At 34.3% G+C, this 57671-nt stretch carries 40 protein-coding genes, 1 tRNA gene and 2 pseudogenes (1 of these 43 running past the window's edge); 12 read left to right on the top strand and 31 right to left on the bottom strand.

Going from position 1 to position 57671, the window contains the following annotated elements; translation table 11 throughout:
• The 3 genes in view from AC3Y25_RS20675 to AC3Y25_RS20665 are tightly spaced (at most 2 nt apart) and all read left to right on the top strand, a layout consistent with a single transcriptional unit that may run on beyond the window.
• Positions 1-1753: the 3' portion of an AsmA family protein gene (locus AC3Y25_RS20675; protein ID WP_489904030.1), read on the top strand. 1067 nt of this gene lie to the left of the window's left edge; 1753 of the gene's 2820 nt are visible here — the last part of the coding sequence; the start codon falls outside the window, past its left edge; it ends in the stop codon at positions 1751-1753.
• Positions 1754-1755: 2 nt separating this feature from the next.
• The gene (locus tag AC3Y25_RS20670) at positions 1756-2271 is read left to right on the top strand and encodes a low affinity iron permease family protein (RefSeq protein ID WP_489904029.1); all 516 of its coding nucleotides are present in this window, start codon (positions 1756-1758) and stop codon (positions 2269-2271) included.
• Positions 2268-3467 (top strand): NAD(P)/FAD-dependent oxidoreductase, encoded by a 1200-nt coding sequence (locus tag AC3Y25_RS20665; RefSeq protein ID WP_489904028.1) that lies wholly within the window; start codon positions 2268-2270, stop codon positions 3465-3467. The genes AC3Y25_RS20670 and AC3Y25_RS20665 overlap by 4 nt, the downstream gene beginning before the upstream one ends.
• Before the next feature lie 78 nt (positions 3468-3545).
• On the opposite strand, the gene AC3Y25_RS20660 is transcribed toward AC3Y25_RS20665, so the two are convergent.
• The gene (locus AC3Y25_RS20660; RefSeq protein ID WP_489904027.1) at positions 3546-4499 is read right to left on the bottom strand and encodes a bifunctional helix-turn-helix transcriptional regulator/GNAT family N-acetyltransferase; all 954 of its coding nucleotides are present in this window, start codon (positions 4497-4499) and stop codon (positions 3546-3548) included.
• Positions 4500-4944: 445 nt separating this feature from the next.
• Positions 4945-5970 (bottom strand): helix-turn-helix domain-containing protein, encoded by a 1026-nt coding sequence (locus AC3Y25_RS20655; protein ID WP_379801499.1) that lies wholly within the window; start codon positions 5968-5970, stop codon positions 4945-4947.
• Positions 5971-6130: 160 nt separating this feature from the next.
• On the opposite strand from AC3Y25_RS20655, the gene AC3Y25_RS20650 reads away from it, so the two are divergent.
• Complete coding sequence (locus AC3Y25_RS20650; protein WP_427874339.1) at positions 6131-6616, top strand: DNA-deoxyinosine glycosylase; 486 nt, start codon at positions 6131-6133, stop codon at positions 6614-6616.
• A gap of 300 nt (positions 6617-6916) precedes the next feature.
• Positions 6917-7351, top strand: a complete 435-nt coding sequence (locus tag AC3Y25_RS20645; protein WP_489904026.1) for a DUF6526 family protein — start codon at positions 6917-6919, stop codon at positions 7349-7351.
• A gap of 174 nt (positions 7352-7525) precedes the next feature.
• Here the strand turns inward: AC3Y25_RS20645 and AC3Y25_RS20640 are convergent, their stop codons facing one another.
• The 3 genes from AC3Y25_RS20640 to AC3Y25_RS20630 all read right to left on the bottom strand — a co-directional run bounded on the left by AC3Y25_RS20640 (position 7526) and on the right by AC3Y25_RS20630 (position 11252).
• Positions 7526-8692, bottom strand: coding sequence for a hypothetical protein (locus tag AC3Y25_RS20640; RefSeq protein ID WP_489904025.1), 1167 nt, complete (start codon positions 8690-8692; stop codon positions 7526-7528).
• A 601-nt stretch (positions 8693-9293) separates the two neighbouring features.
• Entirely contained in the window at positions 9294-10715 is a 1422-nt protein-coding gene (locus AC3Y25_RS20635; RefSeq protein WP_489904024.1) for an MATE family efflux transporter, read from the bottom strand.
• A 60-nt stretch (positions 10716-10775) separates the two neighbouring features.
• Entirely contained in the window at positions 10776-11252 is a 477-nt protein-coding gene (locus AC3Y25_RS20630; RefSeq protein ID WP_427874343.1) for a MarR family winged helix-turn-helix transcriptional regulator, read from the bottom strand.
• Positions 11253-11426: 174 nt separating this feature from the next.
• Here AC3Y25_RS20630 and AC3Y25_RS20625 point away from each other — a divergent pair, with 174 nt between their 5' ends.
• The gene (locus AC3Y25_RS20625; protein WP_489904023.1) at positions 11427-12338 is read left to right on the top strand and encodes a hypothetical protein; all 912 of its coding nucleotides are present in this window, start codon (positions 11427-11429) and stop codon (positions 12336-12338) included.
• Between the two features lie 548 nt (positions 12339-12886).
• Here the strand turns inward: AC3Y25_RS20625 and AC3Y25_RS20620 are convergent.
• The 6 genes from AC3Y25_RS20620 to AC3Y25_RS20595 form a co-directional block, all read right to left on the bottom strand.
• Positions 12887-14905: a glycoside hydrolase family 97 protein gene (locus AC3Y25_RS20620; protein WP_489904022.1), complete on the bottom strand. Its 2019-nt coding sequence runs from the start codon at positions 14903-14905 to the stop codon at positions 12887-12889.
• A gap of 25 nt (positions 14906-14930) precedes the next feature.
• Entirely contained in the window at positions 14931-16175 is a 1245-nt protein-coding gene (locus tag AC3Y25_RS20615) for a glycoside hydrolase family 99 protein (RefSeq protein ID WP_489904021.1), read from the bottom strand.
• Positions 16176-16367: 192 nt separating this feature from the next.
• Positions 16368-17879, bottom strand: coding sequence for a RagB/SusD family nutrient uptake outer membrane protein (locus AC3Y25_RS20610; RefSeq protein ID WP_095931631.1), 1512 nt, complete (start codon positions 17877-17879; stop codon positions 16368-16370).
• A gap of 28 nt (positions 17880-17907) precedes the next feature.
• On the bottom strand, positions 17908-20922 hold the full coding sequence (locus tag AC3Y25_RS20605) for a SusC/RagA family TonB-linked outer membrane protein (protein WP_489904020.1): 3015 nt from the start codon (positions 20920-20922) through the stop codon (positions 17908-17910).
• 28 nt (positions 20923-20950) lie between these two features.
• The gene (locus tag AC3Y25_RS20600) at positions 20951-22033 is read right to left on the bottom strand and encodes a hypothetical protein (protein WP_489904019.1); all 1083 of its coding nucleotides are present in this window, start codon (positions 22031-22033) and stop codon (positions 20951-20953) included.
• 8 nt (positions 22034-22041) lie between these two features.
• Positions 22042-22563 carry a DUF5004 domain-containing protein gene (locus AC3Y25_RS20595; RefSeq protein ID WP_095931634.1) on the bottom strand — a complete coding sequence of 174 codons (522 nt, stop codon included), beginning with the start codon at positions 22561-22563 and terminating at the stop codon, positions 22042-22044.
• Positions 22564-23045: 482 nt separating this feature from the next.
• On the opposite strand from AC3Y25_RS20595, the gene susR reads away from it, so the two are divergent.
• Complete coding sequence (gene susR, locus AC3Y25_RS20590) at positions 23046-24644, top strand: SusR family glycan utilization regulator (protein ID WP_489904018.1); 1599 nt, start codon at positions 23046-23048, stop codon at positions 24642-24644.
• Between the two features lie 132 nt (positions 24645-24776).
• Here the strand turns inward: susR and AC3Y25_RS20585 are convergent, their stop codons facing one another.
• The 9 genes from AC3Y25_RS20585 to AC3Y25_RS20545 form a co-directional block, all read right to left on the bottom strand.
• A complete protein-coding gene (locus AC3Y25_RS20585) occupies positions 24777-26000 on the bottom strand; it encodes a sterol desaturase family protein (RefSeq protein WP_250836526.1) in 1224 nt (407 codons plus the stop codon).
• Positions 26001-26133: 133 nt separating this feature from the next.
• A complete protein-coding gene (locus AC3Y25_RS20580; RefSeq protein WP_172426956.1) occupies positions 26134-27420 on the bottom strand; it encodes a Glu/Leu/Phe/Val family dehydrogenase in 1287 nt (428 codons plus the stop codon).
• A 453-nt stretch (positions 27421-27873) separates the two neighbouring features.
• Positions 27874-28728 (bottom strand): EamA family transporter, encoded by an 855-nt coding sequence (locus tag AC3Y25_RS20575; RefSeq protein ID WP_427874353.1) that lies wholly within the window; start codon positions 28726-28728, stop codon positions 27874-27876.
• A gap of 106 nt (positions 28729-28834) precedes the next feature.
• Positions 28835-30298 carry an AAA family ATPase gene (locus AC3Y25_RS20570; RefSeq protein WP_489904017.1) on the bottom strand — a complete coding sequence of 488 codons (1464 nt, stop codon included), beginning with the start codon at positions 30296-30298 and terminating at the stop codon, positions 28835-28837.
• Positions 30299-30490: 192 nt separating this feature from the next.
• Positions 30491-31609 carry a vWA domain-containing protein gene (locus tag AC3Y25_RS20565; protein ID WP_489904016.1) on the bottom strand — a complete coding sequence of 373 codons (1119 nt, stop codon included), beginning with the start codon at positions 31607-31609 and terminating at the stop codon, positions 30491-30493.
• 106 nt (positions 31610-31715) lie between these two features.
• Positions 31716-32096: a YchJ family protein gene (locus tag AC3Y25_RS20560; RefSeq protein WP_489904054.1), complete on the bottom strand. Its 381-nt coding sequence runs from the start codon at positions 32094-32096 to the stop codon at positions 31716-31718.
• Positions 32086-32319 carry a hypothetical protein gene (locus AC3Y25_RS20555; RefSeq protein WP_111289368.1) on the bottom strand — a complete coding sequence of 78 codons (234 nt, stop codon included), beginning with the start codon at positions 32317-32319 and terminating at the stop codon, positions 32086-32088. Before AC3Y25_RS20555 ends, AC3Y25_RS20560 begins: the two co-directional genes overlap by 11 nt.
• Positions 32320-32407: 88 nt before the next feature.
• Complete coding sequence (locus AC3Y25_RS20550; RefSeq protein WP_008467810.1) at positions 32408-32554, bottom strand: hypothetical protein; 147 nt, start codon at positions 32552-32554, stop codon at positions 32408-32410.
• Positions 32554-33096, bottom strand: a complete 543-nt coding sequence (locus AC3Y25_RS20545) for a hypothetical protein (RefSeq protein WP_489904015.1) — start codon at positions 33094-33096, stop codon at positions 32554-32556. Before AC3Y25_RS20545 ends, AC3Y25_RS20550 begins: the two co-directional genes overlap by 1 nt.
• An 87-nt stretch (positions 33097-33183) precedes the next feature.
• Here AC3Y25_RS20545 and AC3Y25_RS20540 point away from each other — a divergent pair, with 87 nt between their 5' ends.
• The 5 genes and pseudogenes from AC3Y25_RS20540 (at position 33184) to AC3Y25_RS20520 (ending at position 36172) form a co-directional block, all read left to right on the top strand.
• Entirely contained in the window at positions 33184-33429 is a 246-nt protein-coding gene (locus AC3Y25_RS20540; protein WP_095931666.1) for a hypothetical protein, read from the top strand.
• 353 nt (positions 33430-33782) lie between these two features.
• The gene (locus AC3Y25_RS20535; RefSeq protein ID WP_095931645.1) at positions 33783-34223 is read left to right on the top strand and encodes a KTSC domain-containing protein; all 441 of its coding nucleotides are present in this window, start codon (positions 33783-33785) and stop codon (positions 34221-34223) included.
• Between the two features lie 262 nt (positions 34224-34485).
• On the top strand, positions 34486-35247 hold the full coding sequence (locus AC3Y25_RS20530; protein WP_248727376.1) for a DUF4369 domain-containing protein: 762 nt from the start codon (positions 34486-34488) through the stop codon (positions 35245-35247).
• A gap of 18 nt (positions 35248-35265) precedes the next feature.
• Positions 35266-35652 (top strand): annotated as a pseudogene (locus AC3Y25_RS20525) (TlpA family protein disulfide reductase); the annotation flags it as partial.
• 439 nt (positions 35653-36091) lie between these two features.
• Positions 36092-36172 (top strand) — tRNA-Tyr (locus AC3Y25_RS20520).
• 332 nt (positions 36173-36504) lie between these two features.
• Here the strand turns inward: AC3Y25_RS20520 and AC3Y25_RS20515 are convergent.
• From AC3Y25_RS20515 to AC3Y25_RS20465, 11 genes and pseudogenes are all read right to left on the bottom strand, one after another.
• A pseudogene (locus AC3Y25_RS20515) lies at positions 36505-38436 on the bottom strand (glycoside hydrolase family 43 protein).
• The gene (locus tag AC3Y25_RS20510) at positions 38437-39807 is read right to left on the bottom strand and encodes a glycoside hydrolase family 27 protein (protein WP_489904014.1); all 1371 of its coding nucleotides are present in this window, start codon (positions 39805-39807) and stop codon (positions 38437-38439) included.
• A gap of 110 nt (positions 39808-39917) precedes the next feature.
• Positions 39918-42287, bottom strand: a complete 2370-nt coding sequence (locus AC3Y25_RS20505; RefSeq protein WP_489904013.1) for a glycoside hydrolase family 2 TIM barrel-domain containing protein — start codon at positions 42285-42287, stop codon at positions 39918-39920.
• Positions 42288-42372: 85 nt separating this feature from the next.
• Positions 42373-44841: a glycoside hydrolase family 95 protein gene (locus tag AC3Y25_RS20500; protein ID WP_489904012.1), complete on the bottom strand. Its 2469-nt coding sequence runs from the start codon at positions 44839-44841 to the stop codon at positions 42373-42375.
• 28 nt (positions 44842-44869) lie between these two features.
• Positions 44870-46849, bottom strand: coding sequence for an alpha-L-arabinofuranosidase C-terminal domain-containing protein (locus AC3Y25_RS20495; protein WP_489904011.1), 1980 nt, complete (start codon positions 46847-46849; stop codon positions 44870-44872).
• An 18-nt stretch (positions 46850-46867) separates the two neighbouring features.
• Positions 46868-48307, bottom strand: a complete 1440-nt coding sequence (locus AC3Y25_RS20490; protein WP_489904010.1) for a glycoside hydrolase family 28 protein — start codon at positions 48305-48307, stop codon at positions 46868-46870.
• A 213-nt stretch (positions 48308-48520) separates the two neighbouring features.
• Positions 48521-50050, bottom strand: coding sequence for a glycoside hydrolase family 28 protein (locus tag AC3Y25_RS20485; protein ID WP_489904009.1), 1530 nt, complete (start codon positions 50048-50050; stop codon positions 48521-48523).
• Positions 50051-50196: 146 nt separating this feature from the next.
• Positions 50197-51837 (bottom strand): sodium/sugar symporter, encoded by a 1641-nt coding sequence (locus AC3Y25_RS20480; RefSeq protein WP_379795752.1) that lies wholly within the window; start codon positions 51835-51837, stop codon positions 50197-50199.
• 56 nt (positions 51838-51893) lie between these two features.
• The gene (locus AC3Y25_RS20475; RefSeq protein ID WP_489904008.1) at positions 51894-53036 is read right to left on the bottom strand and encodes an acyltransferase family protein; all 1143 of its coding nucleotides are present in this window, start codon (positions 53034-53036) and stop codon (positions 51894-51896) included.
• Between the two features lie 116 nt (positions 53037-53152).
• Positions 53153-56290: a beta-galactosidase, LacZ type gene (lacZ, locus tag AC3Y25_RS20470; RefSeq protein WP_489904007.1), complete on the bottom strand. Its 3138-nt coding sequence runs from the start codon at positions 56288-56290 to the stop codon at positions 53153-53155.
• A 177-nt stretch (positions 56291-56467) separates the two neighbouring features.
• Entirely contained in the window at positions 56468-57355 is an 888-nt protein-coding gene (locus tag AC3Y25_RS20465; protein WP_379795746.1) for an inositol oxygenase family protein, read from the bottom strand.
• Between the last annotated feature and the right edge of the window lie 316 nt (positions 57356-57671).

The following is a 57671-nucleotide window of genomic DNA, read 5'->3' as shown; positions in this document are numbered from 1 at the left end:
TCCATCTTTAGATACGGAACAATTGCTGGTTAATTTGAGAACCTTAAAATTTAAAGTGGGCGAAAAAGATTATTTTAGTGCTTATCTTCACAGCAAAGGTTTAAGCGAAATGTCGATTAATGCAAGCGTGAAAGGCGCTTTAGACCTTGCTGTTGTTGATGCTGCTTTAGGATTGGAAAATATGGATTTGAAAGGAATTCTAAAAACCGATATTAAGGCTCGAGGCGTTTTTAGCACAACAAAAAAATTATTTCCAAAAACGATTGGAGGCATTTCATTGCGAAACGGCTGGCTTAAAACAAAATATTATCCCAATCCTATTACCAATATCACTTTTATAGCTAATATGCTGAATAAAGCGGGAACTTATGAGGATTTGATTGTTGCTGTAGCGCCTTTTTCTTTTGTTTTTGAAGGAAATCCGGTTTATGTCAATGCCACTTTATCCGATTTTAGCGATTTGGCTTATAATGCCAAAATTAAAGGCGAACTGAATGTAGGCAGAATCTATCAGGTTTTCTCTCAAAAAGGGCTTGACTTAACAGGCTACGCCAAAGCAGATCTTTCGTTAAAAGGAAAACAAAGTTATGCTACGACGGGTCAGTACGATAAACTGGACAACAGAGGAACATTACTGCTAAAAAACATAAAAGCAACTTCAGAATTATTTCCGAAAGCTTTCTATATCAAACAAGGGAATTTCCGTTTTCAGAATGAAAAAATGTGGTTTGAAAAATTCAATGCTTCGTATGGAAAATCCGATTTTGACATCAACGGTTATCTGCTCAATACCATCAATTATTTCTTAGAATCAAAAGGGACTTTGAGCGGCAATTTCAACTTAAAATCAAAATTGATTAATGTAGATGAATTTATGGCGCTTGAAGAAGGCGAAAATAAAGATCGAAACCTAGAAGTTGAATATGCTAAAGAAGATCATCCGAAAATGAGCGGCGTGGTCATTATTCCAGAAAACCTAAATGTCACTTTAAATGCAAATGCAGACAAAATAGAATTCAATAAATTGACATTTAACAAACTAAATGGAAAAATAGGTGTAAAAAAAGAAGGATTTTACTTAGAAAATATTACCTTTAATATCATTGACTGTGTTTTAGGGATTAATGCATTGTATAAAGACGAGTCTCCGATTTCTGCCCATTTTGATGCTCATTTTACAGCAAAAGACTTTGATGTACAACGAGCTTACAAAGAAATCCCGATGTTTCATGATATGGTTACCGCCGCTGAAAAAGCGCACGGAATAATCTCTGTTGACTATAAAGTAAAAGGAGATTTAAACGGAAATATGGGGCCTATTTATGAATCTATGCATGGCGGAGGAACCATTAATTTACGTGATGTTCAAATTAAGGGTCTGAAACTTTTTGACGGAATTAGTTCTAAAACAGGACAAAATGGTTTGAACAATCCTGACATGAAAGGAATTGAAATCAAATCGACTATAGATAAGAATCTTATAAATATTGAGCCATTTACCTTTAGCGTAGCTAGTTTTAGGCCCACTATTAAAGGAACTACAAGCTTTGACGGACTTCTGGATTTAAGAATGCGTTTAGGACTTCCGCTTTTCGGAATTATAGGTTTTCCAATTGTAATTACTGGAACACACGACGCTCCAAAAATTAAAATATTCAGTAAAACAGGACAAGAAATTAATCCGGCTGTTTACGATGAAAAAAACAATAAGGTAATTCGAAAAGAAAAAGTTAGCAAATCCAAAACAAAATAGAAATGAATTCAAAATCTCAGCATAAAAACAGTTCATTCGAGAAGTTTGCTTCAAAAGTTTCTAAAGCCGCTGGAAGCACACCAGCTTTTATTGGAGCTCTATTTCTTGTTATTGCCTGGGCTATTTCAGGGCCAATTTTCGATTATTCTGAAACTTGGCAATTGGTAATCAATACAGGCACAACGATTATCACTTTTTTAATGGTTTTTTTGATTCAAAAAGCACAAAATAAAGATTCTCTTGCCATTCAGTTAAAATTAAACGAGCTAGTGGCATCCAATGATTTATCGAGTAATAGTCTTGTTGATGTCGAAAATATGACCGAGGAAGAGATGAAGATTATTCAGAAATATTACCATCACTTAAGCCAGTTGGCAAAAAAAGACAAAACGATTAGAACATCGCATTCTATTGCCGAAGCAGAAGAAGTTCATAGTCGCAAAAAAGCAAAAAAAAGTAAACCAGATACTATTAAAAAAACTACCAAAAACACTTCTAAAAAAATAACCAAAAAATGAAATTGAGCTCTACTGAAACGTATTGGCCATTAAAAAATGCCATAAAACAAAGTTATCCTTCAATAGATTCTGATATCCACACCGACATTTTGATTATTGGTGGAGGCATAACAGGAGCTTTAACAGCATACAAATTATTAAATGAAGGAAAAAAAATTATTCTTGTAGACCGCAGAGATGTCTGTGGCGGAAGCACTTCTGGCAGTACAGCCTTATTGCAATATGAAATTGATGTTCCTTTGCATCAACTCATAAAACTACGTGGCGCTAGATGTGCCATAGACAGTTATCAAAATGGAAAAAAAGCCATTTTCGATCTTCGAAATATAATTGATACTGTGGGATGCGATTGTGGTTTTGAGTTTAAAAAAAGCGTCTATTTTACTACACTAAAAAAAGATGTTCCTTATCTAAAAAATGAATTTAAAGCTAGGAAACAGCATGGTTTCGAAATCAGCTGGTTAAGCAGATCTGAATTGCAAAAAATGGGATTGAATGCAATTGCTGGCGTAGAATCTAAAACCGCTGCTGTTATGGATCCGTTTAAATTGGCAACCGATCTTCTGTTTCATTGCCATGAAAAAGGAATGCAGATTTTTGACCGAACCAATATCGCTTCTATTCAGCATCAAAAAGGCAAAATTATTGCAACCACTGACAATAAATGTTCTATTACAGCAGATCATATCATACATTGCACAGGTTACGAAAGCACAGAAATGCTAAAAGAAAAAGTGGTGGATTTAAAAAGCACTTACGTTATCACTTCTGAAAGTCAGTCTGATCTTCCAGAGAATTTTAAAAACACTATTTTTTGGGACACAGCATCTCCTTATCATTACATTAGAACTACAGATGATAATCGCATCATAATGGGCGGAGGAGATGAGGATTTTAAAGACGCAACGAAACGAGATAAATTGCTTCCTAAAAAAGAAACCTATCTTTTAAAGCAATTCTTTAAAAGATTCCCTGATTTAAATTTTAAAATTGATTATTCCTGGGCAGGCACTTTTGGAGAAACCAAAGACGGTCTTCCCTATTTCGGAAAACCTAATCCGAGAAAAAACGAACATTACATTTTGGGTTTCGGAGGTAACGGAATCACTTTTAGCGTCATTGGAATGAATTCGATCTTGGATTCACTTAATAACAAAAAAAATACAGATTTAGATTATTATAGATTTGGAAGATAAAAAAAGATGCTAAGGTTCTAAGATACTAAGTTGCTAAGTTTTTTTCTTAGAGTCTTAGCATCTTAGAACCTTAGTAACTTAACCAAGCACCAACTCCATTTGAATATTACAACGCTTATAAGGCGTTTCTAGACCAAACACTTTCTCAAAACCTAATTTATAATAGAGATTTATTGCGGGCTTTAGAACTGTATTACTTTCTAAATATATATTTTTTGCTCCCAACTCTTTTGCAGAATTTAATATTGCTTGACCAAGAAGCCAACCTATATTTTTTCCTTGCGCTTTTGGAGAAACAGCCATTTTTGCCATCTCAAAATCATATTCCGAATTATTCATTTTAATTAAAGCGCAGACACCTACAGGTTCATTTTCATCCAGAGCCACAAGAATTTTTCCTCCTTTTTTCAGAATATATTCTTCAGGATTATCGAGCGCTTTATAATCGGCTTCTTCCATTTCGAAATAAGTTGAAATCCATTCTACATTTAACGCTCTAAAGGCTTCCTGATATTCTGATTTATATTCTACAATTTTTACATCTTTGCTTTCTCTCTTTTTCTTTTGTTCACTAACTCTTTTAATTAAAGATTTTTGCTCCAACAAAAACTCCCATTCTTCCAGTGCAGCCCACAGATTATGTTTGCTTTCCGCAATTATTCCTTCAATTGCAACATCAATATCTTCTAGCTGCTGTTTGATTTTCTTCGAAATCAAAATTCCTTTTTCAGTAAGAACGACATTATTCTTTCTCTTATCCTCAGTTTTTGCGCTTTCTTCAATCAACCCAGCACCAATCATTTCCTGAATAATTTTACTGACAGAAGGCTGAGAATGTCCAATTTCATTAGCAATTTCAGTAATGGTAATTTCGCGTTCTTCTGCCAAAGTATAAAATACAGGAAACCATTTCGGTACAAATTCAACCCCATACAATTCATATATTTTGGCAGCATCATCTGTAACAACTGCAGTCATTAAACGCAAACGGCTTCCTAATGCCGCTTTTCCAACTTTATCAAAAAATTCCATAATAAATAATCAATTATATAACTAATTATACAAATATATGTTTTTTTTTATATACTAAGAAACTAAGGTTCTAAGATTCTAAGTTTTTTTTTCAAACTATAGAATTTTAGAACCTTAGCGTTTATCTTTTTGAGAGGCTAAGTTATTAAGATTCTAAGGATCTAAGTTTTCCTTTAAAAAAAAACTTAGAATCTTAGTAACTCAGAACCTTAGCAACTTAAAATATATTGTGCTTTAGAGCTAGCGACAGTATTTTTTTGAGAGGCTAAGTTGCTAAGATTCTGAGGTTCTAAGTTTTCCTTAAAAATGCTTAGAAACTTAGCAACTTAAATATATTATGCTTTTAAGCTAACGACAGTATTTATTTTTAAGATGGTGAAATATAAGTTTTCTCAAAAAAAAAACTTAGAATCTTAGCATCTCAGAACCTTAGCAACTCCGGCCGTTAGGCCGTAATAGCCAACGAATTCAAATTAAACTTATATTCTTTTGGGCTGCAGTTGAATTTTTGTTTGAATATTTTAGAGAAATAGCTTCTGCTGGTGAAACCAATGCAGTATACAATTTCTGAAATATTTAAATCAGATGTTCTAATTAGAATTTCGGCTTTTAGAACACGCATGTGTGTGATGTAATCGTTTACTGTACGATTATGAATCATTTTGAAACCCTCTTGAAGTTTATTTGGAGACAAACCAGATCTTTTACTTAAGGCCTTAATAGAAAATGCCTCTTCTGGACTTGTTTTAATAAACTCTGACAGTTCTTTTATTTCTTCCATTTCTCTTAAAGTTAATCCGTTTGATTCATTTGCAAAAGCATGCAAATCATCTGAATGCTGTTGGATTTCCATTGCCAAAATAATTCTCATGATGCCTTCTTTCAGCAAATTTCTTACAATTCCTTTTTGTGTGATGGAATTAAGCTGCTCTATTTTTTCTGCAATCTGCAAATTATACGAACCAATATAAAAGAAATCTGTTACTTGATTATTTTCAAAAAAAGTATCTTTTACCTGCTGATTTAAAGAATGAGTTTGACTTGCAGCATCAATTTGAGTACCAACAATAATTAAAGTAAGTTTTGTTTTTTTACCTTTTTCAAAAAAGAGAACATTATCCTGGTTTTGTTTTGATGTTACAATTGCGGTTTGAAAAGTTTTTAATTTTCGTTCCTCACCATTTAATCCAAAACTGTGCGAAAGGTTTCCTTTAGAACAATAAGCAAAATAAATAGGCGACGATTTTACATTTAAAAAATCCAATCTCACATCTGCAGAAAATGTCATATCAAACTGAACATAAGAGATATTATCATTAAAGGAAGCTCCAATAATAGAACCTTCTGCAAAACTGTTTTCTACTTCAAGTGCATATTCGTCTAAATCAAAATTCACTTTTCCGCCAAAACTAGTCTGAAGTTCATCAAATATATTTTGAGTTTTTTCTGTATTTATAGTAACTATTTTCATGGTTTGCCGGATTTAAAATTATAATTTGCTAAAAAGATTATTTTCTAGAAATCTGAAATTCAAAGTTCGTTTAAAGACAAGCCAAAAATGTTATATAATTTTTTGGTTTTGTTTTATAATTCCTTATAAATGTTTATTTTAACATATCTATTTATCCAGCATGAAAAGTTTTTCCTTTGCCCCTATTAGTTCTCCCTCTTCTAAAATTCTCATTTTAGGCACAATGCCTGGAACAAAATCTTTAGAGCTGAATCAGTATTATGGTCATAATCAGAATAACTTTTGGAAGTTTATGTTTCAGATTCTAGGAGAAGAGTTTTCTACTGATTACGAAACGCGAAAAAACTTATTAATCAAAAACAATATTGCGCTTTGGGATGTCTTACAATTTTGCGATCGAGTTGGAAGTTTGGACAGTGCGATTAAAAACGAAATAGCAAATGACTTTGAAGATTTTTTGGAAACACATCCTCAAATAGAAAGTATTCTTTTTAACGGGCAAAAAGCAGCCGCGTTTTTTAAAAAATATGTTCACTTAACAAAAGAATATAAAACATTCACACTTCCATCAACTAGTCCGGCCAATGCTGGCAAGACTTTTCAGGATAAATTAAACGAATGGAATATCATTAAAACCTTATTATAAACACCAGCATTTTATACAATTAAAATGCAAATATTGAAATCATGTAACTTTTTCGCTTTAAAGTATAACAAAAATCATCCACTCTCAATCTAATTTTACATCAAAGAAAAATAAGCCATAGTGAAGATTTAATGAACGAAATGGAAAGGCTTTCTTCTTATTAAAATTGACAAAGCAAACTGTAAAAAGTTTAGTCTATAAAGAGAACATTGGTTATGTTAGTTTATTTTTGGGAAAAAGCTACTCTATAGAAATATAGAGTAGTTTTGTTTTTATAGGCTACCATTAAAAGATAAAAACATGAAAATTCAGACCTATTATAATCATATACGGTTTTATACACCGCATCATTTTATATATTATCCCATTTTAATTTTGTTCTTGGCTGCCAGTATTTATTTGGCCATTACGACAGAAGATCATTTAATATGGACATTTATCAGCGTGGCTTTTGTGTTTCTTTTTGCACTCGCTTATATGCTGCGCCAACATTATGCATTGACACTACAAAACAGAATTGTACGCTTAGAAATGCGCTACCGCTATTTTACCTTGACAGGCAAAAGATTCGAAGAATTTGAATACAAACTTACAGACGATCAGATTTTTGCCTTACGTTTTGCACCAGATAACGAATTGGTTCCGCTTGTTGAAGATACTTTAAAAAATAGCTTAACAGGCGATGCAATCAAAAAAGCAATTGTGCACTGGAAAGCAGATTATCATAGGGTTTAATAATAACAATGGCAAAAGTCAATAGCAATTACAATAGCAAAGTTCAATAATAATATCAATTTTTAATTTTTAAAATTAATTATTGAATTTTACCATTGACATTGATTTTTACCATTGCCATTGAATTTTGACATTGACTTTTGCCATTGTTATTGCTATTGATTTTTGAAATTGTTATTGAACTTTCTTTTTATTAAAAATAAGATAAAATAGAGACAGCAATACGCCAACTACCAAAATTACAGCAAAATAGATTGCAGCGATATTGGGATGTAAATAGTTTGGCTCGTAAAATAATTTATCTAGTGTTTTAAATTTTTCTGCTAAAGCCTTTCTATTAAAATTATTTCTAATTCCATTAAGCGGTTCATTTTGATTATCTCTATAGTGATATACATCTTGAGTCAGTAACTTCGGAATCAGGTTTGTTTCTATATTGTATTTTCTTAAAAGTGTATCTAATCTTTGAAAAGTATACGTTACCGAATCTTTTTTAGCATTATAGAGCAATTTATAGCGATCTACAGCTGCATTATATTTTTGCTTATCTACAGAATCTCCTTTTACAGGATTAAATAAAGACTTATTTTCTAAGAAAATACAAATATCTTCATCATGTTCTGGACGCACCGACACACTCTTAAAAATAATTTCTGTGCTATCTCCCACAATTCTTTTTGAGATCACTCTTTTGTGCAATTCCTCTTTATCAAAACCAATAATATCAAAAATACTATCCGCTTTACTTTTCGTTTTATCAAAAGTGCTCGTTAAAGCTTTTATGGTATCAATGCTATAATAATTGGTTTCTATAATCGGAAATTCGCCAGGTACAATTGTATCGTCTTCCTTAATTACCGGATAAGGTTTTGGATATAAAATATTCTCATAATTAAATAGTTTTTCAGAACTATAGGAAGTGTATGCGTATAAAAACGGATTTAAGACATTGATCAGTTTTTTGTCATTATTAAAATCATTTTCAGACAATTCTGATTTCAGTTTAGCATTCATTCCGAAACTATAGCTAATAAAAAACGAAAAAGTCAGAAATGAAATAAAAAGTAAACAACCCGCGATTTTAAGTAGATTCCCTCCTTTATAACCTTCTCTAGAATGATTTCGAATCAAAAAAATCAAAAAGAAAAGCAAAAACAAACCACTTACAAAAAAGTGCGAAATCGAAACGTCATCGTAAAATTTGAATCGGTAAAACTCCGTGTAGGTATTAATATTCTTTAGTCCTTTAAAAGTAAAATAACCGTATAAAAAGTAAGCTAAATGAATTAAGGCTAATACTATAAAAGATTTTATGAAATAACGTTTTAGATTTTTGGTCATCTTTAAAAGGTGCTAAGGTTCTGAGATTTTAAGATATTAAGGTTCTAATATACTTAAAATTTATCTTGCCTTTCATAAAAATATATTTACAAAATTAAAAAGAAAAATAATCTGGGCGTGCCACCATTATAAAAAAAGGGCAAATAATAGCAACGCATATTCGCCCTTTTTTCATAATGCTGTCGGGCTGTCCATGCTGCTTCGGCAGCTTATTCCCATCCCTCACGCAATCACGGTTTCAAAACAACCTCCCGAAACATTTAGCCACAATAAACCCAATCGACAATAAATTTCTGCCAATTTTTGGTTGCAAAGGGACAAAGTTGCAAAGAGACAAAGGTTTTATAGGTATTTGTATTTTGTAAAAAGAAGTTTTCTGATACAGAAATCTGATTTTGCTAATCGCAAAAGATTTTCAGTAGAGAAGCACTGCTGTGCGCCTAAAACACAGGATATCCGTAATCTGCCAATCTTTGGTTAGATGCACTGCAGTTCATCTCTACAGTATGCCAGAATTTGATTTCGCTAGAAAAAAACTTAGAACCTTAGTATCTTAGCATCTTAGTATCTTAGTATCTTAGCATCTTAGCACCTCAGAACCTTACTTAGAAATATCAAACCCTTCCTTCACAATTTCGCTTTCCACTTTATCAATCAGTTTATTGGTTTTACCCGTAAGTCTTTCTTTTTTCCAATCGCCTTTTACGTATATGACAATCGTAATTAAAGCCGTTACAACAGAAGCAATCGGGAAAGCCCACCAGATTCCAATTTTACCCAAAGAAGTATTATGAGACAAAATAAAAGCCAGCGGAAACTGAATTACCCATTGCGAAACCAAAGTTAGAATCATAGGCAATTTTGTATTTCCAACAGCACGAAAAACACCAGTTAAACAAAGCTGTATGCCTAAAAATCCCCAAGAGAGACAAGTAATTCTCAATAACTCCGTTCCACCTTCAATAACGGCTTGATCATTTGGAACAAAAAATGCGATTAGATACGGTGCAAAAATAAAAGCAATGATTCCGAGACCAGTCAATAATCCGAAACCAAGATAGGCTCCCAATTTTGAAATTTCAGCAGCACGATCAACATTTCCAGCTCCAATATTTTGCCCAACAAGAGTTGCAATCGCCATTGATAAACCCAAAGCCGGAATTAAAATAAGCTGAATCAAATTGGAACCCGCACCATAAGAAGCAACCGTTAATGTACCAAAACGGACAATCAAAAATGTGATCGCCATCATTCCCAAAGCACGCATTGACTGCTCAATTGAAGACGGAAAACCAATCTCAAACGCTCTTTTGATATGTTTATAATCAGGTTTAAAATCGGAAATGCGAAGATGGATTCCGTGTTTTCCTCTAAACAAAATGGCAAATCCAATTATAATAGCCAGAAGCTGTGTAAATAAAGTTGCCAAAGCCGCCCCTTTTACGCCTAAAGCTGGAATAAATTTCCATCCGTAAATAAACAGCGGATCTAAGGCAAAATTCAAGATAACAGTTCCGAGAACAATATAAACAGGCAACGTTACGCGGCCTACACCTCGCATTATAGACTGAAAAATCATAAATCCGAAACTAAAAACAAGCCCCACAAAAGCTACTCTCATAAAACCTAAAGCATCTACATAAACCGTAGGCTCTACCTTTAGTAGGTATAAAAAGTATGGACTCAAAATATATCCTATAATTGACAGAAAAACAGAGACAATAATCACCATAGATAAAGTCTGTGCTGCCACGTGATTGACCATTTTTTGATTTCCGGCTCCAAAATATTGAGCAATTAAAATAGAACCCGCAATAGCCAATCCAGTTCCTAAAGCAATGGTTAAAAATATTACAGGCGTGCTTATTGAGACCGCCGCAACGGCATCACCGCCCAGACGCCCAACCCAAAAAGCATCTACCAACTGATATGCGGCTTGTAATAAATTAGCAATCATAATCGGAACGGCTAATTTTAATAATGAAGAAAGGATTGGCCCTTCTAATAATTCATTTTTTTTCATTTATTCAAAATAATTATTCAAAAATCAGTTGACATATCAACTTTTAAAATTCAAAAAAAATTAAAGAGTTTCTAACTTGTCTGCATAAGATCGTACCGCATTCAACGCTTCAATTCTTTCTTTTGGAGAAAAAACAGACATTACTTCTTCTTCTGCCCTTTTCATCAGCAAGCGAATATTTTTTGCTAGCGAAATTCCTTCATCTGTAAGACTTACAATATTTTTACGTTTGTCTATTTTATCTTTTACAACCTCAACAAGATTCTTTTTTTCAAGTGCTGATATACTTCTTAAAATAGACGATTTGTCTCGCATTGTTTTATCTGACAATTCTCTCTGCGAAAGACTTTTATGATGCAAAATCATCAACAATGGCAACTGTTCTAGCTGTAATGTAATTCCGGCTTCATTCATTAACGCATTGGTACGTCTGAAAATTGCACGTTTGATACGATGAATCTGAAAGAAGAAACTATCTGATATTTCTTCTTTCCAAAAATTTGAAAAACTTTCTTTATCGGTATGTTTTTTTTCCATGATGCAAAATTACAAAAAAGATTGACATGTCAACTATTTTTAAAACAAATCCTTATTTTACTGATATAAAATTCATTCACTAAAATAATTCGGTCAAAAAAAGAAAAATGAACGATTATTTTTACTAACTTTAAATGTTAAATATTGCCTAATAAAAACTTAAAAATTAATCTGATGAAACAATTATTTATTTTTTTGGTAATGATGCTCCTTTGGATTCCGTTAACCGCTCAAACTGTTGCTGAAGCCAGTAAAGAGGATAGCTTAACAACTTTTAAAACTGAAAAAGACGATTTTCAAGATAGTACTGTAGATGATCTGCCCTGGCACAATAGACGCTTTAAAGTTACTGCCGGCGCTTTTTTTCCTGTAAATAACACGCAAGTTAAAGTTGAAGGCAACAACGGAAATATAGGAACTGAGATTGATCTTGAAAATGATTTAGGATTTTCTAAATCAACTGTATCCTTTTTAGGAACATTTGATTGGCGCATATCCAAAAGGTCTCGATTAGGTTTTGAATATTTTGTATTAGACAGAACTGCAACAAAAACGTTGCAAAGAGATATTAATTTCGGAGATCATACTTACCCATTGGACGGAAGGGTTCAAGGTACTTTTAATGTACAGATTGCTAGAATTGCTTATGGGTATGCTATTTTATCTAAACCTAAATATCAAGCTGGTCTATTGATTGGGGCGCATGTTCTTTTCGCAGATTTAGGATTAAAATTAGAAGCTAATACACAAAGTGTAGAATATCGTGATACTTTTGATTTTACTGCGCCACTGCCAGACGTTGGAATTTGGGGCGAATTTGTTCTCGGAAAACGCTGGGGTTTATATGCCAACGTAAATTATCTTGCCGTAAAAATTGATGAAACCGATGGCCGAATCATAAGCTACAATTTATCGGTTTTATATAATGTTGTAGATAACTTTAGCCTTACTGCAGGTTATACTGGTTTGAACTTTAGAATAGATACGATTCAAGACCGATTAAACGGTTTCTTAAAATGGGGATATAACGGACCAACTATAACAGCGGTTTACACTTTCGGTAAGCATGTTAAAGTTACTAGATAAAGGTTCTGAGTTTTTTTAACCGCAAAGATTTACGCAAAGTTCGCAAAGTTTTTTTTAGCTGAATGGAATATTCTCGCAGAGGCGCAAAGTCGCAAAGTTTAAATACAAAGCTGTACGGAAAAAAGCTCTGAGTTTTTTTTAACCGCAAAGAGCGCAAAGATTTACGCAAAGTTCGCAAAGTTTTTTTTAGCTGAATAGAATATTCTCGCAAAGACGCAAAGTCGCAAAGTTTTTTATATTCTTTGCGACTTTGCGTCTTTGCGAGATTAAAATTTCATCAAAAAACTTTGCGAACATTGCAATCTTAAAAAATCTCTGCGAACTTTGCGAAAAAACTTTGCGTTCTTTGCGGTAAAATCATGCTCAAAGTATCTCCAACCTGAAACCTGAAACCTGAAACCTGAAACAAAAAAAATAAACCCGATAACTCTCCAGCTATCAGGTTTATTACCAAACTTAAACTTACTTAACTCAAAATAAAACTTTATAAATTTAGAATCTCAGAAGCTTAGAATCTCAGCATCTTAGAAACTTAGAATCTTAAAAAACTATTTTTCGATTGGAGTGAATTTTACTGCTGTTCCTCCTCCAGCTGCCAATTTGATATTTAAAACAGTTTTGTTGTTTACTTTTTGCTTAGAGATTGTAACTGGATATGGATTGGTTTTATAATTTGCCCCTTCTCCATCTGCGTAGATTTCTGCTTCGTATTCTTTGTTTTTGTCTAAAAATGACAAGGCTACTTTTAAGTCTCTTGCATTTCTATTTGTGATTGATCCTAAGTACCAATTTTTCTCATCCCAATCTTTACGGGCAATTGTAGTGTATTCTCCAATTTTAGAATCTAAAACTTTAGTATCCGACCAAGTACAAGGCACATCTTTTACGAATTGAAATTCTGGTTTTCCTTCATAGTTTTCAGGTAAATCAGATGCCATTTGCAGTGGGCTGAAAATAATTACATACAAGGCCAATTGATTAGCCAAAGTCGTCTGCACTTTTGCCCCAGAAGGCGTTTTATAATCAAAATTGAAATTCCCTGGTGTGTAATCAAACGGTCCAGAAAGCATTCTGGTAAATGGCAAAGTTGTTAAATGCTCTGGTGTATTTCCTCCATCTACAGACCATGCATTATATTCTTGTCCTCTTCCACCTTCTTGTGACATAAAGTTTGGATACGTACGCTGTAACCCCGTTCCTTTCATTGGTTCGTGGTTATCGATCATGATATGATATTTAGCCGCAGTTTCGATTACTTTTCTGTAATGACGTGCTCCATACTGGCTGTCATGCCATTCTTTTTTATCCAAATATTTATTTACATAACCCGTTTTAACCGAATTCACACCCATTTTTTGATACAGTTTGAAAGCCTCTTCCAGCTGGTTCTCATAGTTTTTAGTAGCACCAGCCGTTTCGTGATGCCCTATTAAACGAACATTTTTTACAGCAGCGTATTTGGTAATTTCTTCCAAATTAAAGTCTGGATACGCTTTTACAAAACTAAATGCAGAACCATCTGCAGTCCAGTCGCCATCCCAACCTTCATTCCATCCTTCAACCAAAACTCCGTCAAAACCATTTTTCGCAGCAAAATCAATATATTCTTTTGTGTTTTTGGTTGTTGCACCGTGTTTTGGGCCTTGTCCCCAAGTATATTTTTCTAAGTGCATTCCCCACCATATTCCAATGTATTTTGAAGGTGTGATCCAAGATAAATCTTCAATTTTTGAAGGCTCATTTAGATTCAGCATAATGGTCGAAGTTGCTACTTGTCCAGGATTCTTCCCAACCACAATAGTTCTCCAGGGTGTTTTAAAAGGTGTTTCTGCATATACTTTTACACCATCTGCCCATGGCACCAAATCACTTTTATATTGCTTGTCTGTAGCTTTTAAAAGCGTCATTGAGGCAAAATCTGTTAAGTTCGCTTCGTGAATAGCGACATATAATTTGTCTTTGGTTTCAAAAGTTGCCGGAGTATTGATCGTATCTGTTTTACTCATTAACGTTTTACGGTATTCACTTTCGTAGTAACTGTTTTCACGATGAACAGGAATCCACCAAACTTCATTATTATCTTTAAAAGTAAATTGTGTTATTTCATTAGAAATTTTCACTTTTCCTAAATGAGGCTGTTTTGGAAATTCATAACGAAATCCAACACCATCATCAAAAACTCTAAAGATAATATCGACCAAACGCTCCTCGCCTTTTGCTTCTTTTAAGTGAACAATAAGTTCGTTATGATGATCTCTAACTTTTTTGAATTCGCCCCAAGGCTGTTCCCAAGTTTCATCTGTCGATTTTTCTTCAGTCGAAACGACTTCAAATCCATCTGTCATTTTAGCTAAACCCTGAAATTCAAATCCCATAAGAGAAGGTTCAATAACCGATTTTCCGTTAGAAGAAAAACTATATTGAGGCTGTCCAGAAGGCGTTAATTCAAAAGTTAATTCAGAGATCTTTTCAGGAGAACTGATTTTATACGTTTTTTTAGTACTGCAGGCCATAACCAGCATTGATGCAAAAGCTATTAGGTAGTATCTATATTTTCTGTTTTTCATTATTTAAATTGTATTAATTACAGCTCTATTTTATTTCGCTTATTACTTGTTTTGCTTTTGCTGGCTGCATCGAAACAAAATAATTAAACGCTTGGTCGAGTTTTTTCTGGATTTCGACATTTCCTTTTTTCTGTACGCGTAAATCATACAATTTGCTAATATCTGGAAATACGCTTTCTGTATTTTTTACTCCAGAGAAAGTTTTTATTTTTTCGATAAACGAATAGCCAAATTCAACTGTTGGCTCAATCATGGTTCCTTCTCCGAAATCGTTCCACGTAATCAGCTGCAGGTAATTTATATTTGCATTTTTTGCCAAAGTCAAAGTTTCCTCAAGTGTCGCTCCATTGTTATGTTCGATCGTCCATCCAATTGCTGCACCTCCTCCGCCTTGAGCGTAAAAATCTTTAAAACCAGGATAAGCGCTACCCATTGCAACACCCAATTTTGGTTTGGTATTGGTGTAAAAATTAGTTAAGTAACTATTGTCTTTGTATACCCATGCATATTCGCCAGAAGCATTTTCTCCTGCCATTGAAGAGTGATCCCAAAGTGTCAAGAAAGTGGGTTTTACGGTTAAAGTATTAAAGACATTTGTCCATTCAGCGGGGGTCTGTAGCACAATTGGTCCAAAATTCATTAACAGCGGTTTACCATTAATCTTGATATAATTGGCATCAGAAAAATAATTCTTCTCTACATAAGCCAAATCTGTTTTTGCTGCACCGGTTACCGAAATTGCTTTTCCTGCATTAACCACATTGGTCAAAAATCGGTCTTCGTATACAATAGCATATTCTAAACCTACTTTATCAAGCATTTCGATTAATTGATCTGTATTCTCTTTGATCATTCCGTAATCGTTTACATCGTAAGTGCCGTACCAATCAATAAGAATTCCATCAATTCCTGAATATTTCATCAATAATAAATGATTTTCGATCACATTTTTATCGCCTGAGTGATAAGGACCAATCAGCGGATAATAGTACGATGCAATTTCTCTTCTTCCGTTTGCTCCTACGTTGTTCGGATTTTTATTGGCCATTGTCCAATGATATCCCCATTTTTTATCGGCACTACTTTCGTTGGTTTCAAACCACGGCATGTAATGCATATAAATTTTAGTGCTGTTGGTTTTCTCAATCGCAACAGGGTCTGTTTTCTCTGGTTCTACAGGTTTGTCTGAGCCTTTATCATCGCTGCTGCAACCGGCAACCATGGCAATGCTCATCAAACCAAAAACCAACGATGTGATATATCTTTTCATATTGAGATAATATTTATTTAGAACTCATGATTACTTTTTTTTGCCACAGATTAAAAGGATTAAAAAGGATTTTTTATAAAAAAATAATCTGTGAAAATCATTTTAATCTGTGGCAGAAAAATTTTAGTAAATTCTTAAAAACATGTCAGCCTTCCACGACTAACCAACATGGAAGACTGACATTCTAGTAACCTAATTTGGATACCCAGGATTTTGTTTAAGGTTTTTGTTTGTGGTTAAAACAGTACTTGGAATTGGAAAAATTGCTCTGTATTTCTCTGTTGTCCCTTTTGACCACCATGGTTCGAAGAATGTTCCAAAACGAATATTGTCTGTTCTTCTTCTTCCTTCGAATGTAAATTCTTTCAACAATTCTTGATTTATAAATGCAAGGTCAATGGTTGCTGGCAATTCTTCGCCTGCACGAGATGCTACTTGCTGTACAAATGGTCGTGCTAAATCTGGCGAACCTAGACGAACGTAACATTCTGCTTGCATCATTAAGATTTCTGCATAACGAATTAATACAAAATCGTGATCACGCTCCCATTGCTCTCCTGCTTTCATTTCATATTTATGTAAACGAACTCCTTCATTTTCTTTTGCATCTTCCAAACTTGTTAGGTTCTCTGTATAAGTAAGCGGTTCTCCATTGTCCATCATAATTACAGTTCCTGTCGCAAGATTGATCTGATCGCCTTCTAGCATACATTTTTTTCTCTTGTCTGTGTCTGCAAATGCCGAATAAACTCCAGGCTGTGCACACATTCCGTTTGCACTCCAAGGATAATTGTTTGGAATGGCAGAAATAGCTAATTTTTGATTATAATGACAAGACATTGAGTTCATGTAGTTTCCAACTGTTCCAGCTTTGGAATCGTAAGGAATAGCGAAAATAATTTCTGTCGAAGTTTGATTTTCTGTCACGAAATTCGAAAAGAAATCTGGTGTTAAACTGTATCCAGTAACCTTTTGGCACATATTGATACAATCTTGCCAACGTGGCTGACCGATAAACGCTTCTGAATTAAGATACAATCTAGCCAAAATAGAATAGGCTACATTTCTAGTCATTTTAGAATACACCGCATTTGGATTTAAATGCGGAATAGCGTCTGTCAATTCTTTTTCAACAAAATCATACACCTCTTTTCGTGTTGAATTGGTTGGAAGAGCGGTATCTTCAAAATCGGTTACAATTGGCACATTTCCGAATAAATCTAAAAGATTGTAGTAGTAATAGGCTCTAAGCGCTTTTAATTCTGCATAAATTGGCTCTTTTGATTTATCACTAAGAGATGATTTATCGATTTGATAAATGATTGCATTAATCTTAGCAATTCCAGTATAATTGTAACGCCAAGCCGAAAGAATCATTCTGTTATCTGATTTCCAAGTATGCTTTTGCGCGTCTTGATATTGTCCGCCATCGTACCAGTTTGTTCCTCTTGTCGGAATTGTTGCTTCATCTGAAACTACTTCATTCAAAAAGAAAACATACTCACAAGTTGGAAAATTATTTGAGATTGCATCAGAGAATCCTCTTAACGAAGAATAAGCTCCACCTACCAACGCATCAATCTCTTTGGTTGTATTTCCGAAATTTCCATCTTCTACCTGATCATACAACTGTTCGTCCAAATCAGTACAGGATACCGTAAAAAGCATGCTTAAAAGTATTGCTGCTGTTATTTTGATTTTCATTGTTAATATTTTATGGTTATCAATTCGCTTAGTTATTCAGCGTAAAATTTAATCCAACAGAAATTGTAGTTGGTCGAGGATAATTATTGTATCTGTCAATTCCAGGAGCTGCCAAACCAGTTTGATCCATTACTCCAGTCTGATTAATTCCGTCCTGAGCATTTAAACCAATCTCTGGATCTACACCTTTGTAGCCTGTGATTACAAATAAGTTTTCGCCCATTACATACATTCTAAATTTAGATTTTTTGTATTTCAATGGTAAAGTATAACCAAAAGTCAATGTCTGAAGTCTGAAGAAAGAAGCATCTTCGATCCAGTAATCAGAATATTTTGGAGACGAAGTAATACCGCTGCTTAAGAAAGAATCTGGCACATTAAAAGCTGGTAATCTGTTCGGATCGTTTAACATCATGTTGGTCGCATTTAATGCTTTTTGTCCAAACATTCCGTATCCAGAAAATCCAAGATCAAAGTTTCCGTAAGTAAAATTCATTCCGATACCTAAAGTTAAATCTGGCTGAATATTTCCTAGATCTCTTTTATCAGCATCAACCAAAGCACTTTCAGCGACTACTTCATTCGCAGCATTGTAGTATTGAATTTTCCCATCGGCATCTAAACCAGCATTTTTGAATCCCCAGAAAGTTCCAACTGGATATCCTTCTGCAATAATTTGAGAATATTGTCCAGACATCCCTGCCAAACCATGAAGAGATCCGCTGTAGATCACGTCTGTTTTATAGGTTGGGTTAGAAAGTTTTTCAATTTTCTGAACGTTATGTCCAAGTGTCAAATTAGCATTCCAGTTGAATTTATCTCCTCTAATGATGTCTGCATTCAAAGTTAACTCTACCCCTTTGTTTGACATTTCACCCACGTTAGCCAACATTGTTCCTACTAAATAAGGCGGCTGAGGCACTTCGTAAGTGTATAATAAATCTTTTGTTTTTTTAGAATAATATTCAAAAGATCCTGTAATTCTATTGAAAAGTCCGAAATCAAAACCAACGTTAATTTGCTCTGTAGATTCCCATTTCAAATCAGGATTGGGGTTTTGTTTTGGAGAATAAGCCAAACTCCAAGTTTTAGTAACCGGATCGTAGTAACTATCGCTTCCAACTCCTAAAATAGAAAGTGATTTATACTCTCCAATTCCATCTTGATTTCCAGTAACTCCATAACCCACTCTCAATTTTAAATTGTCTAACCAACCTTTTGAAGATTCCATAAATTCTTCGTTAGAAATTCTCCAAGCTGCAGAAGCAGATGGGAAAGTTCCCCACTTATTGTTTTCTCCAAAACGGCTCGATCCATCACGTCTTACTGTCGCTGTCAATAAATATTTACCATCGTAACCGTAATTAGCACGAGCATAAAAAGATACTAAATTTGATTTTCCTTTGTATGAATACACGTCGGTTAAACGATAGTTGTAACCCGCACCTAAATTATTATAACTAAAAGCATCTGTAACAAAACCACCTCTTTGTGCTCCAAAACCTTGATAGATATTTTCTAGATAAGAATATCCAGCCAAAGCGCCAATGTTATGTTTGTCTATAACTTTGCTGTAATTTACATAAAGCTCTCCTTGTGCATTTGTATATTCTGCATAAGTTCTTTGTGCAAAACCGCCTTCTGTCTGTCCTTCCATAACCGCATAAGATGGTTTGTAAGTACCCGCTTTTACTGCATTGTGCTCTAACGAAATATTTGCTGTAGCAGTAAAGTCGTTCAAGAATTTCACATCTGTTTTAAAGTACCCTAAAAGTCTGTGTCTTTCATTATCAAAAGTTCTGTTTGTTAAAATCTCAACCGGATTCTGATAAATATTTCCTACTACTGCACTGAAATTTCCTTCTGAATCGTAAACAGGAATCGTTGGATTTAAGTTATAAGCTCTTTCAAAAATTCTGTAATCTATTGGGTGCCATTTGTCAATGTTTGCAAATAATCCCATATCAAATTTCACTTCTTTGTTGTCTCCAAGAAATTGGTAAGCGCTAACATTACCGCTTAATCTTTCCAATCCAGATTTTTTAATAACTCCTTCATTATTTAAGTACGAAAGTGAAGTTCTAAAACCGCTGTCTGCTTTACCAGAATTGATGCTTAACGTATGCGATTGAGAAATCGAAGTCTGCTCGATTGCTTTTTGCCAGTTTGTACTTCCACCATAATCTACTGCATCTGCAATTTGATTCTGGCGTACATATCCTCTCCACTGATTTGCCGAAAGAAGATCTAAGTTATTATTTACATAACCGATACCCGTTTGTCCATTATAAACAACAGAAACACCCTTTGTTCCAGATTTTGTAGTAATCATGATTACTCCATTTGCTCCACGAGAACCGTAAATTGCTGTTGCCGAAGCATCTTTAAGAACATCAACCGATTTAATATCTGAAGGTTGAACGACGTTAATATCAACTCCCGCAATACCATCTACCACAATTAACGGACTGTTACTTGCTGTTAAAGAAGTTCCTCCACGAAGACGAATTGTAGAAGCTGCAGCTGGATCTCCAGAAGGACGAATAATGCTTAATCCCGCCACTTTTCCTTGCAAAACCTGCTCTGTAGAACCAATAGTTCCTTTTAGCAATTCATCTGCTCCAACTGTAGAAATTGCTCCAGTCAAATCTGATTTTTTCACTTTTCCGTAACCTACAGAAACTACTTGCACTTCTGCCAATGCATATCCGTCATTTTGCAGGCGCACTTCGTAATTAGAAGTATTGGCTGTAATCTGAACTTTTTGTGTCGTCGAGCCGATAAACGAAACTTCGATTGCACTTCCTACGGCTACATTAAGGCTAAATTTACCATCAAAATCTGTTGTAGTTCCGTTTTTAGTTCCTACTTCAATGATAGAAGCTCCTGGCAATACATTCCCTGTATTGTCATAAACAGTTCCTGATATCTTTTTCGTCTGCGCGAAAGAATTGGCAGTAAGAAAAAGCATAAAAATCATCAATACCGCTGCCTTAGCAGTCCACATTTGATGCAGGACGCTTTTTGTATTTTTACTATTCATTAGAATTGGTGTTTTAATTTAATAGTGATTATTTATCTAAAGTTTTTAGCGGAATGGTCGTATCCGAAATCGTTTTGTCTTTATTGTCTTTTACCAAAACATGGATCTCGCTTAAGCTCGGAACTCCATTAAGTTCTGAAACCAGATTGACAAAACCTTTAATTTCTGCAGTTCCTCCAGTAAACTCACCCGAAATTGTTTTTGTACCAGCTGTAATCGTGTAGATTAATTTGTTTACACCTGCTTCATTATTTTTTCTAGACATTCCAAGAAAATCTTTTTGACTGATTTGCGATGGAAAGAAAGCAAAACTTGGCGGTGGCGGCGGAACAAATTCTCCTGCGTAAATAACCTGATCTCCAGAATTTGCTGTCCAATTCTCTGCTACCATCAGAAAATTTATCTTTTCCATTACAAAATCATCTGGAGCATTGAAATACTGCTTAGGAACAAAATCCATTTTATAAAAACCGTTACCTAAATCTTTTAATTTTGTTTTTTCGGCAATTTCTGGTTTTGCAGCTTCATACATTTGCTGAATAGCCCAGTCATTCAAACCACCATGCATATGTACACTTGGAGTGCCAGCAAATGCAGGATTAAGATTTGCATTAAAAACAATACTTACCGGTTTATCGATTAATGGTTTTGATGGATATGATCTAAATAATTCACCCGAAGTATAGAAAGACGAAAAATCAATATAAGCCACATTGGCAACATCACTTTGTTTAGATCCGTTTTTGTTTTTCAAGCGAAACCAGAATCCATCACTCTTCGCTATTTCTTCTGGAGTTTTAGAAAAATAAAGTGTTGGAGTTAGCGTAAAACTCCAGATTCTATTTCCTTCATATTTCAGTTTTGCAAAGTCCGAAGAATTTTCCCAATGTCCAGCATCTGGTTCAGATGGAGACCAGATCCAGATGTACAAATCTTCTGTTTCAGCAAATGTCGATGCCGACATATCAAAATACCAAGTAACTTGTTCATCATACTTGTAAACAACAGGAAATGATGATATTGCCCCTACAGCTCCAGCAGCTTCTTGTGCCTGAATAAAATTAGGAGCCATCAACAGGGCAAGTAAAATTGTATATATAAACTTTTTCATATTACTTTTTAATTAATAGCATTTAATTTAAACACATAAGACACGAAATCTACACCACCAGAAGAATGCGCCAATTGAATCTGCATTTCTTTGCTTTTACCTGGAACTGAAATCAATCTAAGTTCATCTGTTTTTTGCGTTTTCTGTGCGTCGCTATACAGATAGATTTTTGTTCCAACACCAGTAGTAGATTGAAACGCTGAGCTAAGTGCCCAATACCCCTTAGGAGCAAATAAAGGAGGAACATCTCCCGTTACTTCATAACTTGTAGGATTGTTATTTCCATCTACGTTAAATTTGATTTTAAAATCTTCGTAGTTGAAATAAGTGCTCAAGTTTTCTTCGTTTGGTTCGATCTTATTTGCTTTCGCAACTTCATCAACCATTTTCAGATTTGTTAATCCCCAATTTCCATTTACTTTTTCATAAAGGGTAATCGGTTCTACGTAGCTTCCGTCATCTGTGTTATCGCATCCAATAGCAAATAAACACATCATAAAAGCTAGCCAATAAAGACTTTTACATTTCATAAATTTTTGGTTTTCGTTAGTTTGTTATCCCCTTCAAAAGGATACAGCGAAACTAGACGTTAAATAAATCCTAAAAAAAAAATCTGAAAAAAATCAAGATGAAATTCCAACATAAAAACAAATAAAAAACTAATAATCAAACGTTTAACTATTTAAGCGAAAGTAAAAAATCAAGACGCTGTTTAGATAAAAATAAGCCGTTTTTATATGGTAAAAATGACAATATGTAAAATAATCAGCGTATTTTTTTCACTATGCATATATATAACCAGTTTTTATTGTATAATTGCAAATAAATTACCTGTTTTTAACATTTACAGCTTATTTTCAGTCCGAAAATTACCTTTTAAAGCTATGTTATTAAACATTTTACAAGATTCTTAAAAAACAGGTCTAGCTTAATCTCCAACTTATTCTTAATTTTAAATCGAATTAACTAACTATATCTATCAACTCACTTTTCCCTAAACCAAAACCCAATCATGCAAAGAATATTGATGCTGCTTTTCTTCTTAGGAGGTTTTTCTCTTACTGCGAAAGAGACGAATCCTTATTTAGAAGAATTAGATCAGGTACTCTTGAAAAAAGAGATTTACCTGAAACAGAAATATCGAAAAATAGAAGCTTTAAAGAAAAATGTATCTAAGTTTACGCTTAGTCAGAATAATGAAGAATTGTACAATTGTTATATGTCTTTGTTTGATGAATACAAATCTTTTAAATATGACTCTGCCTATTACTATTTAGAGCAATCTAAAATCAAAGCCAAAATCCTAAAAGATCCCAAGTATTTATCTAAAAGTAGAATCAAGGAAGGTTTTGTGCTTTTATCTTCTGGGCTTTTTAAAGAAGCGATTGACACGCTAAATGTTATTGACGATACTAAACTGGATCAAAGAAATAAATTTGAATACTATAACATTAAAGCCCGTGCTTATTATGATTTAGCCGATTATAACCGTGATCAGCGTTTTAATATTCATTATGTACAGCAAGGAAATCATTTCTTAAAAAAAGCTCTAGAATTAATAGGAACCAATACGAATGAATATTGGGCTGCAGAAAGTTTAAAACGATTGAAACAGCAAGACTGGCGCGGGGCCGAATTTGCTTTCAGTTATTGGATCAACAACTACAATCTGCCTCCTGATTATTACGGAATCGCCACTTCAAGTCTTGGCTATATTTATTCTGAACGGGGTTATACAAAAAAAGCGATTCAATATTTAGCTCTTGCCGCAATTGCCGATGTTAAAAATGCTACTAAAGAAACCGTTGCGCTACGAAATTTGGCCAATGAACTTTTTAAAATGGGCTATTTGGATAAAGCAAACGAATACATCAATATTGCAATGGATGATGCTACTTTTTATAATGCAAGACATAGAAAAATTGAGATTTCGTCTATTTTACCAATTATAGAAAAAGCGCAGCTGAATAATGTAAAGGATAAAAATGATAAACTGGAGAAGATTATCATTCTCTTGACGATTCTTACCGTTATCATTTTCGTTTTCCTCGGCATCATTTTCAAACAATTAAAAGAAAAGAACAAAGCAAGAAAAATCATGGCCGATTCTTACTTGCAATTGCAGGAAATGAATGTAAGTTTAAGTGAGGCCAATGCTATTAAAGAAGAATACATTACGTATTTTATTAAAGCAACTTCGGCTTTCATTAATAAAATAGACCATATTCAGAAAAGTACGCTGCATAAAATCATTACCAAAAAAACCGATGAAGTTATTGCTAGTTTAAAGCGTTATAACGTAAAGGAAGAGCGCGAAAATCTGTTTCATCAGTTTGACGAAATCTTCTTGAAATTGTTTCCGACATTTGTAACCGATTTCAATAATTTATTCCCAAACGATCATAAATGCATTGTCAAAAAAGGTGAGCTTTTAAATACCGAATTGCGAATTTTTGCTTTGTATAGATTGGGTATTCAAGACAGCAGTCAAATGGCAGAATTCTTAGAACTTTCTGTAGCTACAATTTATACGTACAAAACCAGAATTAAAAGCAAATCTGATTTTAAAGATACTTTTGAGCAGAAGATTATGGAGATTAAGACGATCTAAGGTGCTGAGATGCTAAGTTTTTTTTAGCCACGAATTCACGAATTTTTATTGAAAATGATACGTGAAATTTTTGCACAATAATTACACGAATAGATAATAAAAAAATTTCGTGAATTCGTGGCAGAAAAAAAATTATTCTGCAGATTCCAACTGCAAAATTGTATTCTGATAAATCCTACTCAATGAAAACAATTGCTCTGCAAAAATCATTACAGCAATTGGAACAAAGAAAAATACCAGCAAACCTTCTTCATATAAAAAGTAAGTCGAAATCATCGCCAGACGAGTATATTCTAGATAGTAAATCCATTTTCGCTGTTCTAACAATGCACCACAATTGATTAAAGTGATGATTACTAAAGAAAGCACAAATACTTTATCATACAATTCTAAATAATCAAAATAATAGGTAAAGACCGTTAGAATCAAAGTACAGATTCCTAATTGTATATAAAGATAATTTTTAAATCGAAGTCTCTGATTCGGAGCTGCTTTATCCTGCAGAAAGCGCTTTTCCAGAATGGGACGAATATCCTGATCCATATCGGCTGGGCTTCCAAAAACAGCATTCCATCTCGCTTTGAATCCGCTGGAGCGTTTCCATAATTCGTAAATTTCGAAGTAATAATGAAAATGCTGCCACAAGAAACTATAGCTTTTTAGCGGATGCGTCAATCCATATTTGGGTTTTTCCTCTTCGGTTTGGAAAGTTCCAAAAAGGCGATCCCAAAAGGTGAACATATCACCGTAATTTTTGTCTAAATACTTTTCGTCAGAAGCATGATGAACTCCATGAACAGAAGGGGTTACAAAAACATATTCCAACCATTTTATTTTGCCAATAAGCTGTGTATGGGTAAAGAAAGAATAAGCGCCATGAACAATAAGCATGGTAATCACCATACTGGGATGAAAACCAACAAATGGCAAAACGCACCAAAATCCCGTTCGAATTATAGCCTGAAAAGTAGTAATTCTTGCTGCCGCAGTAAAATTAAACTCTTCGCTGTGATGATGTACAATATGCGCTGCCCAGAAAAAATTGACTTCATGTCCTAAGCGATGATACCAATACCAGACAAAATCGGTGGCAAGAATAAGGGCAAACCAAACCAAGGCATTACTCGGAATATCAAAAAGTCTATAATCATCATAAATTAAATAATACAGCTGATAAAAACTGGCTGCAACAAATAAGTTAATCAAACGCTCTGCAATTCCGATGGAGATATTGGAAACAGAACTTTCATAGTTAAAAATTTCAGGCTTTTTTCTGCGTTGAGCAAGCTTATATTCCAAAAACAAAAAAAGAAAAAAGGCCGGCATGGCAAATGCTAGAAAATTGATATTTTTCATTTATTTGATACTTTTCGATTATAAATATTATAATTAATAGTTCAAACGAAAAAGACACTTCCATCAATTACGTTTTTAAGAGCGCTAAAAACGTAATTAACGAAAATGATCTTTTACGAAGTAAACCTGATTTTTAATTCTGTTTAAATAAAGGCGCTTCCAAGGCAACTTCTTTAACTGACTGCGTTTCGGCCACTTTTTTCAAAGCGATTATATAAGCCGCAATACGAGGCGTTACACTATGTTTTACTGCAACTCTAAAAACAGTATCAAAACCTTTTTCTAAAATATCCTCCAAACGTTTGTTTATCTGATGGATTCTCCATGACTCCAAAAGCGAATTCTGAAGCCACTCAAAATAAGAAACGGTAACACCGCCCGCATTGGCCAAAATATCAGGAACAACTAATATATTTTTATCATGCAGAATCTGATCTGCATCTGAAGAAACGGGTCCATTGGCACCTTCAACAATAATTCTGGCTTGAATCTCTCCTGCATTATGCTTCGTAATAACATCTTCTTTTGCCGCAGGAATCAATACATCTACATCTAGAAGCAATAAATCTTCATGTTTTATGGCAACCGAATTTGGATAGCCTTTTATGGTTTTATTATTTAAGTTATAGTATAAAATCAGTTCTGGAATATTAATCCCGTTTGGATTATAAAATGCTTCTGAAACATCACTTACCGCCACAACTTTCACTCCTTTTTCATGCAGAAATAACGCAGAATGCAAACCAACGTTTCCAAATCCTTGAATCGCAGCAGTAGCTCTTGCTGGTCTTATTTTTAGTTTCTCAAGTGCTAGAAGCGTAATAATGCTTACTCCTCTTCCTGTTGCTTCTACTCTGCCTAAAGATCCGCCAGAATGAAGATGTTTTCCTGTTACAACCGCATGAATTGGTCTTCCATGCAACAGTGAAAACTCATCCATTAGCCAGCCCATTTCGTCTGGTCCTGTCCCCATATCTGGTGCAGGAACATCTTTCTCTGGTCCGAAAATATCAGCCAAAGTTTTGGTATAAGCTCTTGTAATTTTTTCTAATTCTGTTTTAGAATGCTTTCTCGGATCGCAAATAATGCCGCCTTTTGCTCCACCAAATGGAATTCCAGTTACAGCAGATTTCCAGGTCATCCAGGCGGCAAGTGCTTTTACTTCGTCCAGATTTACAGCGGTGTCGTAACGAATTCCGCCTTTTGAAGGCCCTAAAGCGGTGTTGTGAATTACACGGTATCCTTCGAAGTTCTGAACGTTTCCATTATCTAAAGTAATAGAAAAATTTACTGTGATTTGTTTTTCTGGGCGCTGCAATTTTTGTTTGATAGAATCATCCAATTTTAAAATATCAGCAGCGATATTAAAGCGATCAATCATGGATTGAAACGGATTATGTTTTATAATTTCTGAACTCATAATATATAGTTTTTAGGTTTGGGTTACTTTTTATGTTTATAATCTTCTTTGATAAGAAGATTTACTTTCTCTTTTAATCTTCAAACTAAATGCAACACGGAATTTTTATCAGGCAACGGCGCATCAAAATTTTCATATTTCTGTTGGTTCTCATATCTTGATTTTTAATGATTCAAAAAAAAGCCTTTCATGGTGCAATGAAAGGCTAAAAAAAAAAAATAACTAACAAGTACTTTCTCTATTAACGCCATTTCAAAACGTGATTCATCATACAGCACATCGCAAAGCTGCATGGAAAAGACGTCATAATATTTCGGCTATAGTTTTTCATTGTTGAGACAAAGCTACAAAAATATATTTATAAATTCTATAGAATTAGTCGAGTTTATTTTAATTAATTAAAATTTAAACATTAAATCAATTGAAAATAAAAGGGTTACCGCTTAAAAAAAATTACTTTAATTGCGACAAAACAATAAAAATGACAGCGACCAATGCCAAAACTAGACCTAAAATATTGATTTTAGATAATTTTTCTTTGAAGAAAAAAGCACCAATAAGAGTTCCTAAAATAATTACGCCCATATTCATCCCAGCAAAAACTGTTGATGGATTTTCTGCAAATGCTTTGTGCGCTTTTAAGTAGAATAATATATTTCCGAAGTTGAAAACGCCAACTAATATCCCAAAAGGAATACTTTTTAAAACAAAATTTTCTTTGGTTACAAACAGCTTATACAATACGATTAAAATAGAAACAGCAAAAGCAATTAGAAAAACAAAGAATAACGATGTGGTATAAGGAACGACCGTATATAAAGCTATTTTCTTAAAAAGAATATCAATAATTCCAAAACCAAACAAAACTGCAGCTGGATAAATCCATTTGTTTTCTGTATGGCTTGAGGGCTTTTTTAAAATGAATAAAAGTGCCGCAAAACCAATTAAAACTCCAATAACCTTATAAGTATTAAATCCTTCATTAAATAGCAACCAAGCTGCCAAAATCGGAATAAATAAGGACAATCTTTGGGCTGCATCTGTTTTCGCAATCCCCATAAATTTTATCGAAAGTGCCAAGAATAAAAATAAGATCGGAAGCAAAATTCCAACAGAAGTGTAAATTTCTAATGGTGCATTATTGTCTAACGCATTTAGATCTGGCGTAAAAGTAAAATAACAAAGCGTTATCGCAGCGATGTAATTGAACGAAATAATCTGTGACGGATTAGCATTGTATTTTCTAGAAATCTTAAATATAACACCAACAATAACACTGCAAAGAATACTTAATATAAGGAATAACATAAATTTATTTTAGAACTGTAAAAGTAAGTATTGCAAAATAAAAAAGTCCAGCCGGTTTTAAAAAACCAGCTAGACCAGATTAAGTTTTATCTGTATTCTTTTTTTTTTAGAATTTACTGATATAGCTTCCGTAAATATCTCTAAACTGACTTCCCTTTGCAAAACGATCTTTGCTCAGTTTCTTATATTCTACCAATCCCCAAAGAATGAATTCTTTCATAAAATAGACATCTTCTTTTGCTAATTGCGGCTGGTATTTTTTCAATAATTCATCTAATGGAGTTACTTCATCTAGAATGTTTTTATAATCTTTATCAGAAGCATCATCTAACAACTCGAAACCGCTCTCAGCAAAAAACCATTCTACAAGATCTGAATATGGTGTTTTTTCATCAGGTTTTTCTAATTTTTCTATTTTCGGGAAATATTCTGGAAATAATCTTCGAATGGCAGAACCAATTAAACTTTCGGCCACAACATCCGCTCCCTCCTGCTCTCCTTCGTAAACCAATTCTACTTTACCTGTTATGGCTGGAATAATTCCAACAAAGTCAGATAAACGAAGCGCAGTTCTATCAACTCCAGAAATCAAAGCTCGGCGCTCTGCTGTACTAATTAAGTTTTCGAATGCCGTAATACTCATTCTTGCACTTACACCGCTTTTGTTATCGATGTATTCGCTTTCACGAGCTTCAAAACTAATTTGTTCCAAAATATCTCTTGCTAAACTTGGAACATAAACCACATCGGTCTGATTTTGGTCTAATTTAGATTCCTGCTCTGTAATTGTTCTCGCAATCTCGATACTTTCTGGATAATGTGTTAAAATCTGAGAACCAATTCTATCTTTTAAAGGTGTTACAATACTTCCTCTATTGGTATAATCTTCAGGGTTTGCGGTGAAAACAAATTGCATGTCTAAAGGCATTCTTAATTTGAATCCTCTAATTTGAATATCGCCTTCTTGCAAAATATTAAATAATGCTACTTGAATTCTGGCTTGTAAATCGGGCAATTCGTTAATTACAAAAATACAGCGATTCGCTCTCGGAATCATTCCGAAGTGAATTACGCGATCGTCTGCATAAGACAATTTCAAATTAGCCGCTTTTATCGGATCGACATCTCCAATTAAATCGGCAACCGTAACGTCTGGAGTTGCCAGTTTTTCGAAGAAACGATCGTTTCTATGTAACCATGAAATCGGAGTTTCGTCTCCTTTTTCTGCAATTAAATCCTTCGCAAAACGAGAAATCGGGTTTAACGGATCGTCATTAATTTCTGAACCTTCCACAAACGGAATATATTCATCTAATAACTCGACCATTTTGCGCGCCAAACGCGTTTTTGCCTGTCCGCGAAGCCCTAGTAAATTAATGTTATGTCGAGATAAAATCGCGCGTTCCAATTCTGGAATTACCGTATTTTCAAATCCGTGAACACCTTCAAAAACAGGTTTTCCCGATTTGATTTTCTCACGAAGATTATTACGCAATTCCTCTTTTATGCTTGTAGTTTTATATCCAGTGGCTTTTAATTGACCTAATGTCTTTATAGTATTTATTTCCATTGTGTTGAAATATAGATTGTTTATTTATTTTTTTTATGACAATATATTGTGTCATTGCCGTGTGTTAGACGCACTGCGGTGCGTCTCTACGATATACGAACGGAATCCAGAACGTATATTCAGGTGCAAAGAAACCTTAGTATCTTAGCATCTCAGAAACTTAGAAACTTAGAATCTCAAAACCTTAGCAACTTACTTAATCCTCTTCTTCCTATTCGCTTCATAATCCTCGAAAATCATCTCACCCAAACCTTTAATTCCGGTATAAAATGCTTTTCCTTGATTGGCTTCTGTAAACTGATTCACAAAACGCTGTAAATACGGATCTCGAGCAATCATAAAAGTTGTAATTGGGATATGAAGTTTTCTTGCCTGCTGCGCCTGAGTGTAACATTTATCGACAATGTATTCATCCAAACCATTACTATTCATATAATAAGAACCATCACGTTTGCGAACACAGCTTGGCTTTCCGTCGGTAATCATAAAAATCTGCTTGTTGGTATTTCGCTTTCTGCGAAGAATATCCATCGCCAATTGCAAACCAGCAACCGTATTAGTATGATAAGGTCCAACTTGCAAATACGGCAAATCTTTGATTGGAATCGTCCAGGCATCATTACCAAAAACCAAAATATCTAACGTATCTTTTGGGTATCTTGTTGTAATTAATTCAGCCAACGCCATAGCCACTTTTTTTGCAGGGGTAATTCGGTCTTCTCCGTATAAAATCATACTGTGGCTAATATCAATCATTAGAACAGTACTCATTTGTGCTTTGTACTGCGCATCTTCTACGACCAAATCATTTTCAGTCAGCATAAAACTTTCGACACCGTTATTAACTTGAGCATTTCGAAGACTTTCAGTTAAAGAAATTCTTTCTAAGCCATCGCCAAAATTATACTCACGGAATTCTCCAGTGTGTTCATCGCCACTTCCCGCATATTTTGTTTTATGATTTCCGCTCCCAGATTTTTTCAGGTTTCCAAAAATCTGATCCAAAGCTTGCTGTCGTATTGCTCTTTCTGTTTTTGCAGTTATTCCAAAACCAGAACTTCCATCGCCTTTTACTTCATCTCTGATGTATCCTTTTTTCTTCAGGTCTTCGATAAAATCATCAATAGTATAATTTTCGTCGGTAAGTTTGTATTCTTTGTCCAGTTCCCGAAGCCAGTTTATGGCTTCATCAAAATCGCCCGAAGTATGGGTGATTAACTCTTTAAAAATCGTAAAAAGTTTGTCAAACGGAGACTGAAAAGGAGCTTCGTAAGTCTTAAAATAAAAGCCTTTTTTAAATTCGTTTTTCATAAATCTAAAATTACATCTTTTTAGAATTATGAAAAACGAATCGTTTATTAATTTTTAGTTAAAATATTTAAACAAAAATCTCAACTAACAGTGTTAGATATAATAATTATTCAAACTTTCCGTCTACATAATACCAGGCACCATTTTCGAATTTAAAAGTCGAGAATTCGTAATGTGTTTGAGGTTTATTATCTGAATCTAAAAAGTAAGCTTTGAATTCAACTGTGTTTTCAGAAGAACTCAAAATTTCCAATTTCTGCCATTTATTAGAAACGGCCCATCTTAAAATTTCAGATTTCGAATAATATTTTCTTTCTGAAATATAAGTTGTTTCCATAAGATAATCGGCATTGTGAGTTGCATAGGCCGAATATCTTGACCGCATTAAAGTTAATGCCGAAGGAGCTTTTTGATTGTCATTCAGATATAAACCGCAGCAATTTTCAAAAAGCAATCCTGTGTCACAGAAGCATTTTTTACTCTCCATCGACTGGTTCTTCTCCATTAATTTTAACGTGAAGCTGATTTAATAAAACTTGATAACGAGTTATTTCGCGAACTTCTTCGTCTTCTTCAGCAAAATCAATCATTTCATCTAATGTTTCGCTCACTTCCAATAATTTGTTGTTTGCTTCTCTGTCATTTTTCGCAGCAATCAAATCAATGATTTCCTGTACGTTTGCTTTTAATGTTTCGAATTTACTATTCATTGTTTTTTTTTGTTTCAGGTTTCAAGTTTCAGGTTTCAGGTTCGCAACGATAACTTCGAACATGAAACCTGAAACTTGAAACTATTATCTACTCTTCGTTTTTACTTTCGTTGAATTTCTTAACGATTTCTTTTAATTTCTCTTTACGTGCAATTTCAGCTTGTTTGGCTTTCGCTTGGGCTTTATGCAATTTATCGTTATGTTTTTTGATGTTCTTTTCGTTATTACGTCCCATTACACTTCTCTTTTAATTTGTTCTAGCGTTTTTTCAGTAAAAATCAATTCGTTGATGATTTGTTTTCGCAATTCATCAATATCGTCATAATCAAAATGTTTTGCCCAATTGGTCAGCTGCTGTAAGTTTCTAATCTGTTTTAATCTTTTTGCGGTTTCAAAACTTGTTCTTAAAATTGCTTTTCCGTCATACTCGGGATTATTTTTGTGCTCATAATTGGCAAGATTATTTTCGAAATCAGCTTTTATGTAATATAATTTTTCTTCGGCATTATCAGGATAAAACTCTTCCCATTTTGCAAAACCAATTTTAGTTTTCGAGTCCGTTTCTGGGTTTCGAACAATTAAACGCCACTTACTATTGGCCAATCTCCCCCAATGATTCGAAACACGGTACATTCCTTCTTCCGTATAATAATAGGCACTTCCCGCTTTGCTTTCAAATTGCTTCTTCAATCCTTGAATTGAATTTGGAAGTACTTCATTAAAAGCACAAAACGTATTTTTAAAAGAATTAGGATGTGGTTTAAAGTTCTTTTGCATTATGCAAATATACTCAGATTACAGCGAACTCCCCAAACCAAACCTAAATTGCTTACCTTTGCTCCCTTAATTCAAAACAAAAAAATCATGTCTAAAGATTTAGAACAAAAAATGCCTCAAAAAGGAGTTTTTACAGGCATTATCGAAAAAGATGAAAATAATAATTATTTCTGTGGAGAATATCTTTTAGACTATAAAATGGTTCAAGCCAAATTTGAGGTTGGAGATTGGATTACTATAAAATCTGTTATTGAAAATCCAAGCGACATCAGCTACGATAAATATCCTAAAAAATCAAGAAACTTCGATAAAGCGAATCATAAGCCGGAATAATTTTTTTGTTTCAGGTTTCAGGTTTCAAGTTTTTTGTTGGAATAGTTAAGTTTTACCGCAAAGAACGCAAAGAGTTACGCAAAGTTCGCAAAGTTATATTTATACAAAGCTTTGCGAACTTTGGTTTTATATATAATCTTAAATCAATTTCTTTGCGTTCTTTGCGTAAACATTAGCGCACTTTGCGGTTAAAAAAATCCTTTGCTACTAAATAAACTTACAGTTAACTTTTATCAATATTTTTTCGATCAAAACTAAAAAGTTAAAAAAAAGTGTACCTTTGCAAAAAATTTGTCGATTTGAACTAAAACAAAACGATTTCAAACTAATAGACAAGTAGTTACCTTTTATTTATGAAAAAAATAGTTGAATACCGCAAGTTACTAAACGTAGAAAAAACTGCAGAGTTAAAAGATTTAAAGACAATTTATCGTAATGCGATGAAAGAATCTCATCCTGATAAATTTGTGGGAAATGAAGCTGGTTTAAAAGAAGCTGAAGAAAAAAGTAAAACGATTATCGAAGCTTACCACTTTTTAGTAAGTATTCACCCTGATACAATCAAACTTAATTTACCTGAGTATACAGAAACAATTTCAACTTGTTCTATCACAGATTATAAATTTGTTGAAGGTCGTTTAATTATTGACTTTTCTAACGGAAGCGTTTACGAGTACATTAGCGTACCAAAAGCAACTTACGTGAAGATGGTAAATGCAGATTCTCCTGCAAGATTTGCTAAAAGACATATCTTAAACTCTTTTACTTGGAGAAAGAAGACAAATCAAGAATAGTTTTATACTACTATATTTTACAAAAAAGCACTCTATTAAAAGAGTGCTTTTTTTATGCCTTAAGTTCAAATATTTGCACACGGGTCGCTCAAATAACCGTCTTATTAAGAGTATTTGATCAAATCGAGCCAATAAACACGCTGATTTAATGGGTTTTAAGCCAAAAAAAACTATAACAAAATTTTAGGTTGCAAAATTCTGTAAGTTTTATAATTTTAGATACTTTTGTTGCACAAATCAATTAACTAATTAATTTTTTATAATGAAAAAAATACTTTTTGTACTTACGGCTTCTGCAGCTATCATTTCTTGCAGCAAAGTTAAAGATGGAGAATACCTTATTACAGGTACTGCTACAGGGATTGAAAACGGAAAAACAATCATTTTACAAGGTGCAGATCCTGCTACAAGAATGCCTGTTTCTCTTGATACAGTAAAAGTTGAAAACGGAAAATTTGAAATAAAAGGAAAAGTTACTGAGCCAGCTTTCCATACATTAATATTACAAGGTGCTAACGGACCTATCCCATTTATCCTAGAAACAGGAGAAATTAAAATTGCTATTGACAAAGATAGTATCCATAAATCTAAAGTTTCTGGAACTTACAACAATGATGAGTACGTGACTTTTATGGAAGACATGAACAAAACTCAAAAAAGTTTAATGGATTTCCAGAAAAAGAACAATACTAAAATGCAGCAAGCTCAACAAGCACAAGATACAGCAACTATCAATGGCTTGATGAAACAATACATGGAACTACAAAAAGAAGTTCAAGAAGGCAGCAAAAAGAAATATTTAGCTTACGCTGAAAATCACCCAAAATCTTTTATTACAGCTTTAATTATTCAAAGTTTATTGAATGATCCAACAGCTGACACTAAAAAATTAGAGAGCTTATACAGCACTTTGGATGAGTCTTTAAAAAATACTGCTCCAGGAAAAGAAATCAAAACTAGATTAGGTCAAGCAAAAATGCCATCTGTTGGTGCTACAGCTCCAGCGGTAGGCAGCGCTAAATGAAGAGCTGATTTTTCGGCTCCAAATCCAGAAGGAAAAGTAATATCGCTTAAAGAAAGTTTAGGTAAAGTAACTATTGTAGATTTCTGGGCTTCATGGTGCGGACCATGCAGACAAGAAAATCCTCACGTTGTGGCTTTATACAAAGAACTTCATTCTAAAGGATTAAACATAGTTGGGGTATCTTTAGATAAAGACGCTGCAAAATGGAAAGAAGCTATTGCAAAAGATGGATTAACTTGGACTCAAGTTTCTAACTTAAAATTTTGGGAAGAGCCCATTGCAAAACAATACAATGTTGAAGCAATTCCTGCTACTTTTATTCTTGATGCATCAGGAAAAGTGGTAGCCCAAGATTTAAGAGGCGCTGAATTAAAAGCAAAGATCTTAGAATTGTTAGCAAAATAATTCTATCTCTCTTATAAAAATAAAAAAATCTCCCTTGTGGAGATTTTTTTTTGCCCTGTCAGAAATTCAAAAACGGACTTTCATTAAAAAGAATTAAAAAATTAAATATAAAAAGAAGTGTTAAGCCGAACACAAAGCCATATTAAATAGATATTTTTTAGTCAATATTCTTTTAACTTGTCAATAAAAGCAATATCTCACGCCTTAATCAAAGATTAAATTCAAAGTAAAAACGAAAGAATTACTATAAAAATAATCCTACTTTCTGAAATAATTAAAAAAAAATGCATTTAGGATGCTTTTTATTTTATTCAATTCCAATGAATTAAAAAATAACTTTAAAATAACTTAAAATTAAGTCATTTTTTTGTTTGGAAATGTACAAAGAGTTCCTATCTTTGCCACCGCTAAGAACAACAAAGCGCAACAAGCTGAGATCGGGGAGATACTCAAGCGGCCAACGAGGGCAGACTGTAAATCTGCTGTGTGAACTTCGCAGGTTCGAATCCTGCTCTCCCCACAAAAAGGGTAAAAGAAGTCAAAACGAAAGTTTTTCAATCTTTTTAAAAACCCGCAAAAAACGTGGTAAAGCCTGCAAATCGCAAGATTCGCAGGTTTTTTTTATTTATGCTGCTTTTCAAATTTTTTAAAACCGCCAAAAATCTCTGTGGCAGAATCTTATAACATTATTTTCTAAACTTGAATCTTACCGTTTTTTTGAATTTATAGTTATAAAAATAAAACTCTTTTAATGCTATTATCAAAAAAGGAGTTTTATTTAAAATCAATTGTTCTCTATTTAAGAAAGTAAGCTTAGAAGAAAAAACAGCTCGCTAAAAGAATTTAATCAACTTATTTCAAAGTTACACCTTCAAAAGTAGGTTTAGTTTCTAAAATGTAGCCATTAGCATCAAACTCTAGTTTATCAATACAGACCTCTCAATGAAAGCCGCCTGCGCGTCCCATTTTAATGCCTGATGGATACGAAAATCTATGATACACAATATACCATTCGTCTTTTCCTGGAATCTGCAAAACCGAATTATGGCCCGTAGCATAAATCCCCTGCTCCGGAATTCCCTGAATGACAATGTTATTTTGTGGAATTTCAAGAGGACCGAGTGGGGAATCTGAAATTCCATATCTTACTTTATAATTGGGGCTTCTCGTATCGTCTTCACTCCAAAAGAAATAATATTTCCCTTTTCTGTAAATTACATAAGTGCCTTCACGAAAAGTTTTGTCTGCCGCAATTATTTTAGTGCTTCCTTCTTTTAGAGAAACCATATCCAGATTTAATTCCGCAACGGCCATATACATATTTCCCCAATACAAATAATTTTTTCCTGTTTTAGGATCTGTAAAAACATCAGGATCAATTTCCTGACCATCCCTGATACCTTCTGGTCTAGTGGCTACAAGTGCTTTTCCGCTGTCTTTAAATGGTCCTGTTGGATGATCTGAAACGGCAACACCAATTTTCTGTGCAGCCGTGAAATAATAGAAGTATTTGTATCTTCCTTTGATCTTTTTCTCCACAATACAAGGCGCCCAAGCATTTCTGTCTCCCCAAGGAACATCTTTTTTAAGATCTAAAATAACGCCTTCCTCTTTCCAATCGACTAAATTATCAGAAGAAAATGTTTTAAAATAATAACCTGACCAATCGTTAAATCCATCCGTTGTTGGGTAGATATAATATCTTTTTGTTTTGTTCGAATATAGAATTTCAGGATCGGCATAATAACCTTCCAAAACTGGATTATTGTTTATTTTTGAAAGTTGCCCTGGCATTCCCCATTTTGCAGTAATTCGTTTCAATTCAGAACGCGTTATCGGCAAAATAGTTCCGTGACGCGGTTTAAAGTCCATTGAAATATCATTATCTATAACCGTGAAATTTTCTAAATCTTTTGTTTTTGTAAATTGATATTTTCCTTTTGAATAGACATCATAAATTAAAATATACTCATCTGAATTATTGATTTTAAATATACTCGAACCCTCAACTTTTTCCTTGGTTTGCTGCAAATAATTATCATTTTCTTTCCAATTTCCAGAAGTTAAATCGGTTGTGGTAGCTACCTTTATTCCAGCAGTTTCTGATTCTGTTTTATAAAAAAGATGATAAACGCCATCTTTCTTAATAATGTCTCCATCAATACAAGCTCCTTTGGATTTTGGAACAAATAATAATTTTGGAGCACCTTCTAAAGCGGTAAAATCTTCATTCGCATAAGCGTAATAAATTTTATCAGGATCTGTGCCATGCTGCATGCTAAAGTAAATCATGTATTTGCCAGCTTTGTCATCATAAATAGTCTGTGGTGCCCAAACTCTTTTTAAGTTTTCATTTCCAGAAAAAGCTGTCTGCATATTGACAACAGCGCTCTTCCAATGAACTAAATCGACACTTTTAAGTAAAATCATTGCACGATTGCTGTCCCAACCTTTTGACGAAGTCATATCAGTCAAAACCATATAAAATGTTTTTCCATCTTCACCACGTAAAATGTGCGGATCGCGAACGCCGCCAGTTGAACTGATTGTTTTACTATCTAAAATTGGTTTATTATTATTCAGAGCATAATAATGATATCCATCTGTGCTTAAAGCATAATTTACAGCTTCTTCTTCGACTTTATTTCCAATGAAATAAACGAAGAGATAAGCCGTCAAATCTTTCTCTGCAATAACTGGCGGACTACCTTTTAGATTATTCTGCGCTTGAGAAAAATTAAAAACAGTAAAAAATGACAATAGACTAAAGAATATCCTTTTCATTTATTTTTTGCTTTTTAATTGATACAAAACAGAACTATGCGGTTTTAAATCAGTTCCAATTTCTTTTGAAGTTATTTTTGATTTTTCTCCTGTCCACATATTTAAAACCTCAACTGAACCTGAAATTCCTAAATCCGAAAGAGCAACGACAACTTTTTTTGAAGCATTATCTGAAATATTGAACAAAGCCAAATACACACTTCCATCTTCAGCATTTTTTGAAGTCACAGCAATTTTTCCATCTTTCTGGAAAAGCTGTTTTACGTCTGTACTTTCGTTATGCATTTTCACTACATTTTTATTTGTTAATAAAGACAACGTGAAAGCATCATTACTTGGCAAGTCTCCACCGAAAAACAATGGAGATTTGAAGATATTGAAAAATGTAATCAAAGTATATTGTTCGTCTTTGGTTAAACGTGTCATTCTATCATTTCCTCTTTCTCCTCTTATCGAAATACGTCCTAGCGGAATCATATCACAGTCTGGCCATGTTCCTGGCGCGATATACGGATACCATTTTTGCGCTACGTCCATTAAATGCGTAATGTGCGGCCATGTATCCCAAACATCATCCACCATACGCCACATATTGGCATGAGTGCTTACGTGAGCCGCGGCTGAAATTGGCGTTTCTCCTGGCGATGTGCTTAATACAATTTTACGACCGCATTTGTCAATTGCATTTCTAATTAAGTTGATTTCAGCTTCATGATACGGTCTTGACAAATCGTCAATTTTAATAAAATCTACTCCCCATTGCGCATATAATTCGAAAATAGAATCATAATATTCCTGTGCTCCTGGTTTGTCTGCCAAAATAGTGTAATTGTCTCTCAGCCATTCGCATTGTAAAGCGGTGGTATAAACCTGGTCTGCTGTAATTCCGTTTGCTCCTTTTATGGGCAGTTTATCTTCAACTGCTTTTTTAGGAATGCCACGCATAATATGGATTCCGAATTTTAATCCTTTTTTATGAATATAATCTGCTAAAGGCTTGAAACCTTGGCCGTCTTTTGCTGAAGGAAATCGGTTAACTGCTGGCAAATATCTTCCGTATTGATCGATTACGTAACGCGGATCGGTCTGGTTATAACCTCCTGCTTTGTCGTTTTCAACAAACCAACGAATGTCGACTACGATGTATTCCCAACCGAATTTCTTCAATTCTTTTGCCATATAATCGGCGTTGGCTTTTACTTCGTGTTCTTCAACTGTTGGTCCGTAACAATCCCAGCTATTCCAACCCATTGGAGGAGTTTGAGCCCATTGTTTGAATTCTTCTTTTTGGAATGTTTTATTTTGAGCGCTAGTAGTGACTGATAGAAAAAAAGCTCCTACCATCATTGTAAGTAAGTTTGTAATTTTCATTGCGTTTGTTTATGTGTGGTTTTTACACTTTAAATATAATGAAATTTTATTTTTATATAGAAATTAGACCTGATAGGTTCTAAAAGCAAGAAGAGCCTTTGTTTATTTGGCTATTTCACATTAATAGTAACCTCTACAGGTTTTAACCACTGACTTGTAAATTTTACTTTTATTGGAGCTATCGAATCTCCATTTGCCTGAATGTACGCAACAATATGTCCGTGAAAAACTCTTTGTACATTATCAGTATAATCAGTCATGTCGCTGTTATTTCCCGCTTCCAATCCTAATAAAGTTCCTGCGCCGGTAATAGTACAAGTCACTTCGTTATCTGAAAGCATAACTGGAAGTCCGTTTTGGTCTTTTACCTGAACCATAATTTTTGCAACCCCTTTGTCTTTGCTGATGATACTATTTTTATCTGCAATCGTTAATTCAAAAGGCTGTTGTGTAGAATTAATTGTGTAACGACTTACTTCTTTATCATTTTTATCCAATCCAACTGCTTCTAATTTTCCAGATGCAAACGGAATATCCCAATAGATAATGCCGGTTTTTTCATCGTATAATTTCGTTTCGCCGACTACTTTACCATTCAATTCTAAACGTGCTTTTGAGGCATTGGTATAACAAACCACACGTATCTTTTGTCCTTCTTCGTAATTCCAGATTGCCCAGGCATCTTTGGAAATATCTTTTTCATTTGTTAATGGATACGTTCCTAAATAAGCCATTGGTTTATCTGACCAAAGCGACTGGCGAAAATATCCTCTAGGCTTGATAACACCAGCAAAATCAACTAAACCCGAATAGAATCCTCTTGAAGGCCATCTTCCCGATTCTCCTAAGTAATCAATTCCTGTCCAAAGGAACTGACCAAAAATATGTTTGTTGTTTTTTACTGCAAGCCAAGGTTGCATATCATGCGTATTTTCACTTCCGTAAATTACCCTTTTAGGATATTTTTCGTGATCTAAACCATATTTGCTTTCCGTATAATTGTAGCCTGTAATATCTAAAGCGCCCGGATATTCGGTTTCGTTTGACATTGCAACTCCCGCTAAACCAGCTGTTGTCGGGCGTGACTTGTCATATTTTTTAACAGCCGCAACCAGTCGTTTTGCGATTGCTCCAAGACGCATTGCATCTGGAGCATCTTTTTTATATCCTCCGTAAGCCGCTTGTCCAAATCCGTTTTTTCCTTGATCTAAAACGGGATGCGAATAAGGATCGTTTGGATAATCTACTTCGTTGCCAATACTCCAAGCAAAAACAGAAAGATGGTTTCGGTCACGGCGTACAAAATCTTCCAAGTCTTTTTCTGCCCAGTCAGCAAAAATGTCAAATGAACCTTCAAATCCCGGAGTTCCGTAATTCCAACCTTCAAGCCATTTACGTTTTGGAAATTCCCATTCATCGTAAGCTTCGTTCAAAACCAATAATCCTAATTCGTCGCAAAGCTCATAAAATTCAGGCGCTTGCGGATTATGGCTTGTACGAATGGCATTTACTCCAATCTCCTTCAATGTTTCTAATCTAGTTTTCCAAACTTCTTTAGGGACTGCAGAACCCAAAACTCCAGCGTCATGATGCAGGCAAACTCCTTTCATTTTCATCCATTTTCCGTTAAGAGCAAAACCATTATTTGGATCAAACTTAAAAGTTCTAAAACCCGTTTGAGTAACTGTTTTGTCTATTTCTTTTCCATTTTGAAAAACCGTCGTTCTCAGCTCATACAAATTTGGATTATCCAAATCCCATAACTGCGGATTCTTAACGCTTATCTTTGTTGAAATTTTTCCATTTGCATTTAAGGCAACATCCACTTTAGAAGAAGATTTACCAACTAATTTTCCGCCTTTTGAGAAAAGTTCATTTACAACTGTAAGGTTTGCTTTTGCTTTTGATTTGTTTTCAACATCAACCTCGACATTCAAAATCCCGTTTCCATTTGTAACTTGTGGATAAGCATAAACGCCCCATTGCGCTATATGAACTGGATTTGCATAAACCAACCAAACATTTCTGTAGATTCCTGACCCGCTGTACCATCTTGAATCAGCACTCTGGCTATGGTCTACTCGAACTGAAATTATATTTTCACCTCCAAATTTTATAAATTCAGTAGCATCATAAGCAAAAGAAATATAGCCGTTAGGCCGTTTCCCTAATGAATGACCATTGATGAAAACTTCACTTCTATTGTAAACTCCTTCAAAATATAAATAGACTTTTTCTCCTGATTTCGTTTGCGGAACAGCAATCGATTTTCTGTACCATGCAATTCCACCAGGCAGAAATCCAGTACAGCTTGCTAAAGTTGGACTTAGCTGTCCTTTGACACTCCAATCATGCGGTACATTTACCTGCTTCCACTTGCTATCATCGAAAGAAATATTTTTGGCATCAGCAATGTCTTGAAGATTAAATTTCCAATTGTCATTGATTTTATTTGAATCTCCAAACGAAATTTGGCTCATAGCAGAGAAACACGAGAAGAGAAGTGCGGGTAATATTATCTTATTTGTAAACACAATATTTTCATTTTATTTGTTTTGTAAATTTCTATTTCAAAGGTTTTACGTTGTAAGCCGTTCCTTTTTTAGCATCAAAAGTTGCAGTGTAACCAATAGACGATATCTCGCTTTTTATATTCAGTTTTTCAACAATAAAAGGCTCTGCCGATCTTATTGTACAAGTCCCTCCCTTGTTAGCCAAAATTTTAGCACGACTCATTTTACCATTATTCCATTTTATATCTACGCTAAAATTGCCTTTTGCTTTAATGCCTTTAATTTCACCATCTGTCCATTCGTCTGGTAAAGCAGGCAGCAAATGAATTTCTTTATTCTGGCATTGCATCAGCATTTCTATAACTCCTGCCGTTCCTGCAAAATTTCCATCAATTTGAAAAGGCGGATGCGCATCAAACAAATTAGGATAACAGCCCCCTTGACGTTTGTATTTTGGATCGTTATCTTTTGTTAACCTTAATTGATTTTTAAATAATTTGTAAGCATGATTTCCATCTAAAAGTCTTGCCCACATATTTACTTTCCAAGCCAAACTCCAGCCAGTTCCGTCATCACCACGCAATTCTAATGTTTTCTTTGCAGCATCAGCTAGTTCGGGAGTTTTCAATGGCGAAATTAAATTGGCAGGATGCAAAGCATAAAGATGTGAAGTATGTCTATGTTGCGGATCTTCGTCCTCAAAATCTTTGTACCATTCTTGCAATTGTCCTTTGCTTCCAATTTTAAAGGGCAATAATTGTCTTTCTGCTTCACTTACAACTTGTCTAAAATCAGCGTCGCTATTTAGAATTTTAGAAGCTTCTATGGTATTTTCGAATAAATCTTTTATAATGCCAATATCCATTGTAGAAGCTGTTGTTACAATTCCCTCTTTTTTTCCATCATATAAATATTTATTTTCTGGCGAAGTCGAAGGCATGGTTACCAAATAACCGTTTTTATCTTTTTGAAGCCAGTCTAAACTAAATTCGACCGCACCTTTCATGATTGGATATACTTTCTTTAAATATGCTATATCTCCGGTATATTCATAATGTTCCCATAAATGTCTGCTTAACCAATTGGCACCCATATACCAATTTGCCCACATCGGATCTCCTTTTCCAAAATCTCCAACCGGATTTGTTGTAGCCCAGATATCTGAATTGTGATGCAGAACCCAACCATTAGCGTGGTAATAACTTTTGGCTGTTTCTGTTCCTGTCACTGCAACATTTTGGATGAATTCATCTAGTGGAAAAAACAATTCAGACAAATTTCCAGATTCTACTGGCCAATAATTCATCTGCAAATTGATGTTTGTGGTGTAGTTGCTACTCCAAGGCGCGCGAAGTTTATTGTTCCAAATTCCTTGCAAGTTCGCTGGTGCATTATGTGTACGTGAAGAAGAAATCAATAAATATCGCCCAAACTGAAAAAACAAAGCCTCTAGTCCAGCATCTTTTTCTCCTTTTGCATATTGTTCTAATCTTACATCTGTTGGCAAATTAGATTTACTGGTTTCATTTTCATTTAATTGTAATGAAACTCTATTGAATAATTTTTGAAAATCAGCAATATGCTCTTTTAGTAAATTATCATACTTTTTGACACTAGCTTTTTTAATTAGATTTTCTGCTAATAGATGCTCGTCTTTTCCTTGACTATTTGGACATTTATCAAATCCGTTGAAACTGGTCGCAGCCGAAACAAAAAGCAAGATTTCAGAAGCGTTTTTTATAACCAAAATATTTCCTTCAGAAGTTATTTCTCCATCTTTTACAATTGGTTTAATAATCAATTCAAAACGCATTCCTCTGCATCCCACGGGGTCTTCATAAATAATTGGTTCTTTATTGTAATCAATATAATTTGGATCTGCATGTGAAGGCGCTTTTCCTTTTAAAACCAAAGACTTATCGTTTATTGATTTTTCACTTTGCAAAAGACTCCTTGCATCTAGTGTTACTGAAAGCTTTTTTAGTTGATCTGCCGAAAGTTTAATTACAACGCATTGTGCAGGTGCTGAAGCAAAGATTTCTCTTTTGTAATTTACGCCCTCAACATTAAAATTAGTTACGGCTAATCCCGTTTGTAAATCAAGACTTCTGTTATAAGAATCTGGTTTCTTTCCTCCAAAATCTTGTTTTAAAATCAAATCACCCAAAGGCATAAAACTTTCACTATATGCTCCCTGCATATTCTTGGTAAGCTTGTAGGCTTTTTCAAAATCTTCTTTCGTAAGCGCTTCTCTGATTAAAGCAAGATTTTTAAACGCGTCCGGATTTACATTGTTCTGGACAGGGCCGCCACTCCATAAAGTAGCTTCATTTAACTGAATTAACTCAGAATCTACTCTTCCAAAAACCATTGCACCCAATGTACCATTTCCGATTGGAAGCGCTTCTGTCCATTCTACGGCTGGCTGGTTGTATTGCAGTTTTAAATCCTGCGCATAATTAGAAATCCCAGTAATTATGGAAAGAAATACAAAAGTCTTTTTAAAAAAATAATGAAACATGGTATTTTAATTAATAATTTACAATTAACTAGCTCATTTTCAGCTTTAAAACCGTTACCGAATAAGCAGGAAGATTCAAATCTTGTTTCCCTTTTGTAATTTTATATTCGCTTTGTTTTGGAGCGATTTTCTTCGGATTAGCAAAAGTATTTTCGTCTTGTGTACTTTCGCTTGCCAGTCTTACAATCGTACCTTTTGATCCTAATTTCACTCCTTTCAAATCCAGACTAACTTCTTGGCTTGAAGCTGCCGTATTAACCAATTTCACAATAATCTCCTTGGTGTCCACATCTTTTACAGCCGATGCATACAAATCATTCTGACCGATTAAAGCTTTACCATCTTTTGTAATGTTTAAAAGATCTGTTCCTTTGTTTGTCGAAAATAATTGTTGCACATAATAATTGGCTGAACCATAAGATTCTAAATTGTTAAACCAAATCATATCTGGTGTCCATTGCCAAGCATCTTCATGAGCCATTAAAGGAGCATAAGACGATAACTGAACTACTTCTGCATTTCTTTCTAAACCTGTCATAAAAGCTGCTTCAGAGAAAGCGCACTCCCAATTGTTTCTATTGTTGGGATTCGCTCCCGAAACACTTTGCGCCGCATATTCTCCTGCAAATATTTTTGGCCCTTTTCTATCATAATTATCGTAACGACCAGCGTTTTCTCTAAACCATTTCGGACTTTCATAATAATGTTCGTCGACCAATTCTGCATTCAGCTTTTTAAGTTCTGCCATCGCATAATCAAAATGCTCTCCTTTTGGCGAAGGCCCGCTTCCAGAAACTATGATAATGTTTTGATATTTTGCTTTGATTGCTTTTTCAAAAACTTTGTAACGATCGATGTAATCTGGTCCCCACTGCTCATTTCCAACTCCTATATATTTTAAATTAAAAGGTTTTGGATGTCCCATATCTGAACGGATTTTTCCCCAAGTTGTCGTAACAGCACCATTGGCAAATTCAATCAAATCTAAAGCATCTTGAATGTATGGATCCAGTTCATCCATTGGAGCCAATTCTCCTGTATTGTATTGGCACGCCATTCCACAGCTTAAAATTGGTAAAGGTTCTGCACCAATATCTTCTGAAAGCTGAAAATATTCGTAAAATCCTAATCCGAAACTTTGGAAATAATCAGGTGTTTGTTTGTGATTGAATTCTACATTCCAACGGTTCATCATGGTTTTTCTCTCCTCAACATTTCCAACCGATTTTTTCCATTGATAACGATCCGAAAGTGTTCTCCCTTCAACAATACAGCCTCCTGGAAAACGTAAAAATCCAGGTTTTACATCATATAAAAGCTGAACAAGATCTTTTCTAAGTCCATTTTTTCTGCCTTTCCATGTATCTTCAGGAAACAGCGAAATCATATCCAAATCAATCGTTCCTGTTCCTTCAAAAGTTAATTTTAATTTTGCCTTTGCTTCTGTTTGAGTACCAATAATCTGCGCGGTATAATTTGTCCATTGTTCCGATTTTGGAACAATGCTCGTTTCTCCAATTACCTTTTGATCTTTATCTATTAATTGAACAATAATTTTTTTAATTGCTCCATTTGGATTCGCAGCTTTCAAAGAAAGATTGTATTTGGCATCTTTCTTCACTCCCATTCCTCGAAACCCTTCATTTATCAAAGCATAACCTTTGTCATTGTTAATTTCTACTCGACAGAAATTGGCATTATTGGCCGCTAAATTAATTGGCACAGCACTACCCGAGTCTTTGTTCATAGAAGACCTTTTGGTATTTGGCTGTTCCCACCCCATGAGAGGTTTATCAAATTCAAAAGATCTGTTTTTAATCATTTCGGCGTATAATCCTCCATCTGCGGCAAAATTGATGTCTTCGAAAAATAAACCGAACATCGTTGGCTGAATTTTAGTAATCGTTTTTGAAGCATCAACTTCTAAGGTCGTTTTCTGAGCATTCATATAAAAACTGCTCAACATCAGACTGCAAATGGTAAATTTCTTAAGGGTGGTATTTTTCATAGCTTTGGAATGAACTAGTTATTTCTTTACTGCTTCTAACTTTGCAGGAAAAGCAGATTCTCCGTCTAAATTAATCACTTTTAAAACATCAACATTCTTGCTTTCCACAGCATGTTTAAAATAATCTGGTCTGTTTTTTCCCCATTGAACAGTGCAATTTTGAACTTTAATGCTTTCTGCCGAATCAAAATAAAATCCAGAAGTACTTCCTTTTACAAAACCTTCAACATTTGCTGGGCGTCTGTCATATAATCCACCAGCAAAAGAAGTTGTTTTATCTATAAAAACGCTCACATTGTCAAAGACAATATTCTTGATTTTATCTTTAGATTCACCGCTTACAAACACACCGTTTTCTCCTTTGCATTGAATATTAGAAAAATAGATGTTTCTAATTTCTCCCACTTTTCCTTCTGTTGCTCCTTTTGGAAAACGCCAGTTCGCATCTTTATGATTTCCTTTTGCTCTGCTGAAAGCTGTAACATAAATTGGTTCTGCTTTTCCCCACCAAGTATCTGTGTTTAATTTACTTTCTATAATGATATTAGAAAAAATAACATCGCTTACCGTTCCTTCATCTCTGTTCTGAATTCCTAAAGCGCGATTGCTGTTTTTAATAATACAATTATTGAAAACAACTTGTCTAATCGCATCCATGTTTTCTGAACCAATTTTAATTGCACAGCTACTGCTTGTCATGGTGCAATTGGTAACCGTAATATTTTCGCAGGCGCCAAATTCTTCAAATTCTCTTCTGTTTTTCAAACAAATACAATCATCGCCACTTTCAATATAACAATCGCTAATTCTAACATTTTTAGAATGATCCAAATCGATTCCGTCACTGTTACGCACTTTTAAACTATTCAACAAAGTAATTCCGCTAATTACAACATCATTACAGCCAATTAAATGAACGGTCCAATAAGCCGAATTTCCAATATGCACATCTTTGATTCGGATGTTTTTTCCTCCAATAATAGTCAAAACATGAGGTCTCGGATCTAATACATTAAATGGTTTCAAAACATAAGCATCATCTTCTTCTGCTCCCATAAAAGAAATTCCGTTTCCGTCTATTTTTCCGCTTCCGCTAATGGTAAAATCTTCTATATTTTCTCCTCCAATCCAAATCGTTCCTTCTCCCGGATTGGTTCTGAAGGCGCTTTTTGTATACAATTTTTCATCTGGACTTGCCAATAATTTAGCTCCAGCTTCAATATGCAAATCAACTCTTGATTTTACATCAAATGGTCCAGTTAAAAAAGTAAATGGCGCTGGAATTAAAACTCTTCCGCCCGTTTTACTGCATTCATCAATTGCTTTCTGAATGGCCACAGCGTCATTTGTTTTTCCATCTCCTTTTGCTCCGTATTTTTTGACATCATAGATTTTCTGTGCTGAAATAGTTAAGGAAATACAGAAAATAAGGATCGCGATTATAGGTTTCTTTTTCATGTTTTTTATTTTTTTAATGCCACAAAGACTCAAAGGCACTAAGTTTTTTTCTTTAAGTTTTTTTCACGCAGATCTTGCAGATTTGGGCAGATTTTATTTGATTTCTTTAAAAAAATCTGCTGAATCTGCTTAAATCTTTTTAAATCTGCGTGAAACAAATTTTACAATCATTGGCAAAAAAACTTTTCGTCTTTGTGCATTTGTGGCCAACTACTAGTGTGCTGGCAATTCAAATTTATTTTGCTCTGGTTCTATTTTTCTTTTTAAGGATTCGCTGTCCAAATTACTTGATGAAACATCTTTAAAAATAATCTGATTGATTTTATCCGAAGGAATATCAATAGCATTCATCGAAAGATTTTTTACATCATCAAAAACAAATGCGGGACGGAAATCTTCTTTGTCTAAAACCAATTTTATGTTCTTCATTTCTATTCCGTTAACGTGACGAACGTAAAATCCCCAAGAAGGCAATTCGCCAAACATGGTAAATTCAGGATAACCTTTTATGTTTTCATTTACGTCTTTTAATCTGCTTAACGGATGATAGGCCATTCCTTTAGAAGCCCTTCCGGGATACACGATTTCAATATTTTCTAAGGTCACATTTTCAATCAAATGACCCGGAATTCCAGCAATTGAAGATGGAAACGGATTATGGAAATAATCTACTTCTGGTCCGCGCATATCGTAATCAATATCTGGTCGACCAAACGGAATTTGTGCTTTTACATTTTTAACCGATACATTTTTGATATAACCCACTTTATCTCCGTTTCTATGCCCTAAACGAATTAAAATTGCATTTCCTGTATTTACAGCCGTAACATCTGAAACTTTAATATTTTCTATTTCTGCTCCATCCACAGATTCAATTGCAATTGCCGATCTGAAAGTGTCAAAAACCTTAATATTTTCGATTGTCACATTTTTGAAACTTCCGTAAGAACCTGTGCCAAATTTCACTGCATTGGCGCTCGATCTAATAGTACAATTTCCGATATAAATATTATTATTGTGCAATCCCGGTTCTTCCGATTTTAAACAAATTCCATCATCTGCAGCATTTACATTACAATTGGTTATTCTAACATTTTCACAACCGTCAACATCAATTCCGTCATTGTTCCAGTATGCTCTGCTTACCACTTTCATAAAATCAATAACAATATTTTTGCATTCTCTAAAGCATTGCACCCAACCTGGACTATTTTTTAAGGTAATATGCTTCATGGTAATCGAATCGCATTTTACAAACGAAATCAGTTTTCCTCTTCCATCTTCTGGACGCATTCTTCTGTAGTTGTATTTTGGATCAATACGAATACCTGAATGATGCAAACTATCAATTGCCAAAGCCAATTCCCTTCCCTGTCCGTTTATAATTCCTTTTCCATTTACCGCAATATTTTTGGATTCGTAAGCTAAAATCAAAGCTCTAATTCCTTCAAGTTTAGGATAATCATCTGGATTAGTGCTTCCTAACAAAACGGCTCCGTCTTCAAAAAACAATTCAACATTATTCTTCAAAACAATACTTCCAGAAAGAAAAGTTCCTTTAGAAAAAATAACTCTTCCTCCTTTACTTTTATTTGCGACATCAATTGCTTTCTGAATGGCTTTTGTATTTAAAGTTTTACCATCTCCAACTGCACCGTATTTTTTAATATCAAAAATCTTTTGCGCCGAAACGGTTAATGAAATACAGAAAATAAACAGTGTAATTATAATTTTGTTTTTCATGTTTTTTATTTTTTCATGCCACAAAGGCACAAAGACACTAAGTTTTTTATTTATTCTTTCAATATTGCAGAGACACAAAGTTTTTTTTAAGTCTTTTTCTTTCAATAAACTTTGCGACTTCGCGCCTTTGTGGCAATTACAAAATCTTACCAGAAAACAGTGTACAAAGCCACTAATATTCCGCTAATGATAAAAGAACCGACTATAAATTCTGAAGAAACTTTAAACATTGATTTGTCAACTTCTATCTGATGTTTTTCTGCTTCTTCTTCTTCAAAAACTGGTTTCGCTAAACTAATTCCAACCATTATAAATACGATGATGAAGAAAACGATAGTCATTCGGTCTAAGAACGGATAATCAGGAAAAGCACCTTCTGTCCACATTGGCAAGAATTTCAAAACTGCTGCAATTGGCACTGTCAGCAATGCACCCGCCAATCCGGCTGTTGGAGTTGTTTTTTTCCAGAACATTCCCAACAAGAAAATCGCGAGAACTCCCGGAGAAAAGAATCCAACGTATTCTTGTATAAATTGATACGCCTGATCTAATGATTTTAATGCTGGAGCTACAAAAGCTGCAATAATCATACAAACCACAACGCACCATCTTCCTGTACGAACCAGCTTTTTTTCTGATGCTTGAGAATTGAAGTATTTTTTATAAATATCTAAAGAAAAAATGGTAGAAATACTATTTGCTTTTCCTGCTAAAGAAGCTACAATTGCCGCCGTAAGAGCCGCTAACGCAACACCTTTTAATCCCGCAGGAAGCAAATTCATTAAAGTAGGATAAGCATGATCTGGTTTTAAAACTCCCGCTGCATCAACCATTTCCTGTTGAAACATTCCATTTTCATGCATTACAAACATGGCAATACCAGGTAAAACAGCAATAATCGGAACTAATAATTTTAGAAAAGCGGCAAATAAAATTCCTTTTCGAGCTGTTTTTAGATCTGCTCCCAAAGCTCTTTGAACGATATATTGATTGCATCCCCAATAAGCTAAATTATTAATCAGCATTCCGCCCACTAAAACGGATATTCCTGGCAATTCATTATAATGCGGACTGGATTTGTCTAAGATCATGTGCAAATGATCTGGCGCTTCTTTAGCAATAACGGCCAGTCCTTTTAGAATATCTTTCCCAAAACCAAACTGATCTGACAGTAATGTCAAAGCTAAATAAGTTGTTACCAAACCTCCTAAAATTAAAACAATAACCTGAAACATATCTGTGTATCCAATTACTTTCATTCCGCCTAAAGTCACGATTACAGAGAACAAACTCAAACCAATTACGCAAAACTGAAAGCTAACAGGAGCGATAGAAGAAATGGCTAAAGCACCTAAATAAATAATTGAAGTAAGATTAACAAACACATAGATTAAAAGCCAGATAATTGCCATAATTGCACTTACTGTACCGCTATATCTTTTAGCCAAAAATTGAGGCATGGTAAATATCTTATTCTTCAAATAAATTGGCAGAATAAACATTGCGACAATAATTAAAGTGGCTGCCGACATCCATTCGTAAGAAGCAATTGCCAGTCCAATAGCGAAACCCGAACCGCTCATTCCAATAAAGTGCTCTGCTGAGATATTAGAAGCAATCAAAGAAGCTCCAATTGCCCACCAAGTAAGCGATCCTTCGGCCAGAAAATATTCGTTAGAACTCGTTGATGCAGTTTTCTTGCTTCTGTAAATATACATTCCATAGGTGGTTACTATAACAAAGTAGATAAAGAAAACAATATAATCTGCGGTTTGTAATACATTCATAATAGTGTGGTTAGGCGTGGTTAGTAAGTAAAATGCATTTTAAAATCCAATAGGCATCAAATTTTCAGAAACCATTTTCTTTTATATAAAAAGTACAGTAAAATAAGCTGTACGACGGTGACAGATAATGCAGCAAAAAAGGGCTGCCAAATGATCGGTGTAAAATTTATAAGTCCGCCGAAAATATAATCTGCGGTATGTTTAAAATCGACTAAACCTTCTGCAGCGATATAAATTAAAATAGAATTTGAACCAATTAAAATCAATGGGAATGCCCATTTTTGAAAACCAAATAAATCGATTATCACATAAAAAAGGACAAAAAACAAAATACTGAATCCGCCAACAAAACAGACAAAAGAACTCGTCCATAAATGTTTGTTTATTGGAAAACTAATATCCCAAATCAATCCTATAATAATCAAAACCACAGCCGTTAAAGCCATTAAAAGCATTTTTACCTTTATTGAAAATTCACATTTTGCTTTTAAAAATGTGCCAGTAAAAACACCTAATAAAGCGGTTCCAATAGCAGGAAGTGTCGAGAATATTCCTTCTGGATCGTAAACTGTACTGTGCAATCTTCCTGGCAATAAAAGACGATCAATATATCCTTCTAATGAACCTTCTTTGGTTAAAACTCCCGCTCCAAAATCTGGCACCGGAATCCATTTCATCGCTGCGTAATAACCTATCAGAATACCGAAAAACCAAATCAGCTGTTTTTTAAAATCAAAATTCAGAAAGATGATTCCAGCAAAAAACCAAGCTAATCCTATTCTTCCTAAAACACTCGCAAAACGCGTTTGATCAAAACCATCAAATCGCAACAATCCATTTACTACAAATCCGAGAACTAGTAAAATACAAGTTCTTCTAAGCATTGATAAATATATTTTTTGCTTTTCGCTTGACGGTAAATCTTTTGGAGATTTCACACCTGCCAATTGCATTTTCTTTTCGAAAGAATATGGCATTGAAACTCCGGCAACAAACAGAAAAACAGGAAAAATCATATCATAGAAGGTAATACCATTCCATTCCGCATGATGCAGTTGCGATGACATCCAGACAAAAATAGGAATTGGAGCCGCTTTAGCCAGAGCATGAACAATATGTTCGCCACTCATGATCCAAAACATCACAAATCCGCGCAGTGCATCTAAAGAAATTAATCTTCCGCTTGTAGGGTTACTCATTTTAGTTTTAAGTTTTCGGTCTCGGTTTTCAGTTAGTTTTCAGTCGCAGTTTTCAGTCGCAGTTTTCAGTTCTAACTGTGACTGAAAACCGAGACTGAAAACTGAACTTATTTAAGTTAAAGTGGTTTAATAATAAATCCGTAGCTGTATTCGCTTTGGGTTAAAGTATATTGTTCGTGTGGCGGTGCGCCCCAACTGTTGTCTCCGCCTAATCCGCGTTGGGTTAAGTCTATACAAACTACTACTTCTTCTCTTGGTGTAATGTCGCTGGAATGAATATTCTTTTTAGAAATTCCACCATCAAAATCACTCGGATAATTATTTAAAGTACTCATACCTAAAGGCTGCAGACCTTTTATTTCAATGCCGTTTCCTTTATTCGCTGATAATTTAAACCAGCGTACATCTGTCTTATATCCATTTTCTTGTGGGCGTGTATAAGGCACATATTGGTCTGCAACTTTACTGGTATAAATTCCTTTTAATGATGACGTTTTTCTGTCAGGATAATTTTCCAACGGTCCTCTTCCATAATAATCCAGATTTTCTAATGTGTTCTTTAAAGTGAAAATCATTCCGAAACGCGGTAACTCTGGCAGCGGATTATTTCCCTTTTTATAAGAAGCCTGAATCTCTAAAGCGTCATCATTTCCTAATGCGTATTTGATGGTATAATCAGAAGCAACATCATTCAATTTTAATTTGGCTATGATGTATTTCTTGCCGTTTTCTTCGCTTTGCTGAATGCTTTCCAGCGACGTATTTTTTCCAGCCGTTCTCCAAACATTTGTTCTAATCTGCATTTTATTTCCAATATCATTATCGGTTGGGGCTCTCCAAAAATTTGGTTCAGGATACTGTTTAAAATATTCCTCGCCTTTTAAGCTGTAGTATGAAATCAATCCAGACGTTTTACTAATTTTAACCGTAACATTATCCGAAGTCAAAACAAACTGATCTTTTTCATCTTGAATTTTTGCTGTATTTGATTTTTCTGATTTTTCGAAATATTTCCCGTCTTCGATTACAAATTGTTCTTTAGCAATTTCAAAGTTCTGAGGCAATAATTCTGAACCTATTTTCGTGTAAGCAAAAACATTCAACAAATATTCTGTTCCTTCTTTTGACTTTAATTTTGGTAAATCAAGTTTAAACTGTTTTTTTGTTTTCGGATCTAATGCAACATTAAAAGTTCCGCCTTTAATTACTTTTCCATTTTCTAAAACTTCATATCTAAAGTTGTATTTATTCAGGTTTGTAAATCCGAAATCATTATTAATTTCAATTACACCGTTTTTAATGTCAACCGCTTTAAACAAGATATTCTGATAGACTTTCTTTACTTCAAAAGCGCCTGGATGCGGTGTTCTATCGGCATAAACTAAACCATTGTGACAAAAATTTTCATCATTTAAATAATTCTGGCTTCCCATATCGCCGCCATAAGCCCAGTATTCCCTTCCCGCTTCATCTTTTCTTTTATACCCTTGATCTACCCAATCCCAGATAAAACCGCCCTGCATATTTTTGCTGCCGCGAATGATATCCCAGTATTCTTGAAAATTTCCGCTGCTGTTTCCCATTGCATGCGAATACTCACACATGATATACGGACGACTCACTTCTTTTCTTGCCGCATATTCTTTCATGTATTCAATCGTTGGATACATTGGACAAACAATATCTGTATTTTCATTTTCTTTTGCCTGTTCAAACTGAACCAAACGGGAATTATCTCTTTTTTTTATCCATTTGTAAGCTTCGTGAAAAACAGGTCCGTTGGCACTTTCATTACCTAATGACCAGATAATTACAGACGGCATATTTTTATCTCTTTCAACAAGGCTATAAATTCTGTCCAAATGCGCTTCTCTCCATTCTGGAAGATAACCTGGATTCGTTTTGGGATTCATCCATTTTAAAGGCTGTCCTTCTACTCCCATTCCATGACTTTCGATATTGGCTTCATCCACCAAAAACAAACCGTATTTGTTACATAATTTAACCCATAGAATATTGTTCGGATAATGACTGCAGCGAACTGAATTGATATTCAGCTGTTTCATCATTTTAATATCTTTCATCATCGTCGCTTCGTCCTGATAATGTCCAGTTTCTGGATTGTGTTCATGAATATTAACACCATGAACCATTAACCGAACTCCGTTTACCAGTAATTGACTGCCTTTTAATTCTACTTTTCTAAATCCGATTTGTGTTCCAACGCTTTCTACAATGTCTCCTTTTTCATTTTTTAAAGTTAGAATCAACATGTATAAATTAGGCGCCTCACTACTCCATAATTTTGGGCTCGATACATTTTGAGTAAAATTTAAATTCTGATTTTTTGAAGCTTCTAAATTGACATTCAATTCTTTTACAAATACATTTTTCCCAGAAGCGTCAACCAGTTTGGCAACTAATTTTTGATTGTTAACCGAAGTTGAAGTCAGATTTTTTAAACTTACATCAACACTTAAACTTCCATTTTTATATTTGGCATCTAAATCTGGTTTGGCAAAAAAATCGGCAACACGAACATTATCTGTGCTGTACAAATACACATTTCTGTCAATTCCTGAAAGTCTCCACATGTCCTGATCTTCTAAGTAAGAACCATCGCTCCATCGGTAAACTTCAATCGCTATATCATTTTTTCCAGGTTTTAGATATTTCGAAATATCAAATTCTGCCGGACTTTTAGTGTTTTCCGTATAACCAACTTTTTCTCCATTTAACCAAATATACATTGCTGCCGTTCCTGCTTCGAAATGAAGAAAAACATGACGGTTTTTCCAATTTTCTGGCAGCACAAAATCTCTTTTATAAGATCCAACCGGGTTATCCCAATGATTGATAAATGGCGGATTTTTTTCGAATGGATATGTAATGTTGGTGTAAATTGGCACGCCGTATCCGTTCAGTTCCCAATTGGAAGGCACTTGAAGTTCTTTCCAATGCAGCGTACTGAAATCCGTTTTGTAAAAATCCTTTGGGCGCTCGTCTGGTGTTGGCGACCAAGAAAATTTCCATTTTCCGTTTAGAGAAAAATACCAAGGTGAATTTTCATATTTATCCAATATAACAGAATTTTCATCTGCAAAAGGAAGAAAAGCAGCGCGGGCTGGTTCTCTGTTAATTTGAAAAACCTCAGGATTTTCCCAATCGTTGCGGACTTTTTCCTGAGCAAAAACCAATGTATTGGAAAGTACAAGCAGGCTTAATAAAAGTATTTTGGTTTTGATATTCTGCATTATTTTGGTTTTAGATAGCTGGCAATTATTATTCTAACACTTAGAAACATAGTTTTTCTTTTATCAAAAAGCGCTTCAATTATTTCAAAAAATAGCTATGCGTGGAAACTAGTTTCTTCTATAAATCTTTCACACTCAAAAGAAAAAACTATGTTTCTATGTGTTTAAAATAAACTTTTAAAACTTCAATTTCTCTGGCAAATATTTAGCAACTAATTCTTTATAGTAAGGAAGTAGTGCCTGCACATCTGGTTTAACCGGAGCTTTTGTATACAAATCGTATGGATTGAATTTTCTAACCCAGTCAAACATTTCAATGTCTTTTTCGTTCATTAAATGCGAGTAGGCATTTTCTTTATGTTGTGAATAAAATGAATGATAACGAATCATATATAAAGCCGGATCCGGAAGGTAATCTTTCATTATCTGGTACAAATATTCGTCATGTCCCCAGCTCATTTTTACATTATCAAGTCCGCAGTTTTCTGTATAAACTCCAAATTTGGTATTAAATCGTTCGTCTGTAAAATCCGGATTTTCTTTAAAAAATTCTGAATACACGATTTTATCTGAATAGGCACAGCCAACAGGAAATGTATCTCCTACAACTGCCCACTGCGGCTCTCCAAACAAACATAAAACTTTACCTAAATCATGAATAAAACCTGTCAATACAAACCAATCTGGATGACCGTCTGCGCGAATGGCTTCTGAAGTCTGCAAAAGATGCTGTGTTTGATCTAAGTCAATATCTGGGTCGCTGTCGTCTACAAGCGTATTCAAAAAATCAACAGCTTCCCAGATTGACATTTCTTTTCTATTAAACTGCAGAAAATCTTGTTCTTTACTGCATACAAAATCATAGGTTTGATAAGTATGATTTATTCTGTAAAATTCCTTAACTGTTTCTACTCTTTCTGAATCGACATAATTCCTAAATTCTTCCTTTTGCTTTTCTTTTACACTTTCATTTTCTTCAGAAGGATCAGGATATCGAATCAGCAAATCATCTTCCCAGTCATCTAAGTTGTTCAACGGATTGTCTGTATCTATATGTTTTTTCATAATGATAAATAGTTAAAAGTTACAAGACAAAAATAGAATTACATATTCCGTTCAAAATGGATTAATACATCAAAAACATGGATAATTCTTGTTATTGTAGGATTTTTATATTAAAATAAATCTAAAACCCTGAATATTTGTTTTTTGTCATTTTATGTAAGTCGAAATTATATTAGAATTTCTATATAGGAAATTGCCAATGTTGGTCCATTTTCGAGTGTGGTCCTTCCTTCGTCAGGATTGTAAAGGTTAGATAATTCGGTAACAAAATTTAACTTTAATAAATTTTGTTGCGATGAGAAATAACAGTCAGGAT

The organism is Flavobacterium sp. LK-23, assembly GCF_058135255.1.
This window is presented reverse-complemented; position numbering and strand designations above follow the sequence as displayed.

Coding starts and splice junctions, on each gene's coding strand:
- AC3Y25_RS20670 (WP_489904029.1), top strand. CDS start 1,756: ATGAATTCAAAATCTCAGCATAAAAACAGTTCATTCGAGAAGTTTGCT.
- AC3Y25_RS20665 (WP_489904028.1), top strand. CDS start 2,268: ATGAAATTGAGCTCTACTGAAACGTATTGGCCATTAAAAAATGCCATA.
- AC3Y25_RS20660 (WP_489904027.1), bottom strand. CDS start 4,499: ATGGAATTTTTTGATAAAGTTGGAAAAGCGGCATTAGGAAGCCGTTTG.
- AC3Y25_RS20655 (WP_379801499.1), bottom strand. CDS start 5,970: ATGAAAATAGTTACTATAAATACAGAAAAAACTCAAAATATATTTGAT.
- AC3Y25_RS20650 (WP_427874339.1), top strand. CDS start 6,131: ATGAAAAGTTTTTCCTTTGCCCCTATTAGTTCTCCCTCTTCTAAAATT.
- AC3Y25_RS20645 (WP_489904026.1), top strand. CDS start 6,917: ATGAAAATTCAGACCTATTATAATCATATACGGTTTTATACACCGCAT.
- AC3Y25_RS20640 (WP_489904025.1), bottom strand. CDS start 8,692: ATGACCAAAAATCTAAAACGTTATTTCATAAAATCTTTTATAGTATTA.
- AC3Y25_RS20635 (WP_489904024.1), bottom strand. CDS start 10,715: ATGAAAAAAAATGAATTATTAGAAGGGCCAATCCTTTCTTCATTATTA.
- AC3Y25_RS20630 (WP_427874343.1), bottom strand. CDS start 11,252: ATGGAAAAAAAACATACCGATAAAGAAAGTTTTTCAAATTTTTGGAAA.
- AC3Y25_RS20625 (WP_489904023.1), top strand. CDS start 11,427: ATGAAACAATTATTTATTTTTTTGGTAATGATGCTCCTTTGGATTCCG.
- AC3Y25_RS20620 (WP_489904022.1), bottom strand. CDS start 14,905: ATGAAAAACAGAAAATATAGATACTACCTAATAGCTTTTGCATCAATG.
- AC3Y25_RS20615 (WP_489904021.1), bottom strand. CDS start 16,175: ATGAAAAGATATATCACATCGTTGGTTTTTGGTTTGATGAGCATTGCC.
- AC3Y25_RS20610 (WP_095931631.1), bottom strand. CDS start 17,879: ATGAAAATCAAAATAACAGCAGCAATACTTTTAAGCATGCTTTTTACG.
- AC3Y25_RS20605 (WP_489904020.1), bottom strand. CDS start 20,922: ATGAATAGTAAAAATACAAAAAGCGTCCTGCATCAAATGTGGACTGCT.
- AC3Y25_RS20600 (WP_489904019.1), bottom strand. CDS start 22,033: ATGAAAAAGTTTATATATACAATTTTACTTGCCCTGTTGATGGCTCCT.
- AC3Y25_RS20595 (WP_095931634.1), bottom strand. CDS start 22,563: ATGAAATGTAAAAGTCTTTATTGGCTAGCTTTTATGATGTGTTTATTT.
- susR (WP_489904018.1), top strand. CDS start 23,046: ATGCAAAGAATATTGATGCTGCTTTTCTTCTTAGGAGGTTTTTCTCTT.
- AC3Y25_RS20585 (WP_250836526.1), bottom strand. CDS start 26,000: ATGAAAAATATCAATTTTCTAGCATTTGCCATGCCGGCCTTTTTTCTT.
- AC3Y25_RS20580 (WP_172426956.1), bottom strand. CDS start 27,420: ATGAGTTCAGAAATTATAAAACATAATCCGTTTCAATCCATGATTGAT.
- AC3Y25_RS20575 (WP_427874353.1), bottom strand. CDS start 28,728: ATGTTATTCCTTATATTAAGTATTCTTTGCAGTGTTATTGTTGGTGTT.
- AC3Y25_RS20570 (WP_489904017.1), bottom strand. CDS start 30,298: ATGGAAATAAATACTATAAAGACATTAGGTCAATTAAAAGCCACTGGA.
- AC3Y25_RS20565 (WP_489904016.1), bottom strand. CDS start 31,609: ATGAAAAACGAATTTAAAAAAGGCTTTTATTTTAAGACTTACGAAGCT.
- AC3Y25_RS20560 (WP_489904054.1), bottom strand. CDS start 32,096: ATGGAGAGTAAAAAATGCTTCTGTGACACAGGATTGCTTTTTGAAAAT.
- AC3Y25_RS20555 (WP_111289368.1), bottom strand. CDS start 32,319: ATGAATAGTAAATTCGAAACATTAAAAGCAAACGTACAGGAAATCATT.
- AC3Y25_RS20550 (WP_008467810.1), bottom strand. CDS start 32,554: ATGGGACGTAATAACGAAAAGAACATCAAAAAACATAACGATAAATTG.
- AC3Y25_RS20545 (WP_489904015.1), bottom strand. CDS start 33,096: ATGCAAAAGAACTTTAAACCACATCCTAATTCTTTTAAAAATACGTTT.
- AC3Y25_RS20540 (WP_095931666.1), top strand. CDS start 33,184: ATGTCTAAAGATTTAGAACAAAAAATGCCTCAAAAAGGAGTTTTTACA.
- AC3Y25_RS20535 (WP_095931645.1), top strand. CDS start 33,783: ATGAAAAAAATAGTTGAATACCGCAAGTTACTAAACGTAGAAAAAACT.
- AC3Y25_RS20530 (WP_248727376.1), top strand. CDS start 34,486: ATGAAAAAAATACTTTTTGTACTTACGGCTTCTGCAGCTATCATTTCT.
- AC3Y25_RS20510 (WP_489904014.1), bottom strand. CDS start 39,807: ATGAAAATTACAAACTTACTTACAATGATGGTAGGAGCTTTTTTTCTA.
- AC3Y25_RS20505 (WP_489904013.1), bottom strand. CDS start 42,287: ATGAGCCAAATTTCGTTTGGAGATTCAAATAAAATCAATGACAATTGG.
- AC3Y25_RS20500 (WP_489904012.1), bottom strand. CDS start 44,841: ATGTTTCATTATTTTTTTAAAAAGACTTTTGTATTTCTTTCCATAATT.
- AC3Y25_RS20495 (WP_489904011.1), bottom strand. CDS start 46,849: ATGAAAAATACCACCCTTAAGAAATTTACCATTTGCAGTCTGATGTTG.
- AC3Y25_RS20490 (WP_489904010.1), bottom strand. CDS start 48,307: ATGAAAAAGAAACCTATAATCGCGATCCTTATTTTCTGTATTTCCTTA.
- AC3Y25_RS20485 (WP_489904009.1), bottom strand. CDS start 50,050: ATGAAAAACAAAATTATAATTACACTGTTTATTTTCTGTATTTCATTA.
- AC3Y25_RS20480 (WP_379795752.1), bottom strand. CDS start 51,837: ATGAATGTATTACAAACCGCAGATTATATTGTTTTCTTTATCTACTTT.
- AC3Y25_RS20475 (WP_489904008.1), bottom strand. CDS start 53,036: ATGAGTAACCCTACAAGCGGAAGATTAATTTCTTTAGATGCACTGCGC.
- lacZ (WP_489904007.1), bottom strand. CDS start 56,290: ATGCAGAATATCAAAACCAAAATACTTTTATTAAGCCTGCTTGTACTT.
- AC3Y25_RS20465 (WP_379795746.1), bottom strand. CDS start 57,355: ATGAAAAAACATATAGATACAGACAATCCGTTGAACAACTTAGATGAC.